This window comes from Butyrivibrio sp. WCD2001 (genome assembly GCF_000424485.1).
Lineage (GTDB): Bacteria > Bacillota > Clostridia > Lachnospirales > Lachnospiraceae > Butyrivibrio.
Genome location: NZ_AUJZ01000001.1, coordinates 403,699 through 461,369, shown reverse-complemented (window position 1 = coordinate 461,369; position 57,671 = coordinate 403,699). Strand labels below are relative to the sequence as shown.

The following is a 57,671-nucleotide window of genomic DNA, read 5'->3' as shown; positions in this document are numbered from 1 at the left end:
CTTTACGTGAAAGAGAAAAGAAAACAGCTAAGAAGCTCGAACAAATACTTGAGTTTCCCGGGAGATATATAAACACGATACAGCTGCTTACTCTTCTTATAAACATGATATTCGGTGTAATTTATATCAGAGAATTAAGCAGTATCACATACGGTCTCTTAAGCCGTCATATTAGTAATATCACACTTTTGAATATTATTTCATACGGCATAGCCTTTGTATTGCTGATGTACATCATCTTAACGATAGGTGTTCTTATTCCGAGAAAACTTGGTGCCAGATATCCTGAGAAATGGGCGTATTTCGGCGTTGGTGCCATTTCAATGATAATTACCGTCTTTAGTCCGTTCACAGGTCTTGTAAGACTTACGGCGATGGGAATTCTTAGATTGTTCGGTTTTCATTGGGATGCTGATGATAATGATGTAACAGAGGAAGAAATAAAATCGATGGTATCCGAGGGGCAGGAGCAGGGAGTTCTTCAGGATTCCGAGGCTGATATGATCTCAAATATTTTTGAGTTTTCAGATAAGCAGGCTCAGGATATTATGACTAACAGGAAAGCGATGGTATGTATAGATGGAAATACCACGCTGAAGGAAGCTGTAAACTTTATGCTTGATATGAATAACAGCCGATTTCCTGTTTATCTTGATAATATAGATCATATCATTGGAATTCTTCACATTAGAGATGCGATGAAAAAGCTTTCGGAGCACACTGATGATGATACACCCTTAAGAAAAACAAGAGGACTTTTGAGGTCTCCCAGAAACGTGCCTGAGACCAGGAATATTGACAGCCTTTTCCATGACATGCAAAAGTCCAAGACGCAGATGGTCATTGTTATTGACGAGTATGGTCAGACCGCAGGGCTTGTGTCTATGGAGGATATTATCGAGGAAATAGTCGGTAATATAATGGACGAATATGACGAGGATGAAGACTATATTGAGGCTACATCCAATGAAGATGAATTTATAATTGAGGGTAAAACTCCTCTCGAGGATCTTGAGGATAGGTTTGGAATTGAATTTGAGGATGCCAATTTTGAAACCGTAAATGGGCTTCTTATCTCAAAACTGGATAGAATCCCTGAGGAGGGTGAGGACTTTACCGCGGAAATCGAAGGATATTCATTTAAAATTCTTTCGGTTAAGAATCACATGATCCAAAGCGTTTTGGTTAAGAGGATTAAAGAAGAAAAATCCGAGGAAGCCGAAGACGATCAGGAAAATAAAGAAAATTAATGACTTTTAGGAGGATACAATGTCAGGACATTCAAAATTCGCTAATATTAAGCATAAAAAGGAGAAGAACGACGCTGCAAAAGGTAAGATCTTTACAGTCATCGGACGTGAGATTGCCGTAGCAGTTAAGGAAGGCGGTCCCGATCCGTCAAACAATTTCAAGCTTGCACAGGTTATTGCTAAGGCAAAGGCAAACAACATGCCTAATGACACTATTGAGCGTGGAATTAAGAAGGCTGCAGGAGCTGACGGAAGTGTTAACTATCAGACACTTACATATGAAGGCTATGGCCCGGGCGGCACAGCAATCATCGTTGATACACTTACAGATAATATCAATCGTACAGCTGCAAATGTAAGAGCTGCATTTTCAAAGGGCAACGGTAATGTAGGTACACCCGGATGTGTATCTTACATGTTTGATAAAAAAGGTCAGATCCTTATCGATAAGGAAGAGTGCTCTATGGAGTCAGACGACCTTATGATGCTTGTCCTTGATGCAGGGGCTGATGATTTTAATGAGGAAGATGACAGCTACGAGATTCTTACAACACCCGAAGCTTTCCAGGGAGTTGTAGAGGCTCTTGATAAGGAAAAGATTGTGTCTGCTTCCGCAGAGATTACAATGATTCCTCAGAACTATGTTGAGGTTACTGACGAGAACAACATCAAGTGCATCCAGAGAATTCTTGATATTCTTGAAGAGGATGATGATGTTCAGGCAGTTTATCACAACTGGGACGACAGCGCAGCTGAATGATTTGAAATAGCCCTACTTTAAATGACGAAGTGGGAAAAATTATCCCTGCCTTCTCCTAGGGGAGAAGGTGGCACGAAGTGCCGGATGAGGGGAAAATAAAACATGGGGAGGCCTTGAGATGAAGCTGGAAAAGACATGGATGGGGATTTGTGTCTGGGTAATTTATTTTGTGGGAATGTTGTTTGCCATAGGAGTTACCGGCTTTGTTTCGGGGCTTTTTCCATATTATGGCAGATATTATGTGGCAGGCGGCTTTATTATTGCGTGTTTGGCAGCGTCTGCTCTAATTGGATTTCTTGCAAATCTTGCAGTTTCGAAGGTAATTTCATCGACCGCTATAAGTGAATATAAAAAGCCTTTGTGGCTCGAAATATTTCTTCCATTGGCAATAATTATTGCCGGAATAATTATATTTGGATATACATCGGCATTGATAAATGATTATACGGGTAATATGAATCTGTATAACAGTGCTGTTGTAGCAGCGTCAGGGCAGGAGACATTATCTGGTGGAATGGCTGACAGAGCGTATGTTGGTTGTCTTAAGGTGTTTATGGGATTTTTGGGAAATTCTCTCAATTCCGCGTATATGCTCAATTTAGTCCTGAGAATCTTTATGGTTATATTTTTATATATAAGCTTGAGAAAGGCTCTTGGATTGATCCCGGCTTTCCTTGGAGCAGCTGCTGTTGTTGCTATTCCGACTTTTGGGTATTCTCTGAAAACCATTGATTCTATGCATCTTATAGGCATGACATTTTTCTTGCTTTTGATGCTCACTGTATTTTATGTGAAAGGCTTTACAAAGAACTCCTGCAATAGGTGGTACTATAAGATTTTTAGTATCCTGCTCGGAGCATTTTTGGGTCTCATGATCTATCTGGAGGCGTCCAGTGCTGCCATTATAGTATTCCTTGTAGCGGCATGGGTGCTTTCTGATATGTACTGCGAGACTTTCAATATTTGTCTGAATGAAATTATTCTTTTGGTTTCCGGAGTGCTTTCTTTTGGAGGAATGCTTATTCTGGAGGGCGGATATGATAATATACCCGATACTTATTTTCACTGGACTTGGAGATTTTTCGGCTATAATGAAAATGCATGGCTTCTTATGGTAAAGAGCTCTGCATATAATACTTATCTTGCTTTTGGACTCCTTGCACTTGCTCTGATACCGGCTGTTTTATATCTTATAAAGCGAGATACAAAAATTTGTCCATTACTCATGCTTTCGGTACTGGGGATTGTTTGCTCGGTATTCCTTGGTGATACGATAGCAAACAGTGAGGTTATGATCGTTGCTTTCGTGGTTATCATGATATCATGCGGGATTTCTGCTATCATACATGTAAGGGAATTTGAGCCTGTCGAGAAGACGGAGAAGACGGAGAAGACGGAAGAGCCGGAGACCATAGAAAATATTGAAAAAATGAATGACAGCAAAGAGAAGACTCCCAGATATGTTCCTGAGGGGATGGTTTTACCGGTTGGAGAAGAGGATGAAGAAGATATCGCTCCGCACTTCAATATGAATCGCCCTGAAATGACAGCTATCGGAATTCTTTCGGTTGGAACTGCGGTCGCCGCAGATAAGATGGCTTCAAAAACAGAAGAAAATGTTTCGCAGCCTCTGACTGAAATTGAAGAAGATTCTGTAGAAGAACCGGCAAATGAATCTGTAGAAGCATCTACTGAAGAGCCTTCTGCTGAAAGAAAAGATGATTTCGACCTTAACATCGCACCGGACGATGATTTTGATATTTAATTTGTGAGGATAATTTATGAAAGTTGAAGAACTTAGTACTTACGAAGTATTAGAGCATAGAAGAATAGAGGATCTAAATTCAGACAGCTTCATTCTTCGTCATAAAAAGACGGGGGCGAGGGTTGCACTGTTATCAAACGATGACGATAACAAGGTTTTCTATATCGGTTTCAGAACTCCGCCCAAGGATTCCACAGGTGTTGCTCATATAATTGAGCACACTGTTTTGTGCGGCTCCAAAGAATTCCCAATAAAGGATCCTTTTGTAGAACTGGTCAAGGGTTCGCTCAACACTTTTTTGAATGCTATGACATATCCGGATAAGACAGTTTATCCGATTGCAAGTTGTAACGATGCCGATTTCCAGAATCTTATGCATGTATATCTTGATGCCGTTTTTTATCCGAACATATATAAAACAAGCAAGATATTTATGCAGGAGGGTTGGCACTATGAGATGAACAGTGCCGATGATGAACTTGGAATTAACGGTGTTGTTTATAATGAGATGAAGGGTGCCTTCTCATCAGCAGATGAAGTGGTTGCCAGGGTTATAAGGAAATCACTTTTCCCTGACACCACCTATGGCATTGAATCAGGGGGAGATCCTGATGAAATCTATAATCTTACATATGAGGATTATCTTGATTTTCACAGAAAGTATTATCATCCTTCAAATAGTTATATCTATTTGTATGGGAACATGGATATGGCTGAAAAGCTTAAATATATTGACGAAAACTATTTGTCTGCATTTGACAGTCTTGAGGTTGATTCCGAGATTAAATTGCAGAAGCCTTTTGATGCGAGAAAGGACATAAGGGATTTTTATCCGATATTGAATGAAGATTCTCTGGAAGATAATACATATCTCTCGCTTAATTTTTCTGTTGGAAGCAGTCTCGATCCAAAGTTCTATGTGGCTTTCGATGTACTTGATTATGCGCTGTGTTCTGCTCCCGGAGCTCCAGTTAAAAAAGCACTTATCGACAAAGGTATAGGAAGCGAAGTTTTTAGTGAATACGATAATGGCATAATTCAACCCGTATTCTCTATTGTTGCGAAAAATGCTAATCCTGAGCAGAAAGAAGAATTTGTTTCAACTATCGAACAGGTTATAAAAGAGCAGGTAAAAAACGGTATTGATAAAAAAGCTCTTCTTGCAGGCATCAATGCCGATGAGTTCAAATACAGAGAAGCTGATTTCGGAAGATTTCCAAAAGGACTTCTATATGGTCTGCAGGTACTTGACAGCTGGCTTTATGATGACTCAAAGCCCTGGATAAATATTGAAGCAAACAATACCTTTGCACTTTTGAAAAAAGAAGTGGATACAGGTTATTTTGAAAAACTTGCTGAAGAATACCTCTTAAACAATACGCACAGCACAGTTCTTACCATGGAACCTAAAAGAGGACTTACAGAAGAAAAAGAGGAAGCACTTAAAAATAAGCTTAAAGAGTATCGCGATAGTTTGAGCGCTGAAGAAATCAAAAAAATTGTAAAGGATACAGCAGAGCTTAAAGCTTACCAGGAAGAACCCGACAGTCCTGAAGATCTTGCTAAAATTCCGCTTCTTACCAGAGAGGATATACGTAAAGAAGCTGATAAATATTTTAACGAATTAAGAAAAGTTGGCGATCAGAAGATACTGTTCCATGATGTGTTTACAAATGGTATAGGATATCTGAATTTTGTTTTTGATATGGGAAAAGTTCCGAATGAGCTTCTTCCTTATGCACCAATGCTGAAGACATTACTCGGTCTTATGGATACAGAGAATTACAGTTACACGGATCTGTATAATGAGATTAATCTTCAGACAGGCGGAATAAATGCTTCCATAAGCACATATACTGATGCACAGAACGTTTCTGAGTTTAAGACTACTTTTGAAATAACAGCAAAAGCTCTTTACCCACAGCTTGATAAAGCCTTTGCGCTGGTAAATGAGATTATATTAAAGACGAAGTTTGATAATAAAAAGAGAATTCTTGAAATTCTTGATGAAGCATGTAGCAGAGCGCGTTCAGACCTTTCAGGGGCAGGCCATCACAGCGCTGCGTTAAGAGCTCTTTCTTACGTGTCAAAACCGGCTATGATTTCCGACATGGTATCAGGAATCGGTGGATACAGATTCATGGAAGAAGTCAGAGAGAGCATACTGGAGGATGGTAAGGCGGCAGATAACTTCATTTCAAAAATGCTTGAGTTATGTAAGATTATCTTCCGACCGGAGAATCTTCTGGTTGATTATACGGCAAGTGAGAAAGAATATGCCGGACTTGAACAGAAGGTGGAAGATTTTGCAAAAGGACTACACTCCGAAGAGATTAGCACAAAAGGATTTGAGATTACGTGTGAAAAGAAGAACGAAGCATTTCAGACAGCAGGACAGGTTCAATACGTTTGTCTTGGCGGTAATTTCGCATCCAAGGGCCTGAAATATGACGGTTCGCTGCGCGTACTTAAGGTTATGCTCGGTTATGATTATCTTTGGAAAAATATCAGAGTTCTTGGCGGTGCATACGGCTGTATGAGCGGTTTTGCCAAGAACGGAGATTCTTATTTTGTAACCTACAGAGATCCGCATCTTTCAAGAAGTATAGATGTTTTCAAAAAGGCTTCCGATTATCTTAAAAATTTCGAAGCTGATGAGAGAACAATTACACAGTTTGTAATCGGAGCAATAAGTGATCTTGATACGCCCAAGACCCCTGCGACAAAGGGAGCCTATGGTCTTACTGCTTATATGTGTAATGCTGATTATGAAGATATTCAGAAGGACAGAGATGCGCTTCTTGCTACCGATCAGGAAAAAATAAGAAAGCTTGCGGCATATATCGATGCCTTTGTGGCTGATGACTGCTTATGTGTAGTCGGTGACGGTAATAAGCTTATGCAGAATAAGGATTTATTCGGGAAAGTGGAGCAGCTTATTTATGCAGGAAAATCAAATGAATAATAGTATGAAGTGTGGCTATGTAACTCTTATAGGAAGACCGAATGTTGGAAAGTCTACACTTATGAATCATCTCATAGGACAGAAGATAGCCATAACTTCGCATAAGCCCCAGACAACAAGAGGAAGGATACAGACGGTTTATACTGATGACCGCGGACAGATTGTTTTTCTTGATACTCCCGGTATTCATGAATCCAAGAATAAGCTTGGGGAATATATGGTCAAGGTCGCGACCAAGACTATAGAAGAAGTTGATCTTATTTTGTGGCTTGTGGAACCGAGTACTTTTATCGGCGCAGGGGAGCATATGATAATTGATCAGCTCAGGGAGTGCAGTAAACAGGTTATCCTTGTTATTAACAAGATTGATACTGTATCTGCTAATGAGCTTCAAAGTTTTATCGATGCTTATAAAAAGGAGATGGATTATGCGGATATAGTTACCGTCTCAGCTTTAAAGAGCGATAATCTTGATGAGCTTATGCAGACGATTTTTGACAGACTTCCCTATGGAGATCCTTTCTATGATGAGGAGACACTTACAGATCAGTCTGAAAGAGATATTGTAGGAGAAATTATCAGAGAGAAAGCGCTTAGACTTCTATCGGATGAAGTTCCTCATGGCATAGCGGTAACTGTCGAGACTATGAAGACCAGAAAAGCTGCATCTCCATTAAAAAAGAAGAAGTCAAAGCATGTGCATCCGCCAAAGAAGAATAAAGCTGCCGAGAATGTACAGGACTCTGCGGATGGTGCGCCTGATCTCGAAGCTATGTTAGCGGCATTAAAGGGCGGAGAAACTGATGCTGCCGATGTGTCAAATGAAACAGAAATCATGGATATAGAAGCCTCCATCATTTGCGAGCGTGATTCGCACAAAGGAATAATTATTGGAAAAGGCGGTTCTATGCTGAAAAAAATCGGCTCTCAGGCAAGAATCGATATCGAGAAGATGGTGGGCTGCAGAGTTAATCTTCAGTTATTTGTAAAGGTGAGGAAGGACTGGAGAAACGATACAGTACAGATGAAAAATTTTGGTTATAAGGATTCAAAGAAATAATGGTAGAATTAACCACTGTGAACGGAATTATTATTAAGAGGTCGCCTGTCGGAGAATACGACTGGGTGGTAACAATTTTAACTTCCGAACGTGGTAAGATTTCTGCTTTTGCAAAAGGTTCAAGACGTCCGGGAAATCCACTTTCGGGCGAGGTTGAACCTTTTTCCTTTGGCGAATTTAAGTTATATGAAGGGCGAACCTCATACAACATACAGGAAGCAAATATCAGAAACTATTTTGAATACTTCAGACAGAATTTTAATGCTTCTCTTTATGGTATGTATTTCATGGAGCTGGCGGACTATTACACAAGAGAGAATAATGACGAGCGAGAGGTATTAAAACTTCTATATCAGTCTCTTCGTGCGCTTGAATCAGATAAACTTGATAACAGACTCGTCAAATGTGTCTATGAAATAAAGGCGCTGGTAGTTAACGGAGAGTTCCCCGGAATACCCACAGACAGAGATTATGTGCAATCAACTGCATATACTCTGGAGTACATTAGGAATACGAACGTTGAGAAGCTGTTTTCTTTTGCGGTAACCGATGAGGTATTGCATGAACTAGAGCATATATGCGATATTTACAGGAAGCGATTTATAGACAGAAAACTAAACAGTCTTGAAATGATAAATATGATTACATAAATACGAACAGGCTTCATGAAAAGAATTAATTATAGAAATTGAAAAACAAGAAAATGCGGTATATAATCTAAAAAGTATGCGCACATATATCGTGCGCCTACAAAGTTTCATATTTATAAGGGGAAAAATAAGTGAATAAAGTGATGTGTAGAAAAATCCTTATTTTATCGCTTGCGACTGTTATACTTTTTGCTTTTTCCGGATGCGGCAAAAAAAGTGATGTGTCAAAGCTTGATAAGTCATCTGTTCAGGTGAATAAGGATGGATCTGTAGTAAGTACTATGATTGAGGATTTTTCCGAGAGCTACTACAGCGTTGATGAACTGCGAGAAATGACTGAGAATGAAGTCAATGCTTTTGTTGTGAAGAACGGTGAAGGCACTGCAGAACTTAAGTCTGTTGATGCAGAGTCCGGGAAAATAAAGATGGTCATGAGTTTTGGCAATTCCGATAATTTTTCGGATTTTAACAGTGAGAAGTTCATTTATGAGACTGTTGCAGATGCAAAATTGAACGGCCATATCGAAACAGGTTTGCTTGTTGATGCAGACGGCAATCCGATAGAGAGTGACAAAGCGTCAGATCTGTCGGATGAACATATTGTAGTTACGGCTATGAAGAATATCGTAGCAGCTCCGTATAAGATAAAATATGTATCCAGGGGAGTAAAGATTATCGATAATTATCTCGCGGATTTATCTGAAATAGCAGATGATAGTATGGCTTGTATAGTATTAAGTAAGTAAAAAATGAGCATTTGCTCTTAAAAATATTTGGGCGTAATGCTCGGAAAGAGGTTTTGTATTATGAAAGCTAGAGAGAAGACAATGGACAAAATAATTGCTCTTGCGAAGGGAAGAGGCTTTATCTATCCCGGAAGTGAGATTTACGGCGGTCTTGCCAACACATGGGATTACGGAAATCTCGGTGTTGAGTTTAAGAATAATGTAAAAAAGGCTTGGTGGCAGAAGTTTGTTCAGGAGTGCCCGCACAATGTCGGCGTTGACTGTGCAATTCTTATGAATCCTCAGACATGGGTTGCATCAGGACATCTTGGAAGCTTTTCAGATCCTCTTATGGATTGTAAGGAATGTCATGAGAGATTCCGCGCAGATAAGATTATTGAGGATTTTGCGGCTGAGAATGGAATCACTCTTGAGTCTTCAGTCGATGGTTGGTCTCATGAAGAGATGGAGAAATTTATAAATGATCACAATGTTCCTTGTCCTTCCTGTGGTAAACACAACTTTACAGGAATCAGAGAATTCAACCTGATGTTTAAGACCTTCCAGGGTGTTACCGAGGACGCAAAGGACACTGTATATCTCAGACCTGAGACAGCGCAGGGTATCTTTGTTAATTTCAAGAACGTACAGAGAACTTCACGTAAAAAGCTTCCTTTCGGTATCTGCCAGATCGGTAAGAGCTTCCGAAATGAGATAACTCCCGGAAACTTTACATTCCGTACAAGAGAGTTTGAGCAGATGGAGCTTGAGTTCTTCTGCAAACCCGGAACACAGACTGAGTGGTTCACATACTGGAGAAAATTCTGCTATGAATGGCTTCTTTCTCTTGGCATAAACGAAGAGAATCTCCGCCTTCGTGATCATGATCCTGAAGAACTTTCATTCTACAGTGATCATACAACTGATATTGAGTATGCATTCCCCTTCACAGAGTGGGGTGAGCTCTGGGGTATCGCTTCAAGAACTGACTACGACCTTACAAGGCATCAGGAGACTTCCGGCGAGCCTATGGAATACTTTGACGATGAGACTAAGGAAAAATATATTCCTTACGTTGTTGAGCCTTCACTCGGTGCTGACCGTGTAGTTCTTGCATTCCTTTGTGAAGCATATGATGAGGAGAATCTTGGTACCGAAGAGGCACCTGATATGCGTACAGTACTTCGTTTCCATCCTGCACTTGCACCTATTAAGATTGGTGTTCTCCCTCTTTCCAAGAAGCTTAACGAGGGCGCAGAGAAGATTTATGCAACTCTTTCAAAGAAGTATAACTGTGAGTTCGATGACAGAGGTAATATCGGTAAGAGATACAGAAGACAGGATGAAATCGGTACTCCTTTCTGCGTAACTTATGACTTTGATTCAGAGACAGACGGAAAGGTTACGGTTCGCTTCCGTGACAGCATGGAACAGGAGAGAATCGCTATCGACGAGCTTGAGGCATTCTTCGCTGATAAGTTTGAATTTTAAGAGGAGTTTTAATTATGAAACAGTTTACAGCTAATGAACTGCGTAAAGCGTGGAAGCAGTTCTATATAGACAGAGGCCATGTGGATTGTGGCGCAGTATCACTGGTATCAGACGGTTCAACCGGTGTTATGTTCAACGTTGCAGGTATGCAGCCGCTTATGCCGTATCTTCTTGGTAAGAAGCATCCTATGGGAACAAGACTTTGCAATGTTCAGGGATGTGTTCGTACAAATGATATCGATTCAGTCGGAGATAAGAGCCACGGAACATTTTTTGAGATGATGGGAAGCTGGTCTCTTGGGGATTATTTCAAGAAAGAACGTTGCCAGTGGAGCTTTGAGCTTTTGACAGAGCTTTTCGGATTTGACGCAGATCATCTTGCAGCTACTGTTTTTGCAGGTGACGAAAACGCACCAAGAGATGAAGAAGGCGCAAAATATCGTATAGAATCCGGCTTTAAGCCCGAAAACATATTTTATCTTCCTGCCGAGGATAACTGGTGGGGACTTGAATATGGCCCCTGTGGTCCTGACAGTGAGATGTTCTATGTGAAGGATATCCCGGATTGTGGCCCTGATTGCGGCCCCGGATGCCATTGCGGTAAGTATACCGAGATCGGTAACGATGTATTTATGCAGTATGAGAAGCATCATGATGGCAGTCTTACACCTCTTTCTCAGAAGAACGTTGATACAGGCTGGGGTCTTGAGCGTATTCTTGCTTTCCTTAATGGCGTAGATGATGTCTATAAGATTGATCTTCATGCACCGGTTATTGCATATATTGAGAAAGAAAGCGGAATAAAGTACGAAGCAGATGACAAGACCACAAGATCAATGCGTATTCTTGCTGATCACACACGTACAGCCGTTATGCTGATCGGTGACGAGGCTAAGCTTCTTCCCTCTAATACAGGTGCCGGATATATTCTCAGAAGACTTATCCGCCGTGCAGTAAGACATGCGAGAACACTTGGCCTTAACAAGGATCAGATACTTGGCGTTGCTAAGATTTACATTGATGAGTACAAAGAGAGCTATGAGCATCTTAACAAAAACCAGAAGTTTGTACTTACTGAGCTCGAAAGAGAAATAGTACGTTTTGAGTCTACACTTGAAAATGGAATGAAGGAGTTCAAGAAGATTCTTGATAAGACTTCTTCAGACGGTAAGAAGCAGATTGAAGGTAAGGATGCATTCTTCCTTTATGATACATTCGGTTTCCCTGTTGAGCTTACAATTGAGCTTGCAGAAGAAGAAGGCTTTAGTGTTGATGAGGAAGGCTTCAAGGCTTCAATGGAAGAGCAGAAGCAGAAGGCAAGGGAGAACCAGAATTTCTCAGCTAACCTCACCACAGGTTCCGGTGTATTTGACAGCCTTGATGAATCTGTAAACACAGAGTTCCTTGGCTATGACGCGATTAACTGCGAGGGCACTGTTGTTGCAATGGCAGATGCAGAGGCTCTTACAGATGAGCTTAAGGAAGGTGAGCAGGGAACAATCATCACAGATAAAACTACTTTCTATGGCACAATGGGTGGCCAGGTAGGCGATATCGGTGAAATCGTTGGTTCCGAGGGCTCTAAGTTTGTTGTTTCTGAAGCTATTAAGGTTTCAGGCGGAAGAACAGCTCATGTCGGTAAGGTTGTAAGCGGAAACTTCAAGACTTCAGATAAGGTTACTCTTAATGTTGATGCTGAGAATCGTGCTAAGACATGCCGTAACCACTCAGCTACACACCTTCTTCAGAAGGCACTGCAGGAAGTTCTTGGAGATGGCGTAGAGCAGGCAGGTTCATATCAGGATCCCGATAAGACCAGATTTGACTTCAGCTATCATCAGGCTATGACTGCTGAGGAGATTCAGAAGGTTGAAGAGATTGTTAATGCTAAGATTTTAGAAGCACTTCCTGTTGTTACTAAGGAAATGTCTATTGAAGAAGCTAAGAAGACCGGAGCAATGGCTCTTTTTGGTGAGAAATACGGCGAGACAGTAAGAGTCGTTAATATGGGAGACTTCTCAATCGAGCTTTGCGGCGGTACTCATGTTGCAAACACAAGTCACATCGGAGTATTCAAGATCCTTTCAGAGAGCGGTGTGGCTGCAGGTGTTCGCCGTATTGAGGCTCTTACAGGAAACAATGCAAGAGCATATTACAAGAATGTAGAGACAAATCTTGGAGAGGCTGCAAAGGCTCTTAAGACAAATCCTTCTGATATAGTTGATCATATCAAGAAACTCCAGGAAGAGCTCAAGGCTCTTAAGAGCGAGAATGAGTCCTTAAAGAGTAAGGAAGCTCAGGCAGCTCTCGGTGATGTTATGGACAGCGTTTTAGATGTCAAAGGCGTTAAGCTTATCGCTCAGAGCGTTAAGGGCGTTGATATAAACGGCCTTAGAGATCTTGGTGATCAGCTTAAAGCTAAGCTCGGTGAGGGCGTAGTTGTTCTTGTTTCGGAGAATGATGGTAAAGTTAATCTTATGGCCATGGCTACTGACGGTGCTATCGCATCCGGTGCTCATGCAGGTAATCTGGTAAAAGCTATTGCAGGTAAAGTCGGTGGCGGCGGCGGTGGCCGTCCCAACATGGCTCAGGCAGGCGGTAAGAATCCTGCCGGCATTCCTGATGCTATTGCTGAAGCAGCAAAGGCTTTGGAGTCACAAATAAAATAAAAATATAAACCTTTAAAATTTTTGCTTGACGGTGTGGAAATATATGGTATAATCTATAGATGTTATGTGGGTGAAAGCCTAGAGACATAACAAATAACCCTGGTCACCCGTTAAGGAAGGGTCTGAAGGGAGGGTGAGAGTAAAGAATGTCAACAGTTATTGTAAAAGAAAATGAAACTTTAGACAGCGCGCTTCGTCGCTTCAAGAGAAGCTGTGCCAAGGCTGGCATCCAGCAGGAGATTCGTAAAAGAGAACATTACGAGAAGCCAAGCGTAAAGCGTAAGAAAAAGTCTGAAGCAGCTAGAAAACGTAAATATAATTAATAAAAACAGGTCCTTGGTTTTATAAATCAAGGACTATTTTTATTTCATAGAAAAACTATGAGATAAAAAATGGGATAAGATATGCATATTTTCTTGGTAGTAGCCGCTATTTTGATAATAATTCTTATAGTATTGGTTATTCATCATGATATGAATAACTTTGTTATAAGAAACTATGAGATACATTCGGACAAACTAAAAAAAGATGGTGTTTTCTGCCTGCTTTCGGATCTTCATGAGAATAGTTTTGGGGAAGGAAACAGCAGACTGATACAAGCTATAGATGATATATCTCCTGACGTAATTCTTCTTGCAGGTGATATGCTGACTGCTTATCAGGAACTGGGGAAAGAGCGATACGATGAGATAGCTGACTTCATATCGCAGTTGTGCTCAAGATACCCTGTGTATGCCGCAAATGGTAATCATGAGAATAAAATGGATATTCTCGGAGGCGACAGGAAGCAGGCGTATGATAAATATGATAAAAAAATCAGAGATGCAGGATGTGTTGTGCTGCGAAATCAGGGGACGTATCTTGAAGACTACAATATGGAGATTCATGGACTCGAGATTGGGCGTGAATTTTTCAGAAAGTTTATCAGACGCGAGTTGCCTGATGGATACATTGAGGATTTCTTCGGTGTACCCTGCGCAGAAAGATTTCAGCTTTTAATAGCTCATAATCCTATATATTTTGACAGATATAAGGCATGGGGAGCTGATCTTACCGTATCAGGACATGTTCATGGCGGAATTATTCGACTTCCGTTGCTTGGAGGCGTAATATCTCCCGCACTGGTTCCATTTCCGAAATATGATGGCGGTCTCTATGAGATTGAAGGCTCAAAGATGATTCTCAGCAGAGGACTTTCAACTCATTCCATAAGAGTGAGATTCAATAATCCCGGGGAATTGTGCGTGATACATCTTATCTCAGACAAAAACTAAACACACGAGGAATAATAATGGCGCTTGAAGTTAAACTGCAGGTTTTTGAGGGGCCTCTGGATCTGCTTCTTCACCTTATAGATAAAAATAAAATAGATATTTATGATATTCCGATTGCTGTGATCACTGAGCAATATATGGATTACATTAGAGCCATGCAGAAGGATGACATGGAAGTTACCAGCGAGTTTTTGGTAATGGCAGCAACTCTTGTGGATATAAAATGCAAAATGCTTCTTCCTAAGGAAGTAAACGAAGAGGGAGAAGAGGAAGATCCCAGAGCTGAACTTGTTGAAAAGCTTTTGGAATACAAGATGTATAAATATATGGCGGATGAACTCAGAGACCGCCAGATGGATGCTGATACTCATATGTATCGCAAAAAGAATGTTCCGGATGAAGTAATGTCTTATGAAGAGCCTATAGATTATGATGCGCTTTTGGGAGATGCGAATCTTTCGAAGCTTAACGAAATATTCCAGGCACTTCTTAGGAGACAGGAGGATAAGGTTGATCCGATAAGAAGTAAATTCGGAAAGATTGAAAAGGAATCGGTTGATCTTGATCAGAAGACACTGTATGTGAAGGCTTATATCAGAGAACATGACAGATTCAGTTTTAAGCAGCTTCTTGAAAAGCAGGGAAGCAAGGTTGAGATTATTGTTACATTTCTGGTTATTCTGGAAGCTATGAAAGTCGGGGACATTCAGATTGAGCAGGATGAGACTTTCGGCGATATTATGATTACTTCCAAAAGAGCAAAGTGAGGATGAGATGACAAGAGAAGAGGGAGCGGCAGCTATCGAAGCAATCCTTTTTACAATGGGAGATTCAGTAAGCGTAGCATCTATATGCAATGCTACTGATCAGGACCTTAAGGATGTAAGGGATGAAATAAGCTATCTGAAAGAAAAATATGAAAAGAGCGACAGCGGAATAGGCCTTATTGAACTTGAAGATTCTATTCAGCTTTGTACGAAAAGTGAGATGTATGAGTATCTGATAAAGGTGGCTAAAACACCTAAGAAGATAACACTTACGGATGCACTTATGGAAACGCTTTCAATAATAGCGTACAAACAGCCTATTACAAGACTTGATGTGGAAAGAATAAGAGGCGTAAACAGCGATCATGCTGTGAATCGTCTTGTTGAATTCAACCTTGTTCAGGAACTTGGAAGACTTGATGCACCGGGAAGGCCGCTGCTTTTTGGCACAACCGAGCAGTTTCTTAGAAGCTTTGGTGTTAAGTCTCTGGAGGAACTTCCTTCTCTTGATGCGGTTAGAGTTGAGGAGTTCAAACAGGAGGCTGAACAGGAAATCAGTGTCAAGCTTGATATCTAAAAATGGCAGGTTTAATTTGCAATTTTTGCCCGCTGATAAAAAATGTATAAAAAGCGCAGAAAATAAGGGTATGGAGTATTCTCCATGCCCTTATTTTGTGTTATACTTTAACATGACTTAAGTTGTGGTTTTATACACTTAATAATAAATTACGGAGGTGAAGAAATGAGTAGTTCTTCTCAGGCAAGCCAGAGAATCTTTTCTCTGCTTGATGAAAACAGTTTCGTTGAAATCGGCGCTCAGGTTAAGGCCAGAAGCACAGATTTCAATCTGAAGCAGACAGAGACACCCTCTGATGGTGTAGTAACCGGCTATGGCGTTATCGGCGGTAAGCTTGTATACGTATATGCTCAGGATGCATCAGTTCTTGGTGGCTCTGTAGGAGAGATGCATGCTAAGAAAATAGCTGGTCTCTATGATATGGCTCTTAAGATGGGAGCACCTGTAATCGGCCTTATTGATTCTGCAGGTCTTCGTCTTCAGGAGGCAACTGATGCGCTTAATGCATTCGGCGAGATCTATCGCAGACAGGTTAGCGCTTCAGGAGTGGTTCCGCAGATCACAGCTATTCTTGGATCATGCGGTGGCGGTCTTGCACTTTTCCCCACAATGACAGATTTCACATTTATGGAAGAAAAGAGTGGAAAGCTCTTTGTTAATTCTCCCAATGTACTTGAAGGTAACAGCAAGGAGAAGTGTGATACTTCGGCAGCCGCATGGCAGGGCAGTGAAGTAGGAAACGTTGATGTAATAGGTGACGAACAGACACTTTATGCTCAGATTAGAGAACTCGTTTCAATTCTTCCTTCCAATAATGAAGACACAGAGAATTTTGATGAGTGCGCAGATGATCTTAACCGCGCATGTGAGAACCTTGAAGGTTCTGTTAATGATCCTGCTCTTATGTTCAGACAGATTTCCGATAACGGAATCTTCTTTGAGACAAAGAGAGATTTTGCTAAAGAGATGGTTACAGGATTCATCAAGCTCAATGGCGCTACTGTTGGCGTTATCGGTAACAGAAGCGAACTCTACGATGAAAAGGGTGAAGTAGCTGAGAAGTTTGATAATGTTCTTACTGCTCATGCTTGTGATAAGGCTGCTGACCTTGTAAGCTTCTGTGATGCTTTTGAGATTCCGGTTCTTTCTCTTACAAATGTAAATGGATTCGGTGCAACAAAGTGTGATGAGAGACATGTAGCTAAGGCTGCTGCTAAGCTTGTGGCTGCTCTTGCCGCAGCTACAGTTCCGAAAGTAAACGTAGTAACAGGTAAGGCTTTCGGAAGCGCTTATGTAATCATGAACTCTAAGGCAGTTGGTGCTGATATGACATTTGCTTGGCCTGATGCCGAGATCGGTACCATGAACGCTGAGCATGCAGCTAAGATTATTGCTGACGGTAAGGATTCAAGCACAGTTGCAGACACAGCTGCTGCATATGAGAAACTCCAGAATAATGTTGAAAGTGCTGCAGCAAGAGGATATGTTGATACAATTATCAATGCTGCAGATACAAGAAAATACGTAATAGGAGCTTTCGAAATGCTTTACAGCAAGCGTGAGGAACGCCCTGTAAGGAAGCACACTACAGTATAAGGAGGAGCGGACAGTGAAGCATAAGATTTTAGCTTTAGGTGTTACGCTGATCTGCATGCTGTCTCTTGCAGCCTGTGGTAATAGTATTCAATATAATACAGTTGCCGGTAGCAGGTATGACGAGAATGTATTTTCAAAAGATGGTTTGATGCAGTACGCACAGACTATTGAAGATTCTTATTTTGAGACCATGTATTTACAGGGTATTACACCTGAAAATTTTGAAGAGCAATTAGAGGACAGCTTTGATGAGTCTACTTATGATGTTTTCTATGCCGGATATAAAAACTGGTATGATGCCATTGATGAGCTTGGCTTCCAGAGCAAAGAGACTATTGCTGAAGACATAAGTGTTAAGGACCTTACATATTATGTCAATAAAGATGGTGAACTTATGGTAGACGCTACCATACAGGGAACAGGAAGCAATGCTCATACTGCAGTCCTTGAGTACAGCCTTGACAGAAAGGGCGTACCGACACTTATCTCTGTAAATGTAAATCATACACTCGGAGAGAAGCTTAGAAGTGCCGGACTTAATACTCTTCTCGGAATGGGTATGGCATTCACCGTACTTATTATCATTGCTCTTGTTATTTCAGCTTTCCCGCTTATTAACAAGATTACTGAGAAGAAGCCCGAGAGCGCTAAAGAAATAGCTCAGAAGTCAATGGATAATGTGACATCTCAGATTGCTGAAAAAGAAGAGCTTTCAGATGATGCAGAGCTTATAGCAGTTATTTCTGCTGCAATTGCTGCATATGAAGGCAGTAGCAGTGCAGGCGGAGACGGATTTGTTGTGAGATCTGTTCGTAAAGTCGGCAAGGCAAGTAATTGGAAAAAGGCTTAAGGCTAATATTTAGGAGGATATAGATAATGAAAAATTATACAATTACCGTTAACGGAAACGTATATGATGTAACCGTAGAAGAAGGCGCAGGCGGTGCTGCTCCTGCAGCAGCTCCCGTAGCAGCTCCCAAGGCTCCCGCAGCACCTGCAAAGAAGGCAAGCGCTGGCGCAGGCGGCGTTAAGGTAACTGCCGGTGCAGCAGGTAAGGTTCTTAAGATTGAGGCATCTGTAGGCCAGGCTGTTAAGAAGGGTGATGCTGTTGTTGTTATGGAATCTATGAAGATGGAGATTCCTATGGTAGCTCCTCAGGATGGAACTATCGCAAGTATCGACGTTGCAGTAGGCGATGCAGTTGAGGCCGGCGGCGTTGTTGCAACAATGAACTAATTTTAGGAGAGACTCACGGAGGTCGTTAAATGGATTACATTGTAAACACATTATCGAATCTCTGGCAGCAAACTGCATTTACAACAATGACTCCCGGTAACTATATAATGGTTGTTGTAGCATTGATTTTTATGTATCTTGCAATTGCCAAAGACTTCGAACCACTTCTTTTGGTGCCTATCTCCTTCGGTATGCTTTTGGTTAATATCTATCCGGATATTATGCTTTCTATTGATAAGTCATCCAATGGTGTAGGCGGACTTTTGTATTATTTCTACCTGCTTGATGAGTGGGCAATCATGCCGTCACTTATCTTCATGGGTGTTGGTGCGATGACAGACTTCGGTCCCCTCATTGCCAACCCTAAGAGCTTCCTTATGGGAGCAGCTGCTCAGTTTGGTATCTTTTCAGCTTACTTTATGGCTATTGCTATGGGCTTTAACGATCAGCAGGCTGCAGCTATTTCAATCATCGGAGGAGCAGATGGCCCTACATCTATCTTCCTTGCTACAAAGCTTAATCAGACCACAATCCTTGGTCCGATTGCCGTGGCTGCATATTCGTACATGTCACTTGTGCCGATTATTCAGCCCCCTGTTATGAAGCTTCTTACAACTGAGAAGGAGAGAAAGATCCGCATGCAGCAGCTGCGTCCGGTATCAAAGCTTGAGAAGATTCTCTTCCCTATCATCGTTACAATAGTTGTAAGTATGATTCTTCCTACAACAGCACCCCTTATCGGTATGCTTATGCTTGGTAACCTTTTCCGCGAGAGTGGCGTTGTTCGTCAGCTCCAGGAGACGGCTTCCAATGCTCTTATGTATATCGTAGTTATTATGCTGGGTACTTCAGTAGGTGCTACAACAAGTGCTGAGGCATTCCTTAATATCACAACAATTAAGATCGTTGTTCTTGGTCTTATTGCATTTGTTATCGGTACTGCCGCAGGATGTCTGTTTGGTAAGCTGATGTGCGTTCTTACAGGTGGTAAGGTTAATCCTCTTGTAGGTTCTGCCGGAGTTTCAGCTGTTCCGATGGCAGCCAGAGTTTCACAGAAGGTTGGTGCAGAGTATGATCCCAGCAACTTCCTTCTCATGCATGCTATGGGTCCCAACGTTGCAGGTGTCGTAGGTACCGCAGTCGTTGCCGGAACATTTATGGCGGTATTTGGAGTATTCTAATTCGGAAAAGGAGAACTAATTATGGCAAAGCCAATTAAGATTACAGAGACAGTTCTGCGTGATGCACATCAGTCACTGATTGCAACCAGAATGCCTACAGAGCTTATGCTTCCCATTATCCCTACGATGGATAAGATTGGTTATAACTCAGTTGAGTGCTGGGGAGGCGCAACATTTGATGCTTCCATGAGATTCCTTAAAGAGGATCCGTGGGAGAGACTTCGTAAACTCAGAGATGGTTTCAAGAACACAAAGCTTCAGATGCTTCTTCGTGGTCAGAATATCCTTGGTTACAAGCATTATCCTGATGACGTAGTTGAATATTTCGTACAAAAGTCAATCGCTAACGGTATTGATATTATCCGTATTTTTGACTGTCTGAATGACCTTCGTAACCTTGAGACATCAGTTAAGGCTACAAAGAAAGAGGGCGGCCACGCTCAGATCGCTCTTGCTTATACACTTGGTGATGCTTATACAGAAGAGTACTGGATGAACATCGCTAAAGAAATCGAGTCAATGGGTGCAGATTCCATCTGTATCAAGGATATGGCAGGACTTCTTCTTCCTTACGAGGCAGAGAAGCTTGTTAAGGCTCTCAAGAGCGCTACAAGCCTTCCTATCGATCTTCATACTCATTACACTTCCGGTGTTGCAAGTATGACATATATGAAGGCTGCAGAGGCAGGAGTTGATATCATCGACTGCGCTATTTCACCTTTCGCACTTGGTACATCACAGCCTGCAACAGAGGTTATGGTTGAGGCCTTCAAGGGTCAGGAATTCGACACAGGTCTTGATCAGAAGCTTCTTGCTGAGGTTGCTGATTACTTCAGACCTTACAGAGAAGAGTGCCTCCAGAGCGGACTTATGGATGCTAAGGTTCTCGGTGTAAACATTAAGACTCTTATGTATCAGGTTCCCGGCGGTATGCTTTCCAACATGGTTAGCCAGCTTAAAGAGCAGAATGCAAGCGATAAGTACAATACTGTGCTTGAGGAGATTCCTCAGGTTCGTAAGGACTTCGGTGAGCCTCCGCTTGTTACACCTTCTTCACAGATCGTTGGTACTCAGGCTGTTATGAATGTACTTATGGGTGAGAGATATAAGGTTGCTACTGACCAGACTAAAGACCTTCTTGCAGGTGAGTATGGTAAGACAATCAAGCCTTTCAATCCTGAAGTTCAGAAGAAGATCATCGGCGACAGAGAAGTTATCACATGCAGACCTGCAGATAAGCTTGCTCCCGGACTTCCTAAGTTCGAAGAGGATGTTAAGCAGTGGAAGCAGCAGGATGAGGACGTTCTGTCCTATGCTCTGTTCCCTCAGGTTGCTACTGATTTCTTCAAGTATCGTCTTGCACAGCAGGAAAAGGTTGACCTTTCAGCTGCCGACACTAAGAACGGTGCATATCCTGCATAAACCTTAAATACTTAGCGAGGTTTTTAATGGACAGATATTCATTATCGAATATCTGTCCATTTTTTTGTTTTTTATGGTAAAATTAAGATAGTATTTTATTGGGATTTTTTAGATTCTATGAAAATGAGGGGTTCGGAGCTTTTGCTTCATACAATTTTATATGGCTGAATTTAGAAGACAAAGACCAAAACAGAATAATTTTGGATATGTTCATATCAGGGACAATAGAAAATCCAGTGAGAACAGACAGTTAGTAGCTTCTGATACTATTAACGGTTTCAGGGTTCGTCCCGGATATTATGATATTAATGGCGCCACCATTATGCCTGATGGCGTTAATTTTACTGTATACTCAAACGGAGCTACTAAGGTAACGCTCCTTCTTTATCACAGAGGCGAAGAAAGACCCTTCGTTTCTCTTAATTTTCCGGACAATTACAGAATAGGAAAGGTTCATTCAATGCTTGTTTTCGGCCTTCAGGTTGAAAATATGGAATATGCGTACCGTATAGATGGACCCTGGGATGAGGAAAAGGGGCTATTATTTGATTACAACCATGTTCTTCTTGATCCCTATGCGAAAGCTGTTGCCGGGCAAAGAGTATGGGGACAGACAATAAAATTTGAGGAGGCCTACAGAGCGAGAGTTGTAAGAAATGACTTTGATTGGGGCGAAACAAGCTGGCTTAAGACTCCAATGAGTGATTCTATTATATATGAGATGCATGTAAGAGGATTCACCATGGACGAATCTTCGGGCATTAAGTGCAGAGGTTCATTTGCCGGTATCATGGAAAAGGTTGATTACCTGAAAAGACTTGGGGTAACAGCCCTTGAGCTTATGCCTATTTTTGAATTTGATGAAACAAGAGATAAGAGAGTTGTAAATGGAAGGACTTTGCTTGATTACTGGGGATATAATACAGTAAGTTTTTTTGCTCCCAACACAAGCTATGCTTCGACAGAGGAATATAACAAGGAAGGCTTTGAATTAAGGGAGATGATAAAGCTCCTTAAGGAAAACGGCATTGAAGTAATACTTGATGTTGTTTTCAATCATACCGCAGAGGGCAATAAGAACGGTCCATTCATTTCCTTTAAAGGATTTGACAATAATATCTATTACATGCTTACTCCCGATGGTGATTATTATAATTTCAGTGGATGCGGAAATACCTTGAACTGTAATCACCCTATGGTACAGCAGATGATAGTTGAGTGCCTGCATTATTGGGTCGAGGAATATAAGGTTGATGGTTTTAGATTTGACCTTGCAAGTATTCTCGGAAGAGATCAAAACGGAGCACCTATGGAGGCGCCTCCGCTTTTGCAGCGCCTTGCATTCGATCCGATTCTCGGTGACGTAAAGCTTATAGCCGAGGCCTGGGATGCAGGAGGTATGTACCAGGTTGGTTCGTTCCCTTCCTGGGGCAGATGGGCTGAGTGGAATGGAAGATACAGGGACAGTATCAGATCATTCCTTAAAGGTGAATACTGGGCTGCTCCGGAGGCTGTTTGCAGAATAACAGGCTCTATGGATATGTATGGCAGAAATTATGCTGGATATGATTCTTCTGTAAACTTTATAACCTGTCATGACGGATTTACTTTATATGACATGTTCGCTTACAACGAAAAACATAACGAAGCGAACGGCTGGAATAATTCTGACGGTGCCAATGATAACAGAAGCTGGAACTGCGGAGCTGAAGGTGAGACAGATGATCCTGCAATAAATGACCTTCGTTTTAAAATGATGAGAAATGCAATAACAGTACTTATGTGCAGCCGCGGCACCCCGATGATTCTTGCCGGTGATGAATTCGGCAATACTCAGTTCGGAAATAATAATGCGTATTGCCAGGATAATGAAGTTTCATGGCTTAACTGGGATCTTTTTACTAAAAACAGACAGTATTTTGACTTTTACAGGGATATGATTCAGTTTAGAAGAAAACACCCCTGTATTCGTAAAGATCTGAAGCCGGCAATGTCAGGACTTCCGCATATTTCAGTATTTACGGATCATCCTTATCACACGGATATAAATGATAATACAAAAGTAATAAGCATTATGTTTGCCGGATTTATCAGAAAAAAAGGCCATGATGATGTAGTTCTTATGTCCGTAAATGTATTTTGGGAAGATATACAGATTACGCTTCCGGAACCGCCGGAAGGAGCTTATTGGACACTTGTTGTTGATACGGCAGCCGAGGATAAGAGATATTTTAATAATAGACCTAAGCCGCTGCCGGTACCGAATTGGCGGTTAAAGGCAAGAAGTGTTAGCGTTTTTATAGCTGCGTATGGAGAAGGCTATGGCAGATGAGAAAGTTGACGAAGTAAAAAGCGAAGCGGAGAATGCAGACGTTCCTAAAAAGGAACCGGAAAATCTTGTTGTGGATGGTTACGAATTTCTATCTGCTGAGGATGTAAAAAAGGCTGAACTTGATAAACAGAAGATAGAAATTATCGGGAAAAAGGTTCATTCGACAAAGGTTTCAGATCTTGAAGCTGTTTACGAAAAAGCTATAACCAATAAGATTTTTTCAACACCTGTTGGGTGGTATTACCTTGCAAAATTGCGCGACAAATTGATTGGTGCAGGAGTAAAGGAAGAAGATCTGATACCCATTCCGATCAATTTAAAAATAACCAAGGTTGATTTGAAGGATGAATATCATCCGCGTCAGTATATCACACCGCCACCGCCCAAAAAGAAAAAGAATGTAAAAGCTGTAGTTTTTGTAATGGGTTTTATGAACCTCATTTTGCTTGCTATGGTTATTGCAATGTTTTTTATCGCGTTATCAGCTGAAAGCGACAATATTATCAACTACAAGCAGAATGTTACCAACCGCTATGCCGAGTGGGAGGATTCGTTAAAGGAACGTGAGAAAGCTGTAAGGATAAAGGAACGCGATCTTAAAATTCAGGATGATACAGATTACGGAAAAGATATAGATATTGATGAATCCGAATGAAACGGAAACAAAATGGACACAATATGCGTATATCATTATTTCCGGAGGGCTAAAAAATGGATAAGCTGAAAATATTAGTAGTAGATGATGAAGCAAGAATGAGGAAGCTCGTAAGAGACTTTCTTGTTAAAAATAATTTTGATGTTGTAGAGGCTGAAGACGGACAGAAAGCGCTGGATATTTTTTATGAACAAAAAGATATAGCGCTTATTATTCTTGATGTCATGATGCCTAAGATGGATGGCTGGCAGGTATGCAGGGAAGTCAGGGAATATTCTAAGGTTCCGATAATTATGCTCACCGCAAAGACTGAGGAGAGAGATGAACTTCAGGGTTTTGAACTTGGTGTTGATGAGTATATCGGAAAACCCTTCAGTCCCAAAATTCTTGTGGCAAGAGTGGAAGCAATACTCAGAAGAACCTCTCAAGGCAGTGCCGAAGACATTATCGAGGCAGGCGGAATTGTGATAAATAAAGCAGCACATAGTGTTTCGATTGATGGAAAGGAAATTGAGCTTTCGTTTAAGGAATTTGAGCTTCTTACATTCTTTATCGAAAATAAGGGCATAGCATTATCAAGAGAGAAAATTCTTAATAATGTCTGGAACTATGATTATTTCGGGGATGCCAGAACTATAGACACCCATGTTAAAAAACTTCGCGGAAAAATGGGCGATAAGGGCGATCTTATTAAGACTATCTGGGGCATGGGATATAAGTTTGAAGTGTAATGCTTTCAAGGTACTAAGAACGACAAGAAACGAGATATAAGAATTGACAAATGAAAATGAGAGGAAAGTGAAACTTTCCTTAAGAACAGAGCTTAATATATTATTCCTGCTGGTTATGACCGGTATGATAGTTTTTCTAATAATTATCAATCAGGTCTTTCTTGAGAGAGTGTATCTTTCTCATCAGCTCGGAGTTGTAAAGAAGGCTTATGACAGCATAAATGCGGCATCATCGGATGGTAGTTTTGCAACAGAAGAATATGATATTGAACTGCAATCCATATACGATACTTATGGTATTGAGCTGGTTGTTCTTGATGCGGATTCACAGATGCTAAAATCTTCCTCGAGCGATGCGGATTATATGGCTCGGATTTTATGGGATAACCTTATCGGTGACAGCATTATGGCATCAGATGTCGTAGGGCAAAAGAGGATCATTGAGAAGACTGAGTCCTATACTATTCAAATAGAGACTGATAAAAGGCTTAATACGGAATATCTTGAAATCTGGGGCGTAATTGATACCGGATATATTGTCATGGTACGAAGTGCGCTCGCAGGAATAAGGGAGAGCGTAGGAATATCCAACAGATTCATGCTTTATGCGGGCCTTATAGCAATTGTTATTGGTTCCATAAGTATTTTATATTTAAGTAACAGGATTACAAAGCCGATTCTTCAGCTTACAAGAATTTCAGACGAGATGAAAAACCTCAATTTTGAGGCGAAATATCAATCTAAGAGCGGCAAGAAGAATACTAATGAAATAGATATACTTGGTGATAACATAAATGAATTATCCGAGACACTTGAGGCAACCATCAAAGAACTTAAGACAGCCAATAACGAGCTGAAACAGGATATTGCGCGTAAAGAAGAAATTGATGAGATGCGAAGAGAATTTTTATCAAATGTATCTCATGAGCTAAAAACTCCAATTGCTCTGATACAGGGGTATGCGGAGGGTCTTGATGAAGGAATCACGGATGATCCCGAGAGTATGGCTTTCTACTGCGAAGTAATACGAGATGAAGCTTCCAAGATGGACGTACTTGTCAAGAAGCTTCTGACCCTTAATCAACTTGAATTCGGTAATGATGTAGCACAGATGGAGCGCTTTGATATCACTGAAACCATTAAGAATTACGTGAAATCTGCCGATATATTAACGAAGCAGAAAAATGCGACGGTGCAAATGTCGGATTATCCTCCGATATATGTATGGGCTGATGAGTTTAAGACAGAAGAAGTTCTGATGAACTATTTCAGCAATGCGCTTAATCATATCAGCGGCGATTGCATAATAGAAATAAGACTTACCAGAAAAGACGATAAGGTAAGGATTTCTGTATTCAATACCGGAGAACCGATTCCGGCTGATAGTATTGATCATATTTGGGAGAAATTTTATAAGGTTGATAAGGCCAGAACCCGCGAGTATGGCGGAAGCGGTGTGGGTCTTTCTATTGTAAAAGCCATTATGGAATCCATGCATCAGGAGTATGGTGTTAACAATTACGACAATGGTGTTGAATTCTGGTTTGAGCTTGAAACAAGGTAATACCTTATGGAGGCGTTTATGAAAAAACGTGGTTTAAAAGCTTTAATAACCGGTTGTATAATGGGAATGTTTCTTACGGGTTGCGGATCGGGCTTTCCTGAGATGACTCAGGAAGAACATGATCAGATTGTTCAGTATGCGGTAAGCGTTTTAATGAAAAATTCCAATAACGGAGTTGAAAAGCTTTCATCTTTAAGCTCTCTTGAACTCGAAAAGCAGATGCAAAAAGAGGATAGAGAGGCTAAAAAGGCAGCGCGAGATGTTGAGAATGCTGAAAAGATTGCCAATATGCCTGAGAATCCGGAAGAGGAAGAAGGTAATGATGATTCCGGAGAGGCACTGACAGTAGATGAAAGTCAGACTGCGACTGAGCTTGCACAGACTGAGGAACCATTGCAAAATCCCGAGGTAGATGATGAGGGTGAACAATTAAATAATGATACTGCTCCCGAAACTGATGTCGGTAACACGGAAAATAAAGATGATATTGACTCTCTTCTTGAAAAGTTCGGAGATGATCTTGATGAGGGAATAGAAAACGCCGGACTTGAAACAGAAACAAAGCCGGAGGAAGAGACTCAGGATACCGCGGAACCTTTGCCTGAAGATAGTAGTAATACCGAAATTACAACTGAACAAAGTAGCGAAAATGATGCTCCTTCCACAGAAGCCGATAAGACTGTTGATGGTATGAGACAGGAACTGTCAAAGGGAATTTTCCTTACCTATTCAGGCTATAGTGTAGCGGGGACTTATCCTGATAATGATGATATTTTTGTTATAAATGCTACACAGGGTAAGAAACTTCTTATTCTCAATTTTCGACTTGCAAATACGAGCGGTATGGACGTTTCCGTGGATATGGAAAAAGCAAATCCCCATTTCCAGGTCATTTTGAATGGTACAAATGTCGGATATACCAATGTTACTATGCTTGATAATGATCTTAGTTCCTACAAGGGAACAATTCCTTCCGGCGCTAAGCTCAGTATGGTGCTTATAAAGCAGATGGATGCATCAAAGCTAAAAAATGTTGAATCTATTGGGCTTATAGGTGATATGGGAACAGAGACGATTCAGTTTAATCTTGAATAATTTTATAATTTTAAAGAGTAATGAACCCCGAAATATTATATTCTGATATTTGGGGTTCTTTTTATACAAAACAGAGCTTAAAATTTTATGAATATTGTATAAATTTCTCTTCATTACCCCACATTTCGTGATATACTTATTTAGTTATAATAATTTATAATTTTCATTACGATGAGGTGAAAATATGAAACAGTTAAATGATTATGTTAGAACTATACCTGATTTCCCTGAACCGGGAATTATGTTTCGCGATATTACCACAGTAATTCAGGATCCTGACGGACTTCAGCTTGCAATAAATGAAATGCAGGATCTTGTAAAGGACCTTGATTTTGATGTTGTTGTAGGTGCTGAATCCAGAGGATTTATTTTCGGAACAGCTCTTGCATATAATCTTAAAAAGGGATTTGTTATGATTCGCAAAAAGGGTAAGCTTCCTTGCGAGACAATTTCTGAGGATTATGAACTTGAGTATGGCACAGCTACACTTGAGATACATAAGGATGCTATCAAACCCGGCCAGAAGGTAATTATCGTAGATGACCTTATTGCAACAGGCGGTACTGTTAAGGCTATGATCAAAATGATCGAAAGACTTGGCGGTGAAGTTGCCGGCGTCCTGGTATTGTTGGAACTCAAGGGCCTTAATGGAAGAGAAGCTCTTGGCGATTACAAGCTTTATTCAGCACTTGCGTACGAAGGAAAATAATATTTTTTAATGGGATGTAAATATGGGACAGACAGAATTTGATGATGGCAAAATTGAAGCGATAGACGAATTTCAGTCCCCCGAAGCCCTCTACAAAGGGCTTATTTCCCGTGTCCGCAGATATCATCCATCTGATGATATAACTTTGATTGAGAAGGCTTATCAGGCAGCGTTTGAGGCTCATAAGGAGCAGCGACGCAAGTCGGGTGAGCCTTATATTATTCATCCTCTATGCGTATCAATTATCCTTGCCGATCTCGAAATGGATAAGGAGACAATCGCAGCAGGTCTTCTTCATGATGTCGTAGAGGATACCATTTATACCAAGGAACAGGTTGAGGAGCAGTTTGGCGCCGATGTTGCGCTTCTTGTTGACGGCGTTACTAAGTTGCAGGGATTGGAACTTTCCGGTGACTATGCGACAAAGACTCCGGATCAGATGGAGCTTCAGGCTCAAAATCTCAGAAAAATGTTCCTAGCTATGGCAAAGGATATCCGTGTAATCCTTATTAAGCTTGCAGACAGACTTCATAACATGCGTACTTTAAAGCATATGCCGGAAGTTAAGCAGCAAAGGATTGCCCAGGAGACGCTGGATATTTACAGCCCTATTGCCGGAAGACTCGGCATAAGTAAGATTAAGATTGAACTGGATGATCTTTCATTAAAATATCTCGAGCCGGACATCTACTATGATCTCGTAAAACGTGTTGCTCAAAGAAAAATCGAGCGAGAAAAGTATGTGGATGAAATTTGTGCTGAGGTTAGACAGCATATTGCCGACGCCGGTATTCCCGGAGAAGTAAACGGAAGGGTTAAGCACTTTTTCAGCATATACAAAAAGATGCATAACCAGGGCAAATCGCTTGAGCAGCTCTATGATCTGTTTGCTGTAAGAATCATCGTAGGATCCGTAAAGGATTGCTATGCGGCACTGGGGGTTATCCATGAGATGTATAAACCCATTCCCGGAAGATTCAAGGATTATATCGCCATGCCAAAGCCCAATATGTATCAATCATTGCATACGACTCTTATTGGCGCTACCGGCCAGCCCTTCGAGATTCAGATAAGAACATATGAGATGCATCGTGCAGCTGAATACGGTATCGCTGCGCATTGGAAATATAAAGAGGCTTCTGATGGTAAACATGTTGAAGGTCAGGAAGAAGAGAAGCTTACGTGGCTCCGTCAGATACTTGAGTGGCAACAGGATATGTCAGACAATCAGGAGTTCATGAACCTCTTAAAGAGCGATCTGAATCTGTTTTCTGAGGATGTATATTGTTTCACGCCGAATGGTGAAGTAAAGAATCTTCCTGCAGGTTCAACTCCTATCGATTTTGCCTACAGCATTCACAGCGCTGTCGGCAATAAGATGATCGGAGCCAAAGTCAACGGAAAGCTTGTGCCCATTGATTACAGAATTCAGAATGGTGACAGAATAGAGATCCTTACCAGCCAGAATTCCAAAGGACCAAGCAGAGACTGGCTCAGCATTGTCGGCAGTACTTCGACAAAAAATAAAATAAATCAGTGGTTCAGACATGAGTTTAAAGAAGAGAATATCAATAAAGGTAAGGAACTTCTTGTTGAATATTGTAAATCCAAAGGTATTGATATTTACAATATCATGAAGCCTGAGTACCAGAATCTTATAGTGAGAAAGTACGGTTTCCACAGCTGGGATGCGGTAATGGCTGCTATCGGACATGGTGGTCTTAAGGAAGGTCAGGTTGTCAATAAGATCCTCGAGTTGTATGAGAAGGATCACAAACAGAACATGACCGACGAAGAAGTTCTTGCGGCTGTTGCTGAGTCCAGTGTCACACCAAGAATCAGCAGCTCAGGAAGTGCCATTATTGTTAAGGGAATCCATGATGTAGCTGTCAGGTTTTCAAAGTGCTGTAATCCTGTTCCGGGAGATCCGATTGTGGGATTTGTTACCAGAGGAAGAGGTGTTTCAATCCACAGAAAGGATTGTATTAATGTCCGCGCTATGCAGAATGAGGACAGAACAAGACTCATTGAAGCTAAGTGGGAAAGCCATGCTCTCGGCGAAAAGTATGTAGCTACTATCAACATATTTGCCAATAACAGATCAGGACTTCTTGCTGATGTATCCCGAGCTCTCACTGAGAAGAATGTAGATATTCTCTCAATGAATACCAGGACAAGTAAGCAGGGACTAGCTACAATGGAGACTTCATTCCAGGTATCAAGCAGAGAAGAGCTGGGTGAGATTGTTGATAAGATAAGAAATATTGACAGTGTTATTGATATCGAGAGAACCACCGGCTAAGCCTTCCCCCATTGGGGAAGGTGCACGAAGTGCCGGATGAGTTCAGAAAGGTAAAAAGATGTCAAATAAAGAAATAGGAACTGCGGCAGTTGGATCAATGTGCCTTGGAATGGTACAGACTAACTGCTATTTTGTTTATAAGGAAGATGGTAAAGATCATAGTGAAAATGCTCCGGTTACAGATGAAAATGATCTTACGCCGGTAGTTTTTTTTGATCCTGCCGATCTCGGAAAACTGATATACGAAAAGTTAAAAAATCATGGATTTAAGGTAGATGCTATCTACCTTACTCATGCACATTTTGACCATATAGGCGGTGTTGATGAACTAAGAAAGCTTTCTGGAGCTAAAGTTTTTATCTATGAAAAAGAAAAGAGACTTTGCGAGGATCCTGATTATAATCTATCCAGTCAATTCGGAGAAAATTTAACTGTTAAACCTGACAAGTATCTATGTGACGGGGATGAGTGTGAGGCTGCCGGTTTACGATTTAAACTTATTGCTACGCCCGGACATACAGAAGGCAGTTGCTGCTATTATTTTGAAGAAGACCATATTCTGATTAGCGGTGATACGCTATTTGAAGGCTCTGTCGGAAGAACGGATTTTCCCGGAGGATCTATGTCTACACTTGTCCGTTCATGTCATGAAAGGTTATGGGGGCTTCCGGATGATACAGAAGTGTTCCCCGGACATGGACCTTCAACAACAATAGGTTATGAAAAAATGAATAATATGTATTTATAAGGTTTTAGGTTAGTTATGATTCAGGTTTTGATAAATAAAGATAAATTTAAATACGATATACATTCACTGGTTAAGGCTTTCTATCCAAAAGAGGATGTGAGTGTTCTTACTTTTGATGAACTGAGTTCTAAGGGTGATAATGAAAATATTCTTTTCAAAATTGAGATTATTCTGGAAGAGGAAGCCGGAAAAATCTCAATGAAGATTATTCATAGTGATGGAGTTTGTAAGGAAGCAGAAACAGTTTGCGATATTGCTTCGAATGGTGTAAGAGGCAACGAAGAAAGCGCTGAGGTTAGCAGTGAAAGCTCCACAAACGGAAGCACGGCTTCTCTATCAACACCCAAGAATTCATTAAAGCAGATGATGTATAGGGAGCTTTCCCATGAAATAGGTCATGAGCTTCCCTGGGGATCACTTACCGGAATAAGACCTACAAGAATTCCGATGCAGATGCTTGAATCCGGAAAGAATGAAGCTGAGATTAGAAAATATATGCAGGAGACATTCTTTGTATCTGATGAAAAGACTGATCTGGCCTATAATATTGCACTCAGAGAAAAGAAAATCCTTGATGATATCAACTATGAAAATGGATACAGCATATATCTTGGAATTCCCTTTTGCCCTACCACTTGTCTTTACTGTTCATTTACTTCTTTTCCTATAGTTACATGGAAAAAGAAGGTAAGTGATTATATAAGTTGTCTCAAAAAAGAGATTGATTATGTGGCAGAGACCTTTCAAGGAAAGGTTGTTAATTCCGTCTATATCGGAGGCGGTACACCTACAACTCTTGAACCTGATGAGATGACAAGAATAATCACTTATCTCAGAGAAAAGATAGACCTATCCGAGTGCAGAGAGTTTACCGTTGAATCCGGCAGACCTGATTCCATTACCAGAGAGAAACTTCGGGCAATGAAAGAGTGCGGAGTTGACAGAATATCCGTTAATCCCCAAACGATGAGCGATGAGACTCTTAAACGTATCGGAAGACAGCATACCGTTGAGCAGTTCATAAATGCGTATAACATGGCCAGAGAAGAAGGCTTCGACAATATAAATATGGATATCATACTTGGTCTTCCGGGTGAAACTGAAGCTGACGTTGAACATACAATGCAGGAAATCATAAAGCTTAATCCGGATGATCTTACTGTACACAGTTTATCTGTGAAAAGAGGTTCAAGGCTTGCTGAGCATATAAGAAACAATGGCTTCTTTGTTGCAGGCGATACCGGAAGAATGATGGAGATAGCAAAAGAAGGTGCTGCCGAGATGGGACTTACACCGTACTATCTCTACAGGCAGAAAAATATATCCGGTAATCTTGAAAACACCGGATATGCCCGTGAAGGCAAGGCCGGAATTTACAATATTCTTATGATGGAGGAAGTTCAGTCAATTGTTGCTCTGGGTGCTGGAACAGTAACCAAGAGAGTTTATGGTGACGGTAGAATTGAGCGTTGTGACAACGTCAAGGACGTCACACTCTACATGAATAACATCAATGACATGATTGAGAGAAAAAAGAGTTTGTTTACATAGTAATGCCTTCCCCCTATGGAGGGAAGGTGTCACGAAGTGCCGGATGAGGGGGTATAAGAAAAGGAGCGATTCATTAAAGTGCAACAGAACAGATACGACATGATGACAACAACACCGGTTCCAAAGCTTATTCTGAAAATGGCTGTTCCGACCATTATAAGCATGTTGGTAACCGGTATATATAACACTGCTGATACCTTTTTTGTAGGAAAAATATCAACACAGGCGACTGCTGCCGTGGGAATAGTTTTCACGGTTATGGCCATTGTTCAGGCTACAGGCTTTTTCTGCGGACATGGTTCAGGAAATTTTCTATCCAGAATGCTTGGTGCAGGGAAGACCAAGGAAGCAAACGAGATGGCATCTACCGGATTTACAATTGCTATAATTCTCGGAATTATAATTGCCATTGTTGGTAATATTTTTGTTGATGATATAGCAATGATAATTGGTTCTACACCGACAACCCTTGAGGACACCAGAAAGTATATGAGAATCATTCTTATCGGTGCTCCTTTTATGACAGGACAGTTTGTTATAAACAATCAGCTCAGGTTTCAGGGTAGTGCTGTGTATGCCATGGTAGGGCTGATGTGCGGCGCCGCTATGAATATGGTACTGGATCCCCTTCTTATTTTTGTATTTAACATGGGAGTGACTGGTGCGGCGGTTGCAACAATTATGGGACAGATTACCAGCTTTATAGTTCTACTTGTCGGAAGCAGCAAGGGCGAAAATATAAGACTAAGCTTTAAAAATATTCATATTAACAGCTATTACATTAAAGAGATAACTAATGGTGGTGCGCCATCGCTTTTCAGACAGGCTTTGGCGGCAATTGCGTCTCTGTTGATGAACAAGGCGGCAGGAACCTTCGGCGGGGATGCAGCTATTGCAGGAATGTCAGTGAATACAAGAGTTATGATGATGATGTCCTCAGCGCTTATTGGATTTGGACAGGGTTACCAGCCTGTATGCTCATTTAATTATGGAGCAGGGCTAAAAAAGCGTGTTAAGGAAGGGTATTTTTTCTGCGTGAAGTATTCCACAATCTTTTTATGTATAGTCGGAGCTGTCTGCTTTTATTTTGCTCCGCAGATTATAGCTGTTTTCAGGGATGATCCCGAAGTTATAGCAGTAGGATCCGTGGCCCTTAAATGGACTTCGGCAACAATCCCTCTTAGCGGATGTATAGTAATGACAAACATGATGCTTCAGTCCATAGGACGAGGTGTAAAGGCTTCAATTATGGCCTCCTGCAGAAATGGAATATTCTTTATTCCCATGATTTTATTACTACCACAACTGTTTGGCCTTTTCGGAGTAGAAATAACACAGGCAGTTGCTGATATTTTTTCGATTTTAGTGTCGATTCCCATGGCCTATTCAGAGATAAGACATTTTAAAGAGTAAACTATTTGTAAGGATTTTGCTGATTTGAAAAGAAAAGATTTAGTTCGAAGAATTTTGATCATTACCTTCATAGTATTGTTTTTGCTCGCAGTTTATTTCTTTGTGGGCAGACCAATGATTGATTTTGTCGGTAATCCGGATGAACTAAAGCAATATATAGAGTCTAAAGGAATAAAAGGACTTTTGGTATTTTGCTTTCTTGTGATGATACAGACAATGTCAACTTGTATTCCCGGGACACCGTTCTATATGGGAGCAGGTTATGTCCTTGGTGGTTTTAAAGGAGCGCTATTATGTGATGCCGCAGCAACTGCAGGAAATACAATTGCTTTTTTAATCGGAAGAAAATTTGGCAGAAAGTTACTGGAGAATCTGTTTTCAGAAAAGAAGATAGAATCTGTGGAGAAGTATATAAAAAAAGGGAACCCTAAGCTTATACATATAATGTTTATGCTTCTTCCGCTTCCTAAAGACACCTATGCCTGGTTTGGGTATTATTCCGAGGAAAGTGTATTTCTATGGATCCCTCTTACTTTTATAGCGAGATTTACTCATATTTTTATATATTCCTTTGGCGGTAATAAGATTCAGGAGAAGCAATATGGTGTTCTTATTCTTGGAGTAACCATTGCAGTGATTGTTTATGCCGTAATTTTTATAAAGCTGCATAAGGCACGAAAAGGTGACTAATAATCTAAAATTTGTATAAATAATTCACTAATTTAAGAATATATTCTTCTTTGTTATGTTATTATGTTTATGTGAATCTTTCCTTTAGGATCGCTAAACATATTGAAAAATTTTCAAGGAGGAGGAATTATGCAAGGCTATACCAAGATTGAGTATTCGAGAAATACTGATGTAATTCTTCGTAACACCAAGGGACATTTTATTACCCCTAATGCACATGTTAATTACTTCATTGACCTGTGTGATACCAAGGCCAGAATGAAGGAAGCAAGAGCTGCCGGTGAGTCGCTCGCTGAGTTCTATATTGCGTCAGAAGTGATTGATACAATTCTTTGCCTGAACGGTATGGAAGTTGTTGGATCTTACCTTGCTGATTCACTTACAAGAGCCGGGGTTATTTCCAAGAATGCACATAAGACGATGTATATCACAGGTCCCGAGTATAACGTAAACGGTCAGATCATGTTCAGAGATAATAATAAGCACATGATCACTGACAAAAAGGTTCTCATTTTGTCTGATTCAGTAACCACCGGTGGTATGCTTAAGAGTGCTCTTGATTCCGTAAGGTTCTACCAAGGTGAGGTTGTCGGAATTGCCGCTTTCTTTTCTGTAGCTACTCAGATAGAGAATTATCCGATAAGGTCGCTTTTCTCATCAAGAGAGCTTCCTGATTATGCTTGCTATCCTCCGGATGGATGCCCACTTTGTAAGGAAGGCCATCCTGTTGATGCTATATGTAACGGCTTTGGTTATTCTACTTTATAAAAACAAATTGATAATATACGTAATCCCCGGATTAGTGTCCGGGGATTTTTTATGTCATGATAGTTCTGTATTTTGAATAGCGCGTTTTAATGACTTTACTCGCGAAGGCTTAAGCTGAGTAAGTACTCATTATTAAGGATATTATACTGTCTTTTCTTGTCTCTGAATGTTTCATGTATATTAGCTTATTACGGATAGCAAATTACGTCAAATATGATAGAATATAAGTCATGTCAAAAATGATTAATAACATTTTTGATCACGTGTAAATTGGTAGAGGACATATATGCTTAGGAATACAGATATATATAATGACAGTCATCAAAGAGATATAAATAATTATCATGAGATTGAGGATATTGCAGAGAGGAGAGATTACCTTCTGTCTGTAATTGCAGGGACAGATGAAATCCATGAAGCAGCAATAAAGTATAACTGTTTAAATCCGCCGGCATCAGCAGACGAGGCTGCTATGCGAATTCGGGTGCTTGACCACAGATATGAAAATAAAGGTGGCCAGTGGATTGACAGATATATGCATGCATTTATGATGCTTCTGACTATGAACAGAGCATCGGGAATAAGCCTTTTTAACAAGAAAAGAAAAGCTCAATGCGCCGGTTACCTGTCAGAGCTTGGATTGGTTGATAATGCAGCGGCAAAAGAGGAAGATTATCTTTCATTGCAGCTTGAGGAATGGGTTGACTTTGCGGCAAGTTACATTAAAGTCTGCATAAATGATAAAACCTATGGCTCTGCTTTTGGTGGTATGATCCACATGCAGGATAAGGATGCGGCTATGAAGGTTATATCTGATATAGATACAGCATTATATGAAATTCCTATGGATTATGAACTGATTGAAGAAGCGAAGCCACTATATAAGATTTTCAAGGAAACTTACTGCAGACTATTGGAAAGTGGTACATCCTTGTGGCAGGAATATATGAATGGAAAGGATCACTGATTTATAATGATACACCGTCTGGTTGATATTTTTAAAACCGGCAAATTAGTTCACAAGCTATTTTCAGCTATTGGAATCATCGCATATTACATCATATGGGTAAGAGTCTGGTTTTCATTAACTATGTTTATTTTACAAAAAGTGGCTGATTATATAGATGCAGCATTTCCGATGATTGTGCTGGGAACAATACTTATACCTTTAATGGTGTTTGGGCCATTTTATGTCTACCAATTACAGGACATCGGTCCTTCTTATACAAAGAGAAATGACATTTTATCCTCTAACGGACAAGAGGTATTTACCGAAGAATTTGGAAAACTTCCTCATTTTGATAAAATGCTTGGAAGATCTCATATAGTTAAAGTCCTTAAAAATGAGAAGTTCCATAATTATACAACTAGAAACGGAACCAAATTAAAACATATCAAGATAAGTGACAGCGATAAATGGATATGCATTTTAGGGGGATATCTCCCCGTTGACCTTATTTGTGGATATAACAAGTCACATAATGCTCTCTATACGATGGATGGAATAGCTATAATACTTCCGGAGAAAGCAAGAAAAGATACTATTAGTAGTGAGATAGAGACCTTCTTCGAAGAAAGAGGGAGTTATTATACGCAGGTACCGCCCAGAGCCGGTACTGAATTTAATACTGCTATCAGAAGAGACAGGTCAGAGCTTTCAAAAGCCGATTGGGGCAGAGCCCGCTATTTGTGGGAAAAAGCGATGGTCAGCAGAGAGGACAGCTATTGGAAAAATAACTCAAAAGCACATAAATACAGACCTGTTTCCAAGGAAAAAGGAATCGATACTACAATATTTGAACGAGTGCTTTCTGATAAAGAAATCGAAAGAACTGCAACAGCGGTCAGAAATAAGAAGGTTGATCTTTCGTTTTATCTGGATTTTAAGGCTTATAAGAACGAATACTGTGTTTGCAACGCAGTTGAATTATTGGACAATCTCCATTATTTAAACAGTAGTGAGGGTATAGACTTTTTATTTGACTGCCTCTGTGATGTGGATGAAGCATATTTTATTATGGCTATAGATCTTTTGAAAAAATATCCTAGAAAGTCATTGGAAGAAAAGCTTGAAATTTACTCAAAGAATGCTTATGATTCCGGAGATGCTCAAAAACTGGCAGGTATGATGTATCTGGCAAAAGAAATCGAATATGAGATTCCTTTTATCAAATTGCTTAAGGGAGAAGAGACAGATCCTGCCGGATTCGAAATAAATGAAGCGGCTTTATATGGAAGTGAACAGGCTCAGCAATTTGTAATGACAAAGCCCGGAGCATAAGCTGTATAAAGCTTAATTGGAGTATGCTATCAGAACTCCTTCTATTCCTAAATCGCATAGAATTATATTATCTGCAGGTATGTTTGTTTCTTCAACATACCTGTTTTTGTACTCTTCCAAGGAAAGGGAGCTTTTTATACTGAAATCAGGGCAGGAGTCAGCATATCCCGGTTTTAGCTTATCGGCTTTGGGGATATATTCTTTTACGTAATGATTATAGATATCATCAGGAGATGCGCAGAGCCATAAGCAGTAGTTAAATCGAGAGGTAAGTTTATTTACAACGCGTCTTAGCTGATCGTTTTTTATTGAATCTATTATAGGAAAACCCGTAGTTTTAATTTCATAGACAAGGTTAGCCAGAAGTCTGTAATCACGATGTGACAAAGATGATGAATAGTGGTTGATAATAAAGTCACACACTTCATATTTGCCGCAGCGCATTATCTCGGTGGTGACAACATCTATAGGATCACGTTTGTCTGTAGAAAGCGCACTTATTTCGGGAAAGAGTGTATTGTCACGATAGCCCTTTCCTGAATCTAAGATTAAACGTGCTTTATTCGTAAGATATTCATATCTATTTGAAGTTTCATTCATAAAACAAGTCCCATAATTCCTTCAAAAATCTATTTAATAAATTTTATCATGTTTTTCTGAAAAATATTTAAAAGTAGTGTTGACATATAAATTCGATGGGGGTATATTTGAATCAACATATGAACAAATGCTCATATGTAATATAATAAATTTTTGGAATACATTATGAAATATACAGAAAGGAGACCGGAACCGATGACAAAACTATCATGTAATCTGGATGAATTGCCGGATGAGGAAGAAATGTACGATCTCGCTGAACTGTTCAAAGTTTTTGGCGATTCAACCAGAATCAGAATATTGTTTGCCTTATTTGTGTCTGAATTCTGTGTGAATGATCTTGCTGAAAATCTTGGAATGACTCAATCGGCTGTATCACACCAGCTGAAGATTCTTAAGATGAACAGCCTTGTAAAGAGCAGACGTGAAGGCAAGCAGATGTACTATTACCTGGCAGATGATCACGTTAGAACAATTATTTCAATGGGACGTGAACATATAGAAGAAAAATAAAAAGAAAAGAGGAAAAAAATCATGAAAAAAACCTACAAATGTGAAGTTGACTGTGCTAACTGTGCTGCAAAGATGGAAGAAGCAATTAATAAGATTGATGGTGTAAAGAGTGCCAGAGTTAATTTCATGACCCAGAAGCTTACACTTGAAGCCGATGATGACAAATATGCAGAGATTCTTGATGCAGCAGTTAAGGCATGTAAAAAGGTTGAGCCTGATTGTGAAATCGAAATCTGAAAATACTACATAATATGAAAGCGTGATCATTATGACTAAGAAGATGAAGAAAACCAGAAATAGAATAATAGGAGTACTTATTGCTTTTATAGTACTCCTTATAGCAGAGCATATGGGAGCCTTTGAAGCATTTCCATGGTATGTCAGCTTTGTGATATTCCTTATTCCATATCTGGTTATCGGATATGATGTACTTAGGAAAGCGTTTATAAATATATCCCACGGACAGGTTTTCGATGAAAATTTTCTTATGATGATCGCTACCTTCGGAGCGTTTGGTATTGGTGAGTATACCGAGGCACTGGCGGTTATGCTTTTTTATCAGATCGGTGAGCTTTTCCAGAGCTATGCAGTCGGAAAATCAAGAGCATCAATTACAGAACTCATGAGTATTGCACCTGAGTATGCAAATGTAATTCAGGATGATGGAGAGGCTGTAGAAACTGATCCAGAGGAAGTTGGGATCGGAACAATGCTTCTGATAAAGCCCGGTGAGAAGATTCCGATAGATGGCGTTGTTACTGAGGGAGAATCTTTTGTAGATACTTCTGCAATAACAGGTGAGTCAGTGCCAAGAAGAGTTTCAGAGGGCGAAGAAGTAATAAGCGGATGTGTTAATAAGGACAGTGTTCTGAAAATACGCACAACTAAGAATTATGAGGATTCAACAGTTTCTAAGATTTTGGAGCTTGTTGAAAATGCAAGTAACAAAAAATCAAGGATGGAAAACTTCATCACTCGTTTTGCGAAATATTACACACCAGTTGTTACAATCGGAGCGGTTCTTCTTGCAGTAATACCGCCACTTCTCGGAATCATGCCTTTTTCTGATTCAATAAAAAGAGCATGCATTTTCCTTATTGTATCCTGTCCTTGCGCGCTTGTGATTTCTGTGCCGCTTGGCTTCTTTGGAGGCATTGGTGCAAGCTCTAAGATGGGAATACTTGTAAAGGGCAGTAACTATCTTGAAGCAATTGCGGAGGCAAGTACTCTGGTTCTTGATAAGACAGGAACCATTACAAAGGGGGAATTCAAGGTTTCTGAGATAATTCCAGCTACAAATATCTCAAAAGAAGAGATTATTTGTCTTGCTGCAGGAGCAGAGAAGTTTTCAAATCATCCGATTGCCAGATCTGTGATCGAGTATCATGAAGAACTTCATAGAAATAATAGTTCTCTTACTGACGACAATACTGAGCTCACTGATATTAAAGAAGTTCCAGGACATGGCATTACTGCAAAGCTTGGCGCTGAAGATATTTATGTAGGAAATGCAAAACTTCTTAAGAGCAATAATATTGAATTTAAGGAATCAGACTTGCCGGGAACCATTATTTATGTGGCTAAAGGAAAACTTTTTGTTGGAACAATCATAATATCTGATACAATAAAAGAAGGCGCGGCAGAGTCTATATCCAAAGCTAAAAGAGCCGGTGTATCACAGGTGATTATGCTGACAGGTGACAATGAAGATACAGCTATGATTGTTGCCGATAAGGTTGGAATAGATAAGGTATTTGCACAGCTTTTGCCCGCAGATAAAGTGGAAAGAGTTGAGAGCCTTCTTGATGAAAACAAGAACGGAAAGGTAGCCTTTGTCGGGGATGGTATAAATGATGCTCCTGTTCTTATGAGAGCGGATGTCGGAATCGCCATGGGAAGCATGGGGTCAGATGCAGCTATCGAAGCGGCGGATATTGTCCTTATGGATGATGATATAGGTAAAATTTCCGCAGTTATACAGATAGCCAGAAAAACACTCAGAATCGTCAAGGAGAATATTGTCTTTGCTCTTTTCGTAAAAATATTGATACTGTTTCTTGGAGCTCTTGGATTCGCAACCATGTGGATGGCTGTATTCGGAGATGTCGGTGTAGCAGTTCTAGCGATTCTCAATTCCATGAGAGCCATGAAATGGACGAAAGAGGACATGAATGGCAAAGTCAGAGCTTGAAGTTATCCAGCTTTTAATGAAACTTATCGGGCATAAGACCGGTGAGATCAGCAAGGTTACTTATACTCCTCAGAAGATGGCTTTCCCTATGGATTCGGAGGGAGAGACTCATCTTCCAAGATCCACACCTGAGGAGCAGGGTGTAGACAGTGCTTTTATAGAGAAGCTTTTTAAGAGTCTCTATGAAAACAACAGCTGCCATATGCACAAAATTATGGCAGTTCGAAACGGACATGTTATCGGAGAATGTGCTTTTAAGCCATTTGATATGGACTATTGGCATGTTACTCATTCTATGTGTAAAAGCGTAACGGGAATGGCAATAGGCCTTCTTATCTACGAAGGAAAAATTAAATTAGACGACAAAGTTGAAGATATATTCGGCAGAACGGGGCCTCTTCAGTATTTCTTTTCAAAAGGACTTACTGTAAGACATCTCCTCACCATGAGTAGCGGCGTTGAATTTAATGAGGCAGGTTCTGTATATTCAAATGACTGGAGAAAGCAATTTCTCGAATCTCAGACAAAATTCACTCCCGGTTCTGCTTTTGAGTATAATTCAATGAATTCATACATGCTCTCAGCAATTGTGACCGAGGTTACAGGCGAGAGCATGTTTGATTATCTAAAACCGAGACTTTTTGAGCCTCTTGGAATTAAAAGAGCATTCTGGGAAAGCTGTCCGCAGAATATCACAAAAGGCGGATGGGGATTATATCTTCGAATTGAAGATATGGCCAAACTTGGACAGCTATATTTGAATAATGGAAAATATGACGGTAAGGAGATTTTACCTGAAGAGTGGGTTAGAGACGCAACTTCTATGCAGATAGCAACAGGCGAGGTGACTTCTCCCGGTTACGGATTCCAGCTCTGGAACAGCAGTTCCAGACTTGGTGCCTATACCTTTAACGGAATGCTGGGACAGAACGTATATGTATTCCCGGACATCAACATGATGGTGGTAACAAATGCAGGAAATGAAGATCTGTTTCAGAAGGGTAATATGTCCGGTACAGTTCATAAACTCATGTCTGAAGCTGAAGTTTCTGATGAACCAATACCTATTACAAAAGAGGTTCTGGCAAAGCAGAACAGCCTTAAAGAATTCATAAGAAGTGCAGAGGATCATCCCGAATGCAGGACAAGTATCGCAGGTGGCGGTTGGAACAAGAAAAAAAAGCGCAGCACTTATGGTATGAGCCCTAAATTCAGATATCTTCTAATGAAATGCCTTGATGGAGTTTCATACGATATGGACGATGAAGGTGTCGGTTTTATGCCGCTTCTCGTTCAGGTTATGCATAACAATTACACTGACGGTATAAAGTCAGTTGGTTTTAAGCTGGATGGTCGAACAGGTGCATTTTTCCTGCTTATTAAAGAAGGCGATACAACGCATGAGATAAAATGCGGTTTTGATGGATACAGGGCAGTAACAGATATAGATGAGCATGGTGAAATCTATACTATTTCTGTTGTGTCAGAATTCTCTATAGATGAATATGGCAGACCTGTTCTCAGGAATGAGTTTTATCTGATGGAGGATTCTACTGCGAGAGTTATGAATATATATCTTGGTAAGAGAGAACCGCTTCAGCATGATACATGTTTTGCATTCGGAAAAGTGAAACCACCTAAAAATATAGGCATAAGGTTTGATGAAATTCCCGGAAGTGGAATGCTTGTTGATATTCTTAACCAATTCGGTCATCTTGATGTTGGTAAAGGCATGAGTGGTTTTGTGATAAACAGACTTTCTGATTACGGAGCGATTGATGCGCTTATACTTGCCATAAGAGATACGGTAAGACCGAAACTGCACGGCAGAATACATGACAAACAGGAACCCCTGGAGTATGATAGTAATGGTGGAACTTTGACAGATACAGAAGCTTTCGCCGATGAAGATGATGCAATAATGGAGGATGATTAAATATGGCAAATGCAATTTACGAAAAAGTAAACAACTGCGTTGAGGCAATCAGAAAGGTTACTGATTTTAAGCCCAGGGTTGCAATTACGCTTGGTTCCGGACTTGGTAATTATGCAGAGCAGATTGATATAAAATGTGAGATATCTTATTCCGATATTCCCGGTTTTCCTATTTCTACCGTTCCCGGGCATGCAGGAAAATTTATTTTCGGATATGTGGGAGATGTTCCGGTTGTATGTATGAAGGGAAGAGTTCATTACTACGAAGGATATGATATCAACGATGTAGTTCTTCCCGCTAGGGTTATGAGACTTCTCGGTGCCGAGATTCTTTTCCTTACAAATGCAGCAGGTGGAATAAACTATACCTTTGATTGTGGTGATCTCATGCTTATAGCTGATCACATTTCTGTTTTCGTACCAAATCCGCTTATCGGTCCCAATATTGAGGAATTTGGAACCAGATTCCCGGATATGTCCTGTGTTTATGATAAGCAGCTTAGGGATATAATACAGCAGACTGCTCTGGAAAATGCCATTCCTCTTAAACAGGGTATTTATGCGCAGCTCACAGGACCATCTTTTGAAACACCGGCTGAGATCAGAATGCTCAGAGTTCTCGGAGCGGATGCTGTTGGCATGAGTACGGTTGTAGAAGCTCTTGTCGCTCATTATATGGGTATGCGCATATGCGGAATTTCATGTATAAGTAATCTTGCTGCAGGAATGAGAGAAAAGCCTCTTTCGCACGAAGATGTACAGGAAGCTGCTGATAAAACAGGACCGCTGTTTGAGAAACTTGTAACTGAGTGTGTGAAGAAATTTTAATTACTGATAAGGCTAAATGGGGTGAATAAATGAGGATTAAATTTTATAATGCCAGAATTCTCACTATGAGAGAAGGACAGGAAATCTTTGAGGGTGAATTGTGGACAAGCGGTGACAGAATTATTTACTGTGATACCACTGATCAGATTGAAGAATATTACAAGGAAAATCCCGGTGCAATGCTGGTTTTTGACAGAGAGATTGATTGCAAGGGAAATCTTCTCATGCCTGGCTTTAAGAATGCGCATACGCATTCAGCCATGACTCTTTTAAGGTCGAGAGCGGATGATTTGCCGCTTGCGGATTGGCTTAATAATGCGATTTTTCCTGTGGAGGCAAAGCTTACAGCAGAAGATATCTATTATCTTACTAAGCTTGCTGTACTTGAATATGTAAGTGGCGGTGTTACCAGTATTTTTGATATGTACCTCACTCCCGAATCTATAGCTGATGCCTGCAGAGACACCGGAATGCGTTGCGTTCAGGTTGGCGCTGTTAATAATTTCAGCCAGTCTCCTGAGCTTGTTGAGGAAATGTACAACAAGCTTAACGGAAAAGACGAATATAATTCCTATATTCTCGGATTTCACGCAGAATATACATGTACCAAGGAACTGCTTCAAAAGATAGCTGAACTTGCGCATAAGTATAAGGCGCCTGTTTTCACTCATATTTCGGAAACTGCACATGAGGTTGCTGAATGCAGAGAGAGATACAATATGAGTCCTGTTGAATTCCTGGACAGCCTGGGAATGTTTGATTATGGCGGAGGCGGATACCACCTTGTACATACCGATGAGAAGGATATGGATATTTTGAAAAAGCGCGGAATGTTTGTGGTAACAAATCCCGGTTCAAATACCAAGCTTGCTAGTGGAATCGCTCCGATAAACGACTATTTGAAGAAGGGAATTCCGGTGGCTATCGGAACGGACGGACCCGCAAGCAACAATGCCCTTAGCATGTTCAGGGAGATGTTCCTTGTTACCGGTCTTGGAAAGCTTCGCGAAAATGATGCTGCATGCATTGATGCCATGGACGTTTTAAAGATGGCTACAGTAAACGGCGCTCATGCTATGGGACTTAATGATGCAGATGTTCTTGATGCCGGAAAGCTTGCTGATATCATTATGCTTGATTTGAACAAGCCTAATATGCAGCCTATAAATAATATTTGCAAGAATATCGTCTACAGCGGGTCTGATTCAAATGTTATTCTGACAATGATTGGCGGCATCATTCGCTATGAAAAGGATGAATATAATATCGGAGTAAGCCCTGAGGAAATATATAGAAAGGCTTCTGAGATAAAGGCAAGAATAGACAAAGAATTATAAGATGAGGACTCTATGACCGGAGCTTATATATTGGGGATAATAGCTTCATTTATTGCGGCTGTTTTTCTCATTGGATTGCAAAACAGAAAAAATGAAGAGAGATCATTTAAAAAGAAGTGCGCAGACGAATATGGTGCTGCGCCTTCGTCTCGTATAAAGAAACAAAGAGCCGACATCAGTGGATATTATAAAATGGCTGATAAGGATTTCAGTATTGATGACATTACCTGGAATGACCTTGCGATGGATGAGGTTTACGACCGAATAAGCTATTGTGAGACTTCGTCAGGTGAGGAGTATCTGTATTATTTACTAAGATGCCCCCAAATCTGTGATGACGGTTCTTTTAATAAGCTCGAAAATGAATTATCGGCTTTATCAAAGGATGAAAGCGAAAGAATCCATTTGAAGGAAAGTCTGCATGGCATTGGAAAAAGCGGTAAGTATTCAATCTATGATTATCTGCCGCTTATTGATAAAAATTCTGCAGGATCCAATCTTGTCCATGTGTTGATGCTTATATTAATGGTTCTTTCTGTACTTTTGATGAGCTTCTTTAATTTCACTCTAGGATTTTTGATTCTAATTATTGCATTTGCAGTAAATATGTTCACCTATTTTAAGATTAAATCAGCGCTTGCACCTTATCTTATGACTTTTTCTTATGTCCTTAGACTCATGAAGGGTGGAGAGGCTTTAGCTCTGACGGAAAGTGATATTTTCAAAGATGATATCAATAAAATAAAGGAATGTGTCTCAAAGCTTAAAGGCTTTTCAAGAGGCTCCTGGATTTTGTCCAAGGGGTATGGAGCAACCGGCAGCGGAAATCCTTTTGACATAATAATGGATTATGTCAGAATGCTTACCCATATTGATCTAATCAAATTCAACAGCATGTATAAGAAACTTAAGCAGGAGATACCAAGTGTCCAGAAACTGACCGAAATTATCGGATATATCGACTCTGTCATATCTATTGCATATTTTAGAGCGTCTGTTTCCGAATATACTGTGCCGGAACTGATGGAAAATCACGGCGAGTATCAGATCGAAAACGGCAGGCATCTGCTTATGGATAACCCTGTTCCTAATTCCTTTGCTGCTAAAAAGGGATTTTTGATAACAGGCTCTAATGCTTCGGGCAAATCAACTTTTCTTAAGATGTGTGCAATAAACAGCATAATGGCTCAGACCATTCATACCTGTACATGTACTTCATATAAAGCTCCGTTTTACAGAGTATTTACCTCAATGGCGCTTAGGGATGACCTTACCCTGGGAGACAGCTACTATATGGTTGAAATTAAGTCATTAAAGAGAATCCTTGATTCTGCAGCGTATGATGGGGCTTCGGTTTTGTGCTTTATTGATGAGGTTTTAAGAGGAACAAACACAATTGAGAGAATTGCTGCGTCCTCAAAAATATTAGAATATTTTGCTTCACACAAGGAAAGGGTTTTGTGTTTTGCTGCCACCCACGACAGAGAACTGGCAGAGGTTTTACATGATCACTTTGAAGTACATCATTTTGAGGGTGACATGGAGAATGGCGATGTTACATTTGATTACAAACTAAAGGCAGGTCCTGCCACAAAAAGAAATGCAATAAGCCTTCTTAAGTCCATAGGGTATAATGATGATATTGTTTGTGAGGCAGAGTCAATGGCTAAGCGATTCGAAGAGCATGGTTTATGGACTCTTTAAAGTATAAAATAATAAGCAATGCGGAGATTTAAGAAATGAAAGTTACTATTTATTCAGACGGTTCAGCAAGAGGTAATCCTGACGGACCGGGTGGCTACGGAACAGTAATTCAATATATTGACGGTAAAGGCGTACTACATGAAAAGGAGTTAAGTGCCGGCTATGATAAGACAACCAACAATCGAATGGAGTTGATGGGTGCAATCATGGGACTTGAAGCGCTTAACCGCCCCTGTGAGGTTGACCTTTATTCGGATTCAAAGTATGTTATCAGCGCTTTCAATGAAAACTGGATATCCGGATGGTTGAAAAAGAATTGGAAAAAATCTGACGGAAAGCCGGTTAAGAACGTAGAACTATGGAAACGCCTTCTTGATGCGGTAAATAAACATAATGTCACCTGGCATTGGGTAAAGGGACATGACGGGCATCCTGAGAATGAGCGATGTGATACACTTGCTACCACGGCGGCCGACCAGGAACCCGGGGCCTTGCTTCATGATGATGGAGGAGCATTAAGGTAACCCCTCATCCGCCCTCCGGGCACCTTCCCCCCCAAGGGGAAGGCTTTTATGGCAATAATTGAAAATAAGTGAGCATAATCTGCTTTGTAAAATTTGTAAGATGTGTTATCATTTTTAACGGTTGAAAAATATATTTAATCAAATGCTTAAGAATAATCTTAAGCGGAATGGAGTGTATTATGAAATTCTTCTTGGATACTGCTAATGTTGAGGACATTAAAAAAGCAAATGACATGGGTGTTATCTGCGGTGTTACAACCAACCCTTCTCTTATTGCTAAAGAAGGCAGAGACTTTAATCAGGTTGTTGCAGAGATCGCATCTATCGTAGACGGACCTATCAGCGGCGAAGTTAAGGCTACAACAGTTGATGCCGAGGGCATGATCAAAGAGGGCCGCGAGATCGCTAAGATTCACAAGAATATGGTAGTTAAGATTCCTATGACAGAAGAGGGTCTTAAGGCTTGCCATACACTTGCAGCTGAGGGTATCAAGATCAACATGACTCTTATCTTTACAGCTAACCAGGCTCTTCTTGCAGCAAGAGCAGGAGCTGCTTTCGTAAGTCCTTTCCTTGGAAGACTTGATGATATAAGCACAAGAGGTACAGACCTTATTTCTGAGGTTGCTCAGATATTCGACCTTCACGGTATTGATACTGAGATCATCGCTGCATCTGTTCGTCATCCTATGCACGTTACAGATTGCGCACTTGCAGGTGCTCACATCGCTACAGTACCTTATGGTGTTATCGCACAGATGGTTAACCATCCTCTTACAACAGCCGGAATCGAGAAATTCCAGAAGGATTACAAGGCTGTATTTGGTGAATAATCTATAATATGCTTTAAAATGCCTTAATAATAGCGCTTTGGATATTCATAGTAGTATCCAAAGCGTTTTATTTTTATTTTTTTAACATTTTTTTATAAGCGATTAATAGTTTTGTCCACCCCTGTTTGTTAACATAAAATAGTAGAATACTGAAAAGGAACTGGTATTAGTATGGCAAAAATTGAAGGCGAGGGGCTTCCATCAGACCTATACCAGAAAGATGAATTTTTAAATATCATTAATTCAAAAGCGGAAAACGATGAGCTTTCGGCTTCTTTTTGCTGTGTATTTTTCGATATCAAAGGCTTTAGATCATATTATATGAATAATGGCTTTGATGAAGGCTATCAGGTTCTTGTATTTCTGAAGAATAAGATAAGAGATTCATTTCCTTTGGACATTGCATGCAAACTAGATGATGGTGAGTTTGTTGTTGTAACCGATATTGATGATATAGAGAGATTTATTTCCAGAATTCAGCGAGATTTCGATGAGGTTTATATACATACAGGAATGGATCTTCATGCAGGAATTTATTACATTACTGCTGAGGATAATACAGCTGAGGAAATAATTGAAAAAGCCGTTCTTGCATGCTCATCAGGTGATTCTATTGGGGATGGTATCTTCAGATATAATATCGAAAATATTGATGATGAGATATTGATGAAGCATTATGTGGTTCATCATATCGAAGATGCAATAGAGAATGGTGAAATTACAATCTCTTATCAAGCGGTTTTCCATACACTATCAGGTAAAGTATGCGGAAATGAAGCTCTGGCAAGGTGGAATACAACAGAATACGGAGTTCTGATGCCAAAAGATTTTATTTCGGTACTTGAACATTCAAGAAAAATCTATCTTTTGGACAGCTTTGTAATAAAACAGGTTTGTAAAGACCAAAGTGAAATTATAAAAATAGGCATGGATCCGTTACCTGCTTCAATCAATCTTACAAGGCTTGATTTTGCACTTGCGGATATTGTGGATCTTTTAGAAACAGAGCTTGCAAAATATAAGCTTCCTAAATCTTTAATAAGAATTGAAATCAGCGAGGCGGAAATAACCAATGATAAAGATGGCATAAAAGCTGAGCTTGAAAGACTTAAAGATCATGGGTTTAGCGTGATATTCGATGATTTCGGAAGTGAATATTCTTCACTGCATATCCTGAATGATATGCCTTTTAATGCTGTCAAAATAAACAGTAATTTCTTATCTGGATATAAAGATGATGTTAAGCCAAGAGTTATGCTTAAGAATATCATCAATATGTCGAAGGAACTTGGCATCCAAACGATAATGGGCAGTGTTGAGGACGAAAAGATTCTTGATTTCCTTAAGCAGTCGGGCTGCGAACAGTCTCAGGGACATCTATATAGTGAAGCTCTTAAAATGTTTGATTATCCGATTGAACAATTTCCTCATCAGCTTGAATCGGAAGAGGAGACTGTTTTTTATGATGCCATAGGAAAAGTGAATGTGCTATCACAGACACCTATGCAGGATATAGGCAGATTTGATCCGGACAATGCTTACTACAATCACAGACCTATCGCGATATTTGAATTTGACGGCAAAATCCTTAAGCCGCTCATGTGCAATAATGACTTTTATGATATTTTCAAGCTCTTGTTTACAAATGATGTAAAAACGATTCAGGAGCTGTTTAATACGCCTGCAATAATTTTCTCAAAAGATATAAAAATGCTTGCATCACAGTGTGTGCAGGATGATGAAATACATTCCATGGAATTTGTTACCAGTAACGGTTTTAACAGGATAATGCTAAGGAAAATCACGCAGAGTAAGTCACTTGGCAAGACAGCTATTTTGGCAACTGCAGAGATCATGACAGAAAATGATGCGGGCACAAGAGTAATGCAACTCAACTCGTATCTTAAGTTCCTCTATATGATTTATAACCGTGTGGATATTGTATCTGTCGTTGATGATACCTTTGAAACTGTTTATGAAAATACTGCCAGATACAGCCAGAAGATGAAGAAAGGCAGTTTCTCTGATGCAATAAAGAAATTTGCGGATGAAGCAATTTATAATGAGGACAGAACGGATTTTATAGAATTTTATAATCTGAACAGCCTTGATGAGAGGATCAGTGAATACGGGACAAATCATATAACGGATTATTTCAGGACGAAGGATATAGACGGCGAATATGACTGGCTTATGTATCTGCTTATTCCAATTATCTCGGAAGGAAACAGAATGTTTATCATGTGCTCAAGAACGCTTGACGCTGAGCGCATGAGAAAGCTTCCTGATATAAGTCAGAGTGGTTCTGAATATTATGACATGCCAAGCGATCCGACATTCCTTTTGCTTGCAAGTGATGCTTTTACGGAGACACTTGGATATGGTTCATTTGAACAGTTTATCAGGAACACCTTTTACCTTGAAGCTAATCTTACCGAAGATAAGACGGTATATATGCATCTTGGACAGACCGGTCTTATTTCTGATTTTGGGGAGACGGGCTATATACAGCTTCCTTTTGGAGAAGTTACAAGGAGCATGGTATTTTCACAGGCTGAACCCGAAGAACATGAAAAGATGTACGAGTTTTATAACAGAGACAGACTTCTGAAAGAATATGAAAACGGAAATACCTCAGGACGAATAGTATATCTTGAAAAGACCGGTTCAAGTGAAAAACCCAGGTATCAGAATGCATGTTATCAGATCAGAAGAAACAGGCAGGATGATGGTGTGCATATTTATATTCTTAAATATGATATTGATCAGTTTAAGAGAACAAATGAAACTATACGCAACCTTGCTGAGAGAGATACTTTGACAGGTCTGTTCAATCGTATGACCATCGGTAAGGTTTATGAAGCGTTTATCTCTGACCCGGAGACAAAGAGTCTGGCTATGATATTGCTTGACCTTGATTTCTTCAAGCAGATAAATGATAAGTATGGTCATCATTGTGGCGATAAGGTACTTCAGGATGCTGCAAACCGTATGCAGAACGACCTTGGCAGCGATGTGTATCCTTCGCGAATCGGCGGTGATGAATTCCTTGTTATAATAAGAAATCATACTGACAAAGAGGTTGATGCAGCGCTGAAAGCCTTCTCAGAAGCGGAAAAGACAGTTGATTATAACGGTGAAAAAGTAAAATATACGATGTCTGTTGGATATGCTGTATACCCGGAAGACGGAAAAGCGTATAATGATTTATATAGAAACGCAGATAATGCACTTTACTATGTGAAAGAAAACGGCAAAAACAACTATGGGAAGTACGATAAACGGAGGTAGTGAGATGTCTGGTAAGTATAATATCTGTCTTGATATCGGTGGAACAAAGATTCTTGGCGCTATTTTCAATGAGAAGAAGGAGATTGTTTATCGACTTAAGAAAAAGACCAAGGAAGCCGGTGACGATGCAGCTAATGTTGAGAAAATGATCATTAGCGTAGTTGAAGACATGATTAAGGATTCCGATATTAAGAAGAAGGATTTTAATGCCATTGCAGCTGGCGCTCCCGGTGTTATTGATCAGGGCTCCGGTATAATTCTTACTTCGCCCAATCTTCCCTGGACAAATTATGATATCAAATCCTCAATAGAGAAGAAGTTTGATATTCCGTTTTTTATCGGCAATGATGTAAATGTCGGTGTTCTCGGTGAATGGAAATATGGTGTTGCGAAGGGCTATAAGAATGTAGTCGGATTCTTCGTAGGAACCGGTATGGGCGGCGGTCTTATTCTTGATGGGAAGATGTTTACGGGAAATAAATATAAAGCTGCGGAATATGGTCATATGATTCTTGATCCCGAAGGTCCTCTTTGTGGTTGTGGACAGAGAGGATGCCTTGAGGCCTTTTCAAGTAAAAAGGGCATGAGCGCTTATATCATGCAGCAAACTGCAAGAGGACGTAAGAATATGCTCTCAGAGACCATTGAGAATGGTGTGTTTAAGAGTAAAAACTTAAAGAAAGCAATTGCTGCCAAGGATCCGGTTACACTTGAGGCGGTTGACAGAGCATGCCATTATCTTGCTGTAGCTACCGGCAATATGATTAACACTATAAGCCCTGACATAGTTGTTTATGGCGGCGGTGTTATGGAAGCAGTTGGTGACTTCTTTATGGAAAAAATCCTGGCTGAGGTAGATCGCTACTGCATGCCTTCAATCAGAAGCACTGTTGAACTTAAAAAAGCAGCACTTGGAGATGATTCCAATATCTATGGTGCTCTTGCTATGATAGAGGATAACTGAGATTATGTGGGCTTACGAAAAAGGTTTCTATCAAATATATCCGCTTGGATTTTGCGGAGCACCTTTTGAAAATGATGGTAAATTAGAGCATAGAATTCTTAAGGTTATAGATTGGATACCGCACCTGAAAAAACTCGGAGTGGGTGCGGTACTTTTTAATCCGATTTTCGAGTCTGATACACATGGCTACAATACGAGAGACTATAAAAAGATTGATGTTAGACTCGGAACAAATGATGATTTTAAAAAAGTTAGTAAGGCTCTCCATAAAGAAGGCATAAAAGTTGTCCTGGATGGAGTTTTTAATCATGTAGGAAGAGGGTTCTTTGGCTTTGAAGATGTTCTTCAAAAGAAGTGGGACAGCTCTTATAAAGACTGGTTTCACATAAATTTTGACGGAAATGATGCCTACAATGACGGACTCTGGTATGAGGGCTGGGAAGGTAATTATGATCTTGTAAAATTAAATTTATGGAATGAGGATGTTGTTAATTACCTTCTTGATGCAGTAACAAGCTGGATAAAAGACTACGATATAGATGGACTCAGGCTTGATGTTGCATATTGTCTTGAGCAGAATTTTATTAAAAGGCTCAGAAATCATGTTCTTTCACAAAAGGAAGATTTTTATCTTGTCGGAGAGATGATCGGCGGTGATTACCATAAAGTAATGGGACCTGAGCTTTGTCACTCGGCAACCAACTATGAGTGTTACAAAGGGCTTTATTCCAGCTTTAATTCACTCAACATGTTCGAGATTGTTCATTCTTTATTAAGACAGTTTGGACCGGAAAACTGGTGTCTGTACAGAGGAGAGCACCTTTTATCCTTCGTTGATAACCATGATGTCAGCCGAATAGCAAGTACACTTACAAATGAAAAACATCTTCCGCTTATATATGCGATGATGTTTGGAATGCCGGGCATTCCTACCGTCTATTATGGATCGGAATGGGGAGCAAAAGCTCATAAATCCGAGGGGGATCCGGCTCTTCGAGCCTCCTTTGATAAGCCTCAGTGGAATGAACTTACTGACGTAATAGCAAAGCTTTATAAAGCAAAAGGCGAGAGTAAAGCTTTGCAGTATGGCGACATGAAACAGCTCGTATTACAGAATAAATACTGTATAATAGAACGTGACTTTGAAGATGACAGGGTTATGATAGCTGTCAATGCGGATGAAAATTCCGTACATATAGACTGCAATTTCAGAGCAGGAAGAGCACGTGACATGATTTCGGGGGAGGAAATCGACTTCGGAGGCGGATTGGAACTTCCGGGGTACACGGCTTATATATTAAGACCATTTTGAAAGCCTTCCCCTTGGGGGGAAGGGCGGATGAGGGGTCATAAGGAGGAGAAAATGCTGGTAAAAATCAAGAAATTAAGTGACACGGCAACCATGCCGACAAGGGGGAGCCTTGCAGCTGCAGGTTATGATCTTTATGCAAATGTAAGTGAGGATACAAAGATAGCACCTCACACAACAGCTAAAATCGGAACAGGGCTTGCTATGGAGATTCCGGACGGATACTTCGGGGGGATTTACGCAAGAAGCGGTATAGCGACAAAAGAGGGGCTTCGCCCTGCGAATTGTGTCGGAGTTGTCGATTCCGATTACCGTGGTGAGATTATCGTTGCGGTACACAATGATTCTGATACGGAAAGAACTATTACTCCTGCTGAAAGAATAGCCCAGATTATCATTCAGCCGTATCTTTCGGTAGAGTTCGAAGAGGCAGAAGAACTAGCTGATTCTGAGAGAGGCGCAGGTGGATTTGGATCTACTGGGAAGAAATGATTTTATGAAGAAGGTATCATTTTATCGTGATACCTTCTTCTTTTTTATGTGAAACATATTATAAACGTGCTATAATAATTTGATGGAATTTTATAACGATTATCAGTTTATTTTCAGAAAATCATCATATATGGAGGACTTTTATGAATAATAAGCTTTATAAACTTATGAACTGGCCTGAAATCGAAGAGATTATCTATTCCGATGGCGATGATCCGCATCGAATTCTTGGTGCACACAAGGTTGGTTCCAATCTTCTTATTCAGACTTTTTACCCTATGGCTGAAGAAATTGAAGTTGTTCCGAGTACCGGAACCAAGAAATACAAGATGGAGCTTGCTGATGAAGCAGGTTTTTATGCTGCGCTTGTTCCTTATAAAGAAGGCTTCAAATACAAATATCGCATAAAGCTCGAAAATGGTGACATTAAGGAAATATATGACGCCTATAATTTTGACGGACGTATGGACCGTGAGGACTTCATAAAGTTCAATAGCGGTATGCATTACAATATCTATGAAAAATTCGGCGCGCATCTAATGGAAATAGATGGCGTAAAGGGGTGTGCTTTTGCTGTATGGGCTCCGGATGCTGCAAGAGTAAGTGTCATCGGTGATTTTAATGACTGGGACGGAAGAGTAAATCAGATGCGAAGGGTTGATCATGACGGTGTATTTGAGATATTCATTCCGGGTGCAGCAGAAGGTGACGGCTATCAGTTTGAAGTTAAAACAAAAGGCGGAGTTATCTTTAAAAGACCCGATCCCTACGGATATGCTTTCAAGGATAAGGAAAGCCAGGTTTCCAAGATAACTTCCCTTGGCGATATTAAATGGAACGACTCAGCATTTATCAAAAACAGAACAAAATTCAACAGAGACTCAGATCCTCTTTCAATCTGTGAGCTTTCTCTCGAGAGCTTTGCTGCTAAACATAAAAATCATATTCCGGATTATGAAGAACTTGCAAAAGAGATTCTTTCATATGTTCAGGATCATGGCTTTAATACGATAGAACTTAAGCCTGTCATGGAACATATTCAGGGCCATCCATTCCATATTACAGGATTTTTCGCTATTCAAAATAAGTACGGTGATCCCGTAGGCTTTAAGAAATTTGTTAATATAATGCATGAAGCGGGCATCAGGGTAATTATGGATTTTGTTACTACATTTTTCCCGAAGCTTCAGTGCGGACTTAATTCATTTGACGGTCAGGCATTGTATGAATATCCGGATCCGAGAATGGGTGTACATCCAAGAACAGGCGATCTGATTTTTGATTTCGGAAGAAAACAGGTTACCAATTTCCTTCTTTCAAGTGCACTATTCTGGGTTTCAACATTCCATTTGGACGGACTAAGAGTAGCTGATATAGCAAAGATTCTGTACCTCGACTATGACAGAAAGCCCGGTCAGTGGATTCCAAATATGTATGGTGGCAATGAGAATCTTGAGGCTAAGGACTTCCTCTGCAATTTTAATGCTGTATTAAAGCAGGCATATCCGGGATTACTCACGCTTACGAAAGAGACATCATGTTGGCCGAGAGTTACCGGTGAGCTTGATGATGGCGGACTTGGATTTGATTACAAGTGGAATAACGGATGGACAAAGGATTTCCTTGATTATATTCAGAATGATCCTTTATTCAGATCCGGAAATCATAACGAGCTTACATTCTCCCTTGTTTATTGCTATACAGAGAGATTTGTACTTGCGTTTACTCATGAAGAGATCGGAAAAGGTCTTGAAGGTCTTTATGATCTGATGCCCGGTGATACAGCTCAGAAAATGGCGGGAGTTCGTCTTGCAATATCTTACCTTATGACACATCCCGGTAAGAAGATGATATATATGGATCCCAATGAACTTAGCATTGATAATGCTGTTTTCCTTGAGAACATGATCCATTCGCTAAATGAGATTTATTATAGCAGACCGGCATTATATCAGATCGATACGAATGACAGCGGCTTTGAGTGGATAAACAGTATGGCTGCTGAGGAATGCATGATGTCCTTTATGAGAAAGGGCGAATCCGACAAGGATATGCTTATAATAGTTGTTAATATGGCAGGTGTCGACAGAACCTTTGAGGTCGGTGTTCCTGCTGATGGCAAATATTATGAGATATTTAATTCCGATGATACCTGCTACGGCGGTAGCGGCATGGTTAATCCCGGCAGAATAGAAGCAGACTTTAACGAAGCAGACGGAAGACCTTATTCCATTCCGGTTAAGGTTGCATCGTCTTCACTTGCGATTTTCTCTTATACTCCTTATACAACACAGGAGAAGAAGATTAGAAAAATCCGTGAGGAAGAAGCTAATAATAAGATGCAAGAGCGCGAAAAGACCTTAAGGGAGCTCAAAAACCGTCAGGAGAAGGAAGAGGCTGAGCTTCTTAAAGAACTTCATGAGCGCTATGAAAAGGAACTTGCAGCTCAGGAGGAGGCTATCGAAAAGAAATATGAACAAATTGAAGAAGAGCGTATTTCAAGCATAGTTTCGGAAGCAGCGCTTAAATCAATTTCAGGCGGAAAGAAAACTGCTGCTAAAAAGACAGCAACTCCCAAAACTGCAACAAAGGGACAGAAAACTGCGGCTTCGAAGTCTGCCGTAAAGAAAGCACCTGCGAAGAAGACAACACGAAAAACTTCAGGTACAAAGACTTCAAATACTAAGACTAATAAGAAGGATGACAATAAATAATGAACTTTAAGTTACCAATATTACTTGCAACTGCTACTGCTGAAAATGCTATTGAAACCATAGCTGAGGTAACAGGAAACGAAAACTTAAAACCGGGAGTTATTGAAAAATATTTTAAAGAACTCCCGGATAAAGCTTTCGCCCTTTTGGTGAAGGCTGTTATTGCAATTATAATTCTCATAATCATGTGGGAGCTGATTAAGGCGTTA

General features: G+C 40.3%; 48 protein-coding genes (2 of these 48 only partly in view). 47 read left to right on the top strand and 1 reads right to left on the bottom strand.

Annotated elements, in window-relative coordinates; genetic code table 11:
• The 32 genes from G630_RS0102020 to G630_RS0101865 form a co-directional block, all read left to right on the top strand.
• On the top strand, nt 1–1,250 hold the 3' portion of the coding sequence (locus G630_RS0102020) for a hemolysin family protein (protein ID WP_022759854.1). Its footprint begins 157 nt before the window's first position; only the last 1,250 of its 1,407 coding nucleotides appear in the window; its start codon lies beyond the left edge, outside the window; it ends in the stop codon at nt 1,248–1,250.
• A gap of 19 nt (nt 1,251–1,269) precedes the next feature.
• Nucleotides 1,270–2,010 carry a YebC/PmpR family DNA-binding transcriptional regulator gene (locus tag G630_RS0102015; protein ID WP_022759855.1) on the top strand — a complete coding sequence of 247 codons (741 nt, stop codon included), beginning with the start codon at nt 1,270–1,272 and terminating at the stop codon, nt 2,008–2,010.
• A 118-nt stretch (nt 2,011–2,128) separates the two neighbouring features.
• A complete protein-coding gene (locus tag G630_RS0102010; protein WP_026497575.1) occupies nt 2,129–3,775 on the top strand; it encodes a hypothetical protein in 1,647 nt (548 codons plus the stop codon).
• Between the two features lie 16 nt (nt 3,776–3,791).
• The gene (locus G630_RS0102005) at nt 3,792–6,740 is read left to right on the top strand and encodes an insulinase family protein (protein WP_026497574.1); all 2,949 of its coding nucleotides are present in this window, start codon (nt 3,792–3,794) and stop codon (nt 6,738–6,740) included.
• Complete coding sequence (gene era, locus G630_RS25285; protein WP_242829883.1) at nt 6,733–7,800, top strand: GTPase Era; 1,068 nt, start codon at nt 6,733–6,735, stop codon at nt 7,798–7,800. Before G630_RS0102005 ends, era begins: the two co-directional genes overlap by 8 nt.
• Nucleotides 7,800–8,450 (top strand): DNA repair protein RecO, encoded by a 651-nt coding sequence (gene recO / locus G630_RS0101995; protein WP_026497572.1) that lies wholly within the window; start codon nt 7,800–7,802, stop codon nt 8,448–8,450. Before era ends, recO begins: the two co-directional genes overlap by 1 nt.
• Nucleotides 8,451–8,581: 131 nt before the next feature.
• Complete coding sequence (locus tag G630_RS0101990) at nt 8,582–9,196, top strand: hypothetical protein (protein ID WP_026497571.1); 615 nt, start codon at nt 8,582–8,584, stop codon at nt 9,194–9,196.
• A 60-nt stretch (nt 9,197–9,256) separates the two neighbouring features.
• Nucleotides 9,257–10,666 carry a glycine--tRNA ligase gene (locus G630_RS0101985; protein WP_026497570.1) on the top strand — a complete coding sequence of 470 codons (1,410 nt, stop codon included), beginning with the start codon at nt 9,257–9,259 and terminating at the stop codon, nt 10,664–10,666.
• Nucleotides 10,667–10,680: 14 nt separating this feature from the next.
• Complete coding sequence (gene alaS / locus G630_RS0101980; RefSeq protein ID WP_081667755.1) at nt 10,681–13,335, top strand: alanine--tRNA ligase; 2,655 nt, start codon at nt 10,681–10,683, stop codon at nt 13,333–13,335.
• A 146-nt stretch (nt 13,336–13,481) separates the two neighbouring features.
• Nucleotides 13,482–13,658 carry a 30S ribosomal protein S21 gene (gene rpsU / locus G630_RS0101975; protein WP_022755619.1) on the top strand — a complete coding sequence of 59 codons (177 nt, stop codon included), beginning with the start codon at nt 13,482–13,484 and terminating at the stop codon, nt 13,656–13,658.
• 81 nt (nt 13,659–13,739) lie between these two features.
• Entirely contained in the window at nt 13,740–14,609 is an 870-nt protein-coding gene (locus G630_RS0101970; RefSeq protein WP_022759863.1) for a metallophosphoesterase, read from the top strand.
• A 17-nt stretch (nt 14,610–14,626) separates the two neighbouring features.
• Nucleotides 14,627–15,376, top strand: a complete 750-nt coding sequence (locus tag G630_RS0101965; RefSeq protein WP_026497567.1) for a segregation and condensation protein A — start codon at nt 14,627–14,629, stop codon at nt 15,374–15,376.
• 7 nt (nt 15,377–15,383) lie between these two features.
• On the top strand, nt 15,384–15,953 hold the full coding sequence (scpB, locus tag G630_RS0101960) for an SMC-Scp complex subunit ScpB (RefSeq protein WP_022759865.1): 570 nt from the start codon (nt 15,384–15,386) through the stop codon (nt 15,951–15,953).
• Between the two features lie 165 nt (nt 15,954–16,118).
• Entirely contained in the window at nt 16,119–17,549 is a 1,431-nt protein-coding gene (locus G630_RS0101955; protein ID WP_022759866.1) for an acyl-CoA carboxylase subunit beta, read from the top strand.
• A 13-nt stretch (nt 17,550–17,562) separates the two neighbouring features.
• On the top strand, nt 17,563–18,399 hold the full coding sequence (locus G630_RS23210) for an OadG family protein (RefSeq protein ID WP_022759867.1): 837 nt from the start codon (nt 17,563–17,565) through the stop codon (nt 18,397–18,399).
• A 26-nt stretch (nt 18,400–18,425) separates the two neighbouring features.
• Nucleotides 18,426–18,785, top strand: a complete 360-nt coding sequence (locus tag G630_RS0101945) for a biotin/lipoyl-containing protein (protein WP_022759868.1) — start codon at nt 18,426–18,428, stop codon at nt 18,783–18,785.
• 29 nt (nt 18,786–18,814) lie between these two features.
• Complete coding sequence (locus G630_RS0101940; protein ID WP_022759869.1) at nt 18,815–19,966, top strand: sodium ion-translocating decarboxylase subunit beta; 1,152 nt, start codon at nt 18,815–18,817, stop codon at nt 19,964–19,966.
• A 21-nt stretch (nt 19,967–19,987) separates the two neighbouring features.
• Nucleotides 19,988–21,388 carry an oxaloacetate decarboxylase subunit alpha gene (locus G630_RS0101935; protein ID WP_022759870.1) on the top strand — a complete coding sequence of 467 codons (1,401 nt, stop codon included), beginning with the start codon at nt 19,988–19,990 and terminating at the stop codon, nt 21,386–21,388.
• Nucleotides 21,389–21,548: 160 nt separating this feature from the next.
• On the top strand, nt 21,549–23,720 hold the full coding sequence (gene glgX / locus G630_RS0101930; RefSeq protein WP_026497566.1) for a glycogen debranching protein GlgX: 2,172 nt from the start codon (nt 21,549–21,551) through the stop codon (nt 23,718–23,720).
• On the top strand, nt 23,710–24,375 hold the full coding sequence (locus G630_RS0101925) for a hypothetical protein (protein ID WP_026497565.1): 666 nt from the start codon (nt 23,710–23,712) through the stop codon (nt 24,373–24,375). The genes glgX and G630_RS0101925 overlap by 11 nt, the downstream gene beginning before the upstream one ends.
• A gap of 56 nt (nt 24,376–24,431) precedes the next feature.
• On the top strand, nt 24,432–25,106 hold the full coding sequence (locus G630_RS0101920; protein WP_026497564.1) for a response regulator transcription factor: 675 nt from the start codon (nt 24,432–24,434) through the stop codon (nt 25,104–25,106).
• Nucleotides 25,107–25,173: 67 nt separating this feature from the next.
• On the top strand, nt 25,174–26,670 hold the full coding sequence (locus G630_RS0101915; protein WP_330363741.1) for a sensor histidine kinase: 1,497 nt from the start codon (nt 25,174–25,176) through the stop codon (nt 26,668–26,670).
• Between the two features lie 18 nt (nt 26,671–26,688).
• Nucleotides 26,689–27,765: a hypothetical protein gene (locus tag G630_RS0101910; RefSeq protein WP_026497562.1), complete on the top strand. Its 1,077-nt coding sequence runs from the start codon at nt 26,689–26,691 to the stop codon at nt 27,763–27,765.
• Between the two features lie 184 nt (nt 27,766–27,949).
• Nucleotides 27,950–28,474 carry an adenine phosphoribosyltransferase gene (locus G630_RS0101905; protein WP_022759876.1) on the top strand — a complete coding sequence of 175 codons (525 nt, stop codon included), beginning with the start codon at nt 27,950–27,952 and terminating at the stop codon, nt 28,472–28,474.
• 22 nt (nt 28,475–28,496) lie between these two features.
• Complete coding sequence (locus G630_RS0101900; protein ID WP_026497561.1) at nt 28,497–30,776, top strand: RelA/SpoT family protein; 2,280 nt, start codon at nt 28,497–28,499, stop codon at nt 30,774–30,776.
• Between the two features lie 58 nt (nt 30,777–30,834).
• Nucleotides 30,835–31,524 carry an MBL fold metallo-hydrolase gene (locus tag G630_RS0101895; protein WP_026497560.1) on the top strand — a complete coding sequence of 230 codons (690 nt, stop codon included), beginning with the start codon at nt 30,835–30,837 and terminating at the stop codon, nt 31,522–31,524.
• Between the two features lie 15 nt (nt 31,525–31,539).
• Nucleotides 31,540–33,075 carry a coproporphyrinogen dehydrogenase HemZ gene (gene hemZ, locus G630_RS0101890; RefSeq protein WP_026497559.1) on the top strand — a complete coding sequence of 512 codons (1,536 nt, stop codon included), beginning with the start codon at nt 31,540–31,542 and terminating at the stop codon, nt 33,073–33,075.
• Nucleotides 33,076–33,153: 78 nt separating this feature from the next.
• Nucleotides 33,154–34,488 (top strand): MATE family efflux transporter, encoded by a 1,335-nt coding sequence (locus G630_RS0101885; protein WP_026497558.1) that lies wholly within the window; start codon nt 33,154–33,156, stop codon nt 34,486–34,488.
• A gap of 24 nt (nt 34,489–34,512) precedes the next feature.
• Nucleotides 34,513–35,178 carry a TVP38/TMEM64 family protein gene (locus tag G630_RS0101880; protein WP_155831911.1) on the top strand — a complete coding sequence of 222 codons (666 nt, stop codon included), beginning with the start codon at nt 34,513–34,515 and terminating at the stop codon, nt 35,176–35,178.
• 129 nt (nt 35,179–35,307) lie between these two features.
• Nucleotides 35,308–35,946 carry an orotate phosphoribosyltransferase gene (locus tag G630_RS0101875; protein WP_022759880.1) on the top strand — a complete coding sequence of 213 codons (639 nt, stop codon included), beginning with the start codon at nt 35,308–35,310 and terminating at the stop codon, nt 35,944–35,946.
• A 286-nt stretch (nt 35,947–36,232) separates the two neighbouring features.
• On the top strand, nt 36,233–36,913 hold the full coding sequence (locus tag G630_RS0101870) for a DUF6553 family protein (protein ID WP_026497556.1): 681 nt from the start codon (nt 36,233–36,235) through the stop codon (nt 36,911–36,913).
• A gap of 6 nt (nt 36,914–36,919) precedes the next feature.
• Complete coding sequence (locus tag G630_RS0101865) at nt 36,920–38,227, top strand: hypothetical protein (protein WP_026497555.1); 1,308 nt, start codon at nt 36,920–36,922, stop codon at nt 38,225–38,227.
• 12 nt (nt 38,228–38,239) lie between these two features.
• On the opposite strand, the gene G630_RS0101860 is transcribed toward G630_RS0101865, so the two are convergent.
• Nucleotides 38,240–38,827 (bottom strand): hypothetical protein, encoded by a 588-nt coding sequence (locus G630_RS0101860; RefSeq protein ID WP_026497554.1) that lies wholly within the window; start codon nt 38,825–38,827, stop codon nt 38,240–38,242.
• Nucleotides 38,828–39,022: 195 nt separating this feature from the next.
• Between G630_RS0101860 and G630_RS20310 the strand changes: the two genes are divergently transcribed.
• The 15 genes from G630_RS20310 to G630_RS20295 all read left to right on the top strand — a co-directional run.
• A complete protein-coding gene (locus G630_RS20310) occupies nt 39,023–39,340 on the top strand; it encodes an ArsR/SmtB family transcription factor (protein WP_022759884.1) in 318 nt (105 codons plus the stop codon).
• Between the two features lie 21 nt (nt 39,341–39,361).
• Complete coding sequence (locus G630_RS0101850; protein ID WP_026497553.1) at nt 39,362–39,577, top strand: cation transporter; 216 nt, start codon at nt 39,362–39,364, stop codon at nt 39,575–39,577.
• 31 nt (nt 39,578–39,608) lie between these two features.
• Nucleotides 39,609–41,531: a heavy metal translocating P-type ATPase gene (locus G630_RS0101845; protein WP_026497552.1), complete on the top strand. Its 1,923-nt coding sequence runs from the start codon at nt 39,609–39,611 to the stop codon at nt 41,529–41,531.
• On the top strand, nt 41,512–43,467 hold the full coding sequence (locus G630_RS20305) for a serine hydrolase domain-containing protein (RefSeq protein ID WP_049946036.1): 1,956 nt from the start codon (nt 41,512–41,514) through the stop codon (nt 43,465–43,467). Before G630_RS0101845 ends, G630_RS20305 begins: the two co-directional genes overlap by 20 nt.
• Nucleotides 43,468–43,469: 2 nt before the next feature.
• The gene (locus G630_RS0101835; RefSeq protein ID WP_026497551.1) at nt 43,470–44,294 is read left to right on the top strand and encodes a purine-nucleoside phosphorylase; all 825 of its coding nucleotides are present in this window, start codon (nt 43,470–43,472) and stop codon (nt 44,292–44,294) included.
• Between the two features lie 29 nt (nt 44,295–44,323).
• Entirely contained in the window at nt 44,324–45,631 is a 1,308-nt protein-coding gene (locus G630_RS0101830) for an amidohydrolase family protein (RefSeq protein ID WP_026497550.1), read from the top strand.
• Nucleotides 45,632–45,643: 12 nt separating this feature from the next.
• Entirely contained in the window at nt 45,644–47,335 is a 1,692-nt protein-coding gene (locus G630_RS0101825; RefSeq protein ID WP_026497549.1) for a MutS-related protein, read from the top strand.
• A gap of 35 nt (nt 47,336–47,370) precedes the next feature.
• The gene (gene rnhA / locus G630_RS0101820) at nt 47,371–47,859 is read left to right on the top strand and encodes a ribonuclease HI (RefSeq protein WP_022759891.1); all 489 of its coding nucleotides are present in this window, start codon (nt 47,371–47,373) and stop codon (nt 47,857–47,859) included.
• 179 nt (nt 47,860–48,038) lie between these two features.
• Nucleotides 48,039–48,692, top strand: coding sequence for a fructose-6-phosphate aldolase (gene fsa / locus G630_RS0101815; RefSeq protein ID WP_022759892.1), 654 nt, complete (start codon nt 48,039–48,041; stop codon nt 48,690–48,692).
• A 171-nt stretch (nt 48,693–48,863) separates the two neighbouring features.
• A complete protein-coding gene (locus G630_RS0101810) occupies nt 48,864–51,983 on the top strand; it encodes a bifunctional diguanylate cyclase/phosphodiesterase (RefSeq protein WP_026497548.1) in 3,120 nt (1,039 codons plus the stop codon).
• Between the two features lie 4 nt (nt 51,984–51,987).
• The gene (locus tag G630_RS0101805; RefSeq protein ID WP_022759894.1) at nt 51,988–52,947 is read left to right on the top strand and encodes an ROK family protein; all 960 of its coding nucleotides are present in this window, start codon (nt 51,988–51,990) and stop codon (nt 52,945–52,947) included.
• A gap of 4 nt (nt 52,948–52,951) precedes the next feature.
• Nucleotides 52,952–54,259, top strand: coding sequence for an alpha-amylase family glycosyl hydrolase (locus tag G630_RS0101800; protein WP_026497546.1), 1,308 nt, complete (start codon nt 52,952–52,954; stop codon nt 54,257–54,259).
• Nucleotides 54,260–54,310: 51 nt separating this feature from the next.
• Nucleotides 54,311–54,748: a dUTP diphosphatase gene (dut, locus tag G630_RS0101795; protein ID WP_026497545.1), complete on the top strand. Its 438-nt coding sequence runs from the start codon at nt 54,311–54,313 to the stop codon at nt 54,746–54,748.
• A gap of 143 nt (nt 54,749–54,891) precedes the next feature.
• Nucleotides 54,892–57,462: a 1,4-alpha-glucan branching protein GlgB gene (glgB, locus tag G630_RS20300; protein WP_049946035.1), complete on the top strand. Its 2,571-nt coding sequence runs from the start codon at nt 54,892–54,894 to the stop codon at nt 57,460–57,462.
• A protein-coding gene (locus G630_RS20295) for a mechanosensitive ion channel family protein (RefSeq protein WP_081667754.1) crosses the window boundary here: on the top strand, nt 57,462–57,671 show its 5' portion. It continues 699 nt past the right edge of the window; 210 of the gene's 909 nt are visible here — the first part of the coding sequence; its start codon is at nt 57,462–57,464; its stop codon lies beyond the right edge, outside the window. The genes glgB and G630_RS20295 overlap by 1 nt, the downstream gene beginning before the upstream one ends.

Bases quoted from the DNA above. Each gene is read 5' to 3' on its own strand.
- G630_RS0102015 (WP_022759855.1), top strand. From the start codon at position 1,270: ATGTCAGGACATTCAAAATTCGCTAATATTAAGCATAAAAAGGAGAAG.
- G630_RS0102010 (WP_026497575.1), top strand. From the start codon at position 2,129: ATGAAGCTGGAAAAGACATGGATGGGGATTTGTGTCTGGGTAATTTAT.
- G630_RS0102005 (WP_026497574.1), top strand. From the start codon at position 3,792: ATGAAAGTTGAAGAACTTAGTACTTACGAAGTATTAGAGCATAGAAGA.
- era (WP_242829883.1), top strand. From the start codon at position 6,733: ATGAATAATAGTATGAAGTGTGGCTATGTAACTCTTATAGGAAGACCG.
- recO (WP_026497572.1), top strand. From the start codon at position 7,800: ATGGTAGAATTAACCACTGTGAACGGAATTATTATTAAGAGGTCGCCT.
- G630_RS0101985 (WP_026497570.1), top strand. From the start codon at position 9,257: ATGAAAGCTAGAGAGAAGACAATGGACAAAATAATTGCTCTTGCGAAG.
- alaS (WP_081667755.1), top strand. From the start codon at position 10,681: ATGAAACAGTTTACAGCTAATGAACTGCGTAAAGCGTGGAAGCAGTTC.
- rpsU (WP_022755619.1), top strand. From the start codon at position 13,482: ATGTCAACAGTTATTGTAAAAGAAAATGAAACTTTAGACAGCGCGCTT.
- G630_RS0101970 (WP_022759863.1), top strand. From the start codon at position 13,740: ATGCATATTTTCTTGGTAGTAGCCGCTATTTTGATAATAATTCTTATA.
- G630_RS0101965 (WP_026497567.1), top strand. From the start codon at position 14,627: ATGGCGCTTGAAGTTAAACTGCAGGTTTTTGAGGGGCCTCTGGATCTG.
- scpB (WP_022759865.1), top strand. From the start codon at position 15,384: ATGACAAGAGAAGAGGGAGCGGCAGCTATCGAAGCAATCCTTTTTACA.
- G630_RS0101955 (WP_022759866.1), top strand. From the start codon at position 16,119: ATGAGTAGTTCTTCTCAGGCAAGCCAGAGAATCTTTTCTCTGCTTGAT.
- G630_RS0101945 (WP_022759868.1), top strand. From the start codon at position 18,426: ATGAAAAATTATACAATTACCGTTAACGGAAACGTATATGATGTAACC.
- G630_RS0101940 (WP_022759869.1), top strand. From the start codon at position 18,815: ATGGATTACATTGTAAACACATTATCGAATCTCTGGCAGCAAACTGCA.
- G630_RS0101935 (WP_022759870.1), top strand. From the start codon at position 19,988: ATGGCAAAGCCAATTAAGATTACAGAGACAGTTCTGCGTGATGCACAT.
- glgX (WP_026497566.1), top strand. From the start codon at position 21,549: ATGGCTGAATTTAGAAGACAAAGACCAAAACAGAATAATTTTGGATAT.
- G630_RS0101925 (WP_026497565.1), top strand. From the start codon at position 23,710: ATGGCAGATGAGAAAGTTGACGAAGTAAAAAGCGAAGCGGAGAATGCA.
- G630_RS0101920 (WP_026497564.1), top strand. From the start codon at position 24,432: ATGGATAAGCTGAAAATATTAGTAGTAGATGATGAAGCAAGAATGAGG.
- G630_RS0101910 (WP_026497562.1), top strand. From the start codon at position 26,689: ATGAAAAAACGTGGTTTAAAAGCTTTAATAACCGGTTGTATAATGGGA.
- G630_RS0101905 (WP_022759876.1), top strand. From the start codon at position 27,950: ATGAAACAGTTAAATGATTATGTTAGAACTATACCTGATTTCCCTGAA.
- G630_RS0101900 (WP_026497561.1), top strand. From the start codon at position 28,497: ATGGGACAGACAGAATTTGATGATGGCAAAATTGAAGCGATAGACGAA.
- G630_RS0101895 (WP_026497560.1), top strand. From the start codon at position 30,835: ATGTCAAATAAAGAAATAGGAACTGCGGCAGTTGGATCAATGTGCCTT.
- hemZ (WP_026497559.1), top strand. From the start codon at position 31,540: ATGATTCAGGTTTTGATAAATAAAGATAAATTTAAATACGATATACAT.
- G630_RS0101875 (WP_022759880.1), top strand. From the start codon at position 35,308: ATGCAAGGCTATACCAAGATTGAGTATTCGAGAAATACTGATGTAATT.
- G630_RS0101870 (WP_026497556.1), top strand. From the start codon at position 36,233: ATGCTTAGGAATACAGATATATATAATGACAGTCATCAAAGAGATATA.
- G630_RS0101865 (WP_026497555.1), top strand. From the start codon at position 36,920: ATGATACACCGTCTGGTTGATATTTTTAAAACCGGCAAATTAGTTCAC.
- G630_RS0101860 (WP_026497554.1), bottom strand. From the start codon at position 38,827: ATGAATGAAACTTCAAATAGATATGAATATCTTACGAATAAAGCACGT.
- G630_RS20310 (WP_022759884.1), top strand. From the start codon at position 39,023: ATGACAAAACTATCATGTAATCTGGATGAATTGCCGGATGAGGAAGAA.
- G630_RS0101850 (WP_026497553.1), top strand. From the start codon at position 39,362: ATGAAAAAAACCTACAAATGTGAAGTTGACTGTGCTAACTGTGCTGCA.
- G630_RS0101845 (WP_026497552.1), top strand. From the start codon at position 39,609: ATGACTAAGAAGATGAAGAAAACCAGAAATAGAATAATAGGAGTACTT.
- G630_RS20305 (WP_049946036.1), top strand. From the start codon at position 41,512: ATGGCAAAGTCAGAGCTTGAAGTTATCCAGCTTTTAATGAAACTTATC.
- G630_RS0101835 (WP_026497551.1), top strand. From the start codon at position 43,470: ATGGCAAATGCAATTTACGAAAAAGTAAACAACTGCGTTGAGGCAATC.
- G630_RS0101830 (WP_026497550.1), top strand. From the start codon at position 44,324: ATGAGGATTAAATTTTATAATGCCAGAATTCTCACTATGAGAGAAGGA.
- G630_RS0101825 (WP_026497549.1), top strand. From the start codon at position 45,644: ATGACCGGAGCTTATATATTGGGGATAATAGCTTCATTTATTGCGGCT.
- rnhA (WP_022759891.1), top strand. From the start codon at position 47,371: ATGAAAGTTACTATTTATTCAGACGGTTCAGCAAGAGGTAATCCTGAC.
- fsa (WP_022759892.1), top strand. From the start codon at position 48,039: ATGAAATTCTTCTTGGATACTGCTAATGTTGAGGACATTAAAAAAGCA.
- G630_RS0101810 (WP_026497548.1), top strand. From the start codon at position 48,864: ATGGCAAAAATTGAAGGCGAGGGGCTTCCATCAGACCTATACCAGAAA.
- G630_RS0101805 (WP_022759894.1), top strand. From the start codon at position 51,988: ATGTCTGGTAAGTATAATATCTGTCTTGATATCGGTGGAACAAAGATT.
- G630_RS0101800 (WP_026497546.1), top strand. From the start codon at position 52,952: ATGTGGGCTTACGAAAAAGGTTTCTATCAAATATATCCGCTTGGATTT.
- dut (WP_026497545.1), top strand. From the start codon at position 54,311: ATGCTGGTAAAAATCAAGAAATTAAGTGACACGGCAACCATGCCGACA.
- glgB (WP_049946035.1), top strand. From the start codon at position 54,892: ATGAATAATAAGCTTTATAAACTTATGAACTGGCCTGAAATCGAAGAG.